Origin of the sequence: Natronospira elongata (genome assembly GCF_034931365.1) — a bacterium.
Classification (GTDB): Bacteria; Pseudomonadota; Gammaproteobacteria; order Natronospirales; family Natronospiraceae; genus Natronospira; species Natronospira elongata.
This window is the reverse complement of the sequence record NZ_JAYGII010000007.1, coordinates 55,001-99,319: the sequence shown is the minus strand read 5'-3', so window position 1 is coordinate 99,319 and position 44,319 is coordinate 55,001. Positions and strand designations below refer to the sequence as shown.

Genomic DNA, 44,319 nt, shown 5'->3' with positions numbered 1-44,319 from the left:
CTAGGGTGCGCTGCGCCTTGCTGGCCAGAGTTGCTCGATCTACGGGATACCGCTGGCAACGTCAGTGAATATTGGAAGATCAGTCTTGGTAGCCGCGATCGGCCCGAAATGGGTGTCGCGGACGGCGTCGGAGGACGACGGAAATGGATAGAGAACAGGCAACACGCTACATGCAGGACCTGCTTAGGGCAATGGTCCAGCGAGGCGGGTCCGACCTTTTTGTTACGGCGGGTTTTCCGCCGGCCATCAAGGTGGATGGCGAAATGACCCAGCTTACCGACCGGCCCTTGGGGGCCGACCAGAGTGCCTTGCTGGTTCGGGCAATCATGAACGATAAGCAGGCCAAGGCATTTGATGCCACCAAGGAGGCCAATTTCGCCATCAACCCGCGCGGCATTGGCCGTTTCCGTGTCAGTGCCTTCGTTCAACAGGGCCGAACCGGTGCCGTGCTGCGGACCATCAAGACCGAAATTCCCCGCCTGGAAGATCTCCAACTGCCGGAGATTCTGGAAGAAATTGCCATGACCAAGCGTGGACTCGTGATTGTGGTGGGGGCCACCGGCTCGGGTAAGTCCACTACCCTCGCGGGCATGCTGGGGAAGCGCAACCAGAAAAGTCGAGGCCATATCATCACCATCGAGGACCCGGTGGAGTTCGTTCACCCGCATCAGGGGTGCGTGATAACCCAGCGGGAGGTGGGTGTGGATACCGAGGACTGGTATGCGGCCCTGAAGAACACCTTGCGCCAGGCGCCGGATGTGATTCTGATTGGGGAGATCCGTGATCGGGAGACAATGGATTATGCCGTTCAGTTTGCCGAGACCGGCCACCTCTGCCTGTCCACGCTGCACGCCAACAATGCCAACCAGGCACTTGACCGAATCATCAACCTGTTTCCCGAGGAGCGCCGGGAGCAGTTGCTGATGGACCTGGCTCTCAACCTCAAGGCAATCATTTCGCAAAGACTGGTCCGAAATTCCGATGGCGAGGGCATGTCGGTGGCGGTGGAGATCTTGATCAATACGCCATTGATTGCTGACATGATCCAGAAAGGCGAAGTGGGGGAGATCAAGGAAGTCATGGGCCGCTCCCGAGAGTTGGGCATGCAGACCTTCGACCAGGCATTGTTCGAGCTCTTTGAAGCGGGGCGTATCGGTTATGAAGATGCCATCCGTAATGCCGATTCAGCCAATGAGCTTCGTCTCAAGATCAAGCTGGAGAGTGATCGCCAGCCCCGGGATCTGGAGAAAGGGACGGAGAAACTGCACATCATGGAGGACGATGACCCCAGCGGGCATCGTCGTTGATTGGCATTCATCAGCCATTATTTGATGGATAGAGGAAGCAGCCAGGCATGAATATCCAGCCCTATCTCAAGCTCATGGCGGACAAGAAGGCCTCCGACCTTTATATCACCGCCAACGCGCCGGTGAAAATGCGTCTTGAAGGCAAGATGGCTTCGGTCGGCAAGACGGTACTGACGCCCGAGGTGGTGGAGGAAGTCGTCACCAGTGTCTTGAGTGAACGTGACCGACGGGTGCTTGAGGTGGACATGGAAGTGGATTTTGCCCTGTCCGAGAAAGGTATTGGTCGCTTTCGCGGCAATGCCTTTCGCCAGCGGGGGCAACTTGCCATGGTGCTTCGCTATATCCCCTCCAATGTGCCGGAGCTTGATAATCTGGGCCTGCCGGAAGTACTCAAGGACGTGGCAATGACCTCCCGGGGGCTGGTGCTCATGTGCGGCTCAACCGGTTCAGGCAAGTCCACGACCCTGGCGGCGATGATCAACCATCGTAACGAGAATGCCAGTGATCACATTCTCACCATCGAAGACCCCATCGAGTACACCCATAAGCACCGCAAGTCGATTATCAATCAGCGGGAGCTCAACCAGGATACCCTGTCCTATGCCAAGGCCTTGCGCAGTGCCCTGCGTGAGGCGCCGGATGTGATTCAGATTGGTGAGATCCGTGACCGGGAAACCATGGAGGCATCCATTCAGCTTGCCGGTACCGGGCATCTGGCCATCTCCACTCTGCACTCCAATAATGCCCATCAAACCCTGGATCGCATCGTCAATCTCTTTCCCAAGGAACTGCACTCCCAGGTCTTTATGGATCTCGCGCTGAATTTGCGTGCCGTGATTTCTCAGCGCCTGCTGCTGGGCGTGGATGGCAAGCGGGTCGCGGCTTGCGAGGTGATGATCAATACAGCCTACATTTCAGAGCTGATCCTCAAGGGCCAGATCGAGAAGATCTCCGAGGCCATGGAGGATTCCAACGAACCCGGCATGCAGACTTTTGACGAGGCCCTCAGCCAACTCTACCGTGACGGCAAGATTGAACTCGACGAGGCCCTGCGCAATGCCGATTCCCGCGCCAACCTCGAAGCCAAAATCAACTTTGGGTAGGGGAGCCTCGGTGGTGGTCCGAAGCGGTGGCGAGGCTCCCAGGCTGTATGTATCCGTCCGGGATACGCGGTCGGGTGGTTCAGTGGAAGAGGCCGGCCTTGTCGGCGGGTTTTTCCGGGGGGAAGACGGCGTTGGCATCGAACACCGGGCCGTCCACGCAGACCCGTTTCATGGCCGGGCCCTGATCGGTCTCCACCCGCACCACGCAGCCCGCACAGCCACCCACCGCGCAAGCCATGTACTCCTCCAGCGCCACCTGGCAAGGCAGCCCATGCTTCTGTGCCAGGCGGGCGGTGGCTGCCAGCATGGGGGTTGGGCCGCAGGCGTGGATCTCCACTTGGGCGTGGGCATCGGCATCCAGGGATTGCAGCCAGTGATCGGCCAGCTCGGTGACAAAGCCTTCGAAGCAGCCGGGGTAACCCTGGCCACTGGCCAGGCGGCAGGGGATGCCCCAGTCTTCCAGCAGCGGCATGGTGGCGATCACGCCCTCCGGGATGCCGGGAACCATGTGGGTCGATGGCCGGGCCTTGAAGGGGAAGGGGACTTCCGAGCCGAGGGTGGCCAGGGGCTTGACATCCGCTTGCTGCCTGAGGCGATCGGCCAGGAACACCATGGGCGGAATGCCCACACCGCCCCCGATGAGCAGCGGTCGGCGGCGACCGGCACTTGGCTGGAAGGTCTTGCCGATGGGGCCCATGACGCCGATCTGGTCACCGGCCCGCTGTCGCGCCAGCAGCGCCGTTCCCTTGCCCACCACCTTGTAAAGACATTCTACCCAGCCTTCCTCGGCCGAGACCCGCATGATGGACAGGGGGCGGCGCATGGGCAGCGAGCTATCGCAGCGGATATGGACGAAACTGCCGGGTTCGGCCCGGCGGGCGGTTTCCGGGGCTCGAAAGCGAATCACGTATTGCTCTGCGGCATGGGCGACCTGCGCCAGCACTTCGGCCTCTTCCACGAATATACTGCCCCGGTGGGCGGGATGCTTGCTCATAGGATGCTGTCTCCGTGAAATAGCCAGGTCAGGGCGGCCATGCGGGCGGCCACGCCGTTCTGGACCTGATCGAGTATCAGTGAGCGGGGGCCGTCAGCCAGTTCGTCGTCAATTTCCACGCCCCGGTTCATGGGGCCGGGGTGCAGGACACGGGCCGACGGGGCCCATTGCGCCACGCGCGCCTCATTCAAACCCCATTGTTCATGGTAAGCCGTCGGATGGGCCAGTTGTGGATCGGTCAGGACATCCGCTGCGATGCGTTCCCGCTGAATACGCAGAGCCATGATTACCGCTGCCCCCTGAATCGTCTCTTTCAGGTCCTGATGCAGGCTGACCCCGGCCGGGGCGTTGTCGGGCAGGAAACCCTCGGGACCCCCCATTCTAATGCTTGCCGCACCCAGCATGCGCAGGGCCTCCACCGCGGACGCCGCAACCCGGGAATGGCGCAGGTCGCCGACGATGCTGATGTCGAGGCGGGCGAAATCAAAACCGGCTCGCATCAGGGTGAGCATGTCCAGCAAAGCCTGGGTGGGATGCTGACGGGTGCCGGCGCCGGCATTGAGTAGATGGCAATTCGGCGGCAGGACATCGGCCGCGGCCTGAACCACCCGGGCATCGCCATGGCGAATGACAAACAGCCTTACCCCCATGGCGGCCAGCGTGCGAACGGTGTCGACGACGGTTTCACCTTTGACCGTGGAGGTGTGGTTGATGTCCAGGTTGAGGACATCCGCACCCAGTCGGCGGGCGGCGATTTCAAACGAACAGCGGGTGCGGGTGCTGGGCTCGTAGAATAGCTGGGCGACGGTCACCCCCGATAGCTGAGTCCGAGATTCGGTCTGGGGATCGGCGTCGGCATGGGAGCGGGCCAGATCCAGCAGGGTTCGCAGTTGCCCTGGTTCAAGGTCGTCAATGGCCAGCAGATGTTGTGTCATCCCCGTGTGGTCTCCCCGTTCAGTCATTGGTCTTCATTGCTTGAGCCAGTCTTCCAGAATTCGAGCGGCGGCCAGGTCGTCAATGGCCTCCCCGGGGCGGCGTTCGCCAGTACTGGCGGCCGCATGTGAACTCAGGTGTTCGTCCACACTGTAAACGGGTTTGCCGAAACGTCCCTGCAGTTGTCGGGCAAACCGCCGTGCTCTCGGACTGAGCTCGTTGTCACTGCCATCGGCATGCGCCGGTATGCCAACCACCAGGGCCGCCGGTCGCCATTCGCGGATCAGATCAGCGATCTGCTCCCAGTCCGCCTTACCGTTGTCGGCTGGAAGGATGGTTAGCGGGTTGGCCGTCTGGGTCACGGTCTGACCCACGGCGACGCCGATCCGGCGCAATCCGTAATCGAAACCCAGCAGTGTGCCTTGCACCTTGGGCTGGTTCACGCGTGACCCGACTGATCGCTCAGGCGGCTCAAGTCCACACCCATGGCGCGGGCCGATTCCCGCCAGCGCTGGGCCGGTGGCACATCGAACAGGATGCGTGCCTCGGCCGGGCTGCTCAGCCAGGCATTTTCGCTGATTTCCTGTTCCAGCTGGCCCGCGCCCCAGCCGGCATAGCCCAGGGCGACGAAGCTCTTCTCGGGGCCTTTGCCGTCGGCAATGGCGGCCAGGATGTCTCTTGAGCTGGTCACCCCCAGGTCGTTGCCGAGATCGAGGCTGGCCTCCCAGTCCCCCAGGGGCTGGTGCACCACAAAGCCTCTTTCCTGCTCCACCGGCCCACCCTGGAACAGGGGCTGGTTGCCGATGCCGGTTTGAGCCTCTCCCAGTTCCAGTTGCTCGAGCACGTCGCCCAGATGGATGTCTTCCAGGGGGCGATTGATGATAATCCCCAACGCGCCTTCGGGGCCGTGCTCACAGATCAGCGTCACGGTGTGATGAAAGTTGGGATCGCCCAGGGCCGGCATGGCGATCAGAAAGTGTCCGTTTAGATAATCAGGATTGGCCATGGGCGTGGTTTCTTGGCGCGCAAATGGATTCCCATTCTACCAGTCGCCCGTGGTCGGGGTGAAAGGGGTCAGCTGCCGGCAGGTAGCCGCACACCGGTGCGGATGGTGCGGTCGGTCCCGAATTCCCAGCGGAAAGCGAAACGAATCACATCGGCCTCTTCGCGAATCGCCTCGGGAAAAGCGGCGAAGGGGGAAGCTGTCCGGACAATGCGGGCGGCGGCCCGGTCCAGGGTGGGATGGCCAGAGCTTTCCAGTGGCCGGACTTCACGGAGGGTACCATCGGCGGCGATGGCCACTTCCAGGGTGAGGGCGCCGGTCAGGCCGTCGCGCCGTGCTTCCACCGGGTAGTGTTCATTGCCCACCGATTCCACCCGGCGGCGCCAGCCTTCCAGATACTCGGCATAGGCGTGCTCCCGGGTGTTGACCTGAATGAACTTCTCGCGTGGGTCGTCACTGTGGGCCAGGGGTTGGCGATCATCGTCGCTAATGGGGTCGGCCTGCTCAGCGCCATCGGTGAGCAGGCGGGCCAACTGCAGTGGCTGGCGGGTATCCCGCGGCGTGGTGTTGGCACTGGCAACCCGTTCCGGACTGCTCTCGGTGGTCAGCAGCGGGTTGCTTTCCGGTTCCGGCTCAAGACTGTCCAGGCTGTCGGGGGATTCACTGCCATCGGTGACATCCACCTCGGTTTCCTCGGCCCAGCCCTCTTCCAGTCCTGGGTTGGGAATCTGGTCCAGGGTGGATTGGGCGGATTCCGGACGGACGCGTTCCTCCACGTTCCCCGCCCCGCGCTGGTCGGCCTGGGCCAGATAATCCGCCTCTTCCGGGGGGCGCTCGTCCGGGGTCGCGACCAGGGTGACCTCCAGGGTGTTGGCCCGCAGTTCACCCGGCTGGTCGGCGGAGAAACTTACCCCCAGGATGACCATGCCGTGCAACAGGGCAGCCAGAAAGACCGTCGTGATCAGGCGATCACGGGACCCGGGGCGCAGTTTCACCACCTCAATCTGTCGCATGGGACGCGGTCCTCCCGCCCTTCGGGGTTGTTTCCAGCTGTTTCAATGTCTCAGACGCTATCATGCCGGTAAAGATTCCCAACGGCAGCGCGGCAATCATGAGCCAGGGTGCCAGAAGCCAGAGGCCATCATGTGGGATCAGCAGCAGGCGCACGATAAGCAATTGTCCCCCGACATGGGCCACCGATGCCAGTGCCCCGCTGCCAATGGGGCTCAGGCCCAGGCGCAGCAAGGGGCGCACGACCGCCAGGCTGAGCAGCACCGCCAGGGCCCCCACCAGGCTGAGCAGGAAGGCCGGCGCCAGAAAGGTGCCGATCAGCAGGCTGCCACCGACCACCCGCAATAAATTGACCCAAGCGGCCATGGCCAGACCATAGCGGAACAGCACCACCAGGGTGATGACATTGGCCAGGCCGGGCCTGAGCCCCGGCACCGGGCTGGGAATGGCTGTCTCCAGCACATGGATGATCACGGCAAGCGCCGCCAGGCCGACCACCAGGCGATCCTGTTCAGAAGTTGATGCTGTCATAGCCGTTTTCTTCCGCTTCCAGGCGGATGTGAACGCGATTGGGGATGCAGGTCGCGCTGTCGCCATGTTGGCTCAGCCATCCCCGACGCAGGCAGATCCGGTCTGGGCAGGGGGCATCGGCAAAGCGAATGCGACCGTTGCTCACTTCCAGAAGGCTCTCCCCCAGGGGGCCGCTCACCGTGTATTCGCCGGCTCGGGAGAGATTGATCCGCTTCACGATTGTATCTTCCGCCATCACCAGAGCGGTATCACCGCTACGCCCATCCAGGCTCATCGCCAACAGCAGCCCCAGGCTGGCCGCCAGTATGAGGATCACAAGACAGTCGAGCAGGGACGGTCGTGGCATCAGGGAAGCGCTTTGACAGTTACGTCGGGTTGGCGTTGATCGAATTCGATCCGTGCCTCCATGGCCGGTGACAACTCTACCTGGCCATCGGGCGTGACCAGCATCACGGTGTCCACCTCCATTTGCGCCGCCAGCTCGGGCCAAGCACCGGGGCCGGCGACAAACAGGGCGGTGGCCGCCGCGTCTGCCCGGGCGCATTCGGTGCTGATCACGGTGACCGAGGCGCTGGCGTCGGCGGGGTGGCCAGTCCGCGGATCGAGGATGTGGTGATAGGCCTCACCATCATGTTCGAAGGTTCGCTCATAGTCGCCCGATGTCATCACGCATTCTCCGTCGGTCACCGTCACGCCGGCCAGCACGCCGTCCCCGCGCGGATCCAGAATGCCGATCCGCCAGGCGCGGGCGTCAACGCTGTCGCCACCAGCACGGCCCAGGGCAAGAAGGTCACCACCGGCATTGATGATGCCGTGCTCGAGCCCGGCGGCATCCAGGTTTTCGTGCAGTCGATCCAGGCTGAGCCCCTTGGCGAAACCGCCCAGGTCCAGGCGGAATCCCTGCCCGGGGCCCCGGAGCAGGCCAGAATCGAGTTGCAGGGCGCTCACTGGGGGCAGTGACTCAAGCAGGCCATGCAGTGATTCCTCGCTCGGTGGCGGTCCCGCTTTGCGAGGCTGACGGTGAAAGCTCCAGGTTTCCACCAATGCCCCGATGCCGGGGTGAAACAGGCCCTCGCTTTGTTGACCCAGCAGCAGCGCCTGCTCGATGCCATCGCGCAGGGAAGCGGGCACATTGGCCTGGCCGTCATTGGCCAGACGCTGATTTAGGCGCCCAAGCTCGCCGCCACCCCAGCCGTCCCAGCGCTGCTCGTGGACCTCAAAATGGGATTCGATCAGCCGGGTCGCCGACTCGGTGGACAGGGGGCCCTCGATCAGGGTGAGATCAATCCGGGTGCCCATGGCATGGAAATGCGCCTGCTGGCGCTCTGCTTCCTCGTCTGGCTGGCAGGCACTCAGCAGGCCCGCCACCAGGACGGTCGCGGCCAGCCTCACCATCCTTCCAGCTCCGCCAGTTCGTCCATCAGTTGAGCGCTGATATTGCTGCCGTAGATGTGGTCCAGTTCGCGTACGCAGGTGGGACTGGTGACATTGATTTCGGTGACATAGTCGCCAATCACGTCCAGGCCCACGAACATCAGGCCCTTGTCTCGCATCACCGGGCCGATTCGCTCGATCAGCCAGTGATCTCGTTCACGCAGCTCCGATCCCTGAACCGTGCCGCCGGCGGCGATGTTGCCCCGGGATTCGCCGGCGCGGGGCAACCGCGCCAGTGCCGGGCCGGTGGCTTTGCCATTGACCAGCAGTATGCGACGGTCGCCATCGCGGATTTCCGGCAGATACCGCTGGGCCAGGGCAAAGCGGGCGCCGCTGGCGGTCAGATGCTCGAGAATGACGCTGGTGTTGGGGTCGCCATCGCGGACCACGAAAATATCCCGTCCGCCCATGCCGTCCAGGGGTTTGAGCACCGCGTGTCCCTGATCCCGGATAAAGCCCCGCAGTCGGTCACCGTCCCGCGCAATCACGGTGGGTGGGCAGCATTCCGGGAACCAGGCGGTATAAACCTTCTCGCTCACATCACGCAGACTGGCGGGGCGGTTCACCACCCGCAGGCCCTCGTCCGCGGCCCGCTCGAGAATATAGGTGGCGTAGATATACTCCATGTCGAAGGGCGGGTCCTTGCGCATCAGCAGACAGTCCAGGGATGACAGTGGTCCTTCCTGGGGCTCGCCCAGATCGAAATAATCCTGATCCTGGTCCCGGACGGTCAGGGGGCGCCAGCGGCCCATGGCGCGGCCATCCTGCAGAAATATATCTTCCAGGGTCAGATAGGACAGGGCCCAGTCCCGGTTCTGGATCTCCAGCATCATTGCCAGGGTGGTGTCCTTGTGCGGGGTGATGGATTCGATCGGATCCATGACCACGCCCACATTGGGTCTGCGGTTCGTCATTGCGCTGTCCTGTGTTATGACTCAAGGCGGCTGGGCTTGGCCGTTCAGTGTACCGCCTGGCTCGGGTTTTCGAGGCCAGGGTGGACGGAAATCCGGCAAATTCCCAGTGTTCCGTGAACCAGTTCAAGGAAATTTCGTGGATTGTCCGCTAATATTATGATAGAACGCGATAATATTACCCGGTAAGGGACGGTATTCTGGTCCGCATCGGGGCAATCCATGGGTGCAAGGGCGGCTTTTGGCGTGGAAATGGCGTAGAGTGTCAAGGCACGGTAGTCGTCCGAGGGGGATCGTGTGATGGATCGGACAATGGCTGCCGCCGGTTCGGGCAACGCCGGAATGGTCCGCCCGCCAGCAGACCATGACAAGTTTCGCAATACGATGGAGGTTCCGGTGGCGAATGACGGCGATCTGAGTGGACTCAAGGTCCTGGTCATCGATGACAGTAAAACCATTCGCCGCACGGCTGAGACCCTGCTGAAGAAGGCCGGCTGCGAGGTGTTGACCGCCGTGGACGGTTTCGAGGCGCTTTCGGTCATCGCCGAATCCGAACCCGACATCATCTTCGTGGACATCATGATGCCGCGTCTCGACGGCTATCAGACCTGCGCGCTGATCAAGCGCAATAACAGCTTCCGCAATACGCCGGTCATCATGCTGTCCAGCAAGGACGGCTTGTTCGACCGTGCTCGCGGTCGCATCGTCGGGTCTGAAGAGTATCTGACAAAACCGTTCACGCGAGACGAATTACTGGGGGCGATCGAGAATCACGTGCGACGCACGGCCTGATCGTTGTTTTCGGCAAGCGACGACGACTAAAACCCTAAAGCGACATAATTCTGGAGGAACAAGGTAATGGCGACGGTCTTGATTGTTGATGACTCCCCCACCGAGGTGCATGTTTTCAAGTCCCAGTTGGAGAAGGCGGGCTACGAGGTGATTGCCGCTGAATCCGGTGAGGAAGGTCTCGAAAAGGCCCGCAGCGAAAAGCCGGATGTGATCATCATGGACGTGGTGATGCCCGGCATGAGTGGTTTTCAGGCCACTCGTCAGCTGGCAAAGAACGACAATACCCGCGATATCCCGGTGATCATCATCACCACCAAGGATCAGGAGACTGACAAGATCTGGGGCATGCGTCAGGGTGCCATCGCCTATCTGGTCAAGCCGGTGAAGGAAGATCAGCTCATCGGCAAGGTCAAGGAAGCATTGGAGAAGTAATTCGTCATGGCCGACATCACCACCCTTTCGGATCTGGTCGACCAGCCCTTCCGCCTGCTGCAGGAGCTGGACCGTCGTTGCCGCCAGGCAGCAGCGGGGCGCCAGCAGGAAGCGACCCTGGAGACCGGGGACGAATGGGTGGGGGTTGGCATGCGTATGGGCGAGCACAACATCCTGGTGCCCCGGGAGGAGGTCAGGGAAGTGCTGCCCATGCCCGATCTGGCCCGAGTACCCGGTGCCCGGGCCTGGTTGCTTGGTCTGGCCAATGTTCGTGGTCAATTGTTGTCCGTGGTGGATCTCCGCCAGCTTGGCGGTGGTGAAAGCACCCCGCTGGATCGCCGAAGTCGCGTGATTGCCGTGAAGCATCCGGAAATTCCCGCTGGCCTTCTGGTCAGTGAAGTGCGTGGCTTTCGCCGTTTCCAGTCGGACGAGGCCGTGGACGAAGCGAATGATGAACTGGGGGCCGAGTTTCGCCCCTTTGTCCGCGGTGCATTCCGCCGTGGTGAGGAGTACTGGACGGTACTCAGTTTCCGGGACCTGGTGGAAAGTCAGCTTTTCCTCCAGGCCGCTCAGTGAAAATGGCGATTGACCGGTGCAAGCACATGACCGGAATCGAGAACGATGAACGACACCAGGTGAAGACTCATGGCTAAGTCCTCCGGTACCACTTCCAACAAGCTCCTCTACGTCCTGATCGTGGTGGTGCTCGCTCTGCTCGCGGCGGCGATCGTGAATTTCTTCTTCGTGACCCAGAGGGCGGCTCATGATGAGGAGTTTCTGGGGTATGCAGCGGAAGCCGCAGTCATTTCCCAGAGTGTTTCCAAGAACGCTCAGCTTGCGGTCGATGGTAATCGGGAAGCCATTCAGCGACTCTACACTGACCGTGAGCGCTTTGACCGAAACCTGGACAGGATGCGGCGGGGTAACCCCGATACCTTGCTTCCGGCCCCGCCAAGGCAGGTCCGTCAGGAGTTGAGCATTGTCGAGGATCGCTGGTCTGATACCGGCCGTGGCGCGGCTCAGCTGCTTCTGGACCAGGGGGACATGATTCGTCGTAGTCATCAGTCCCTGGAAATCATTGATGAGAATATTGGGCCGCTACAGAACAGTATTGAAGCGCTGGGCGATCGCCTGCTGGAAATTAATGCGGGAGCCAGCCAGGTATTCCATCAGGGACGGATGGCTCAGCTGGCGCCGCGTATTCATCAGTGGAGCGTGTCTCTGGTGACCGGTAGTGGTGATCCGGGTGTGGCGCAGCGTCGAATTGGTGATGACAATGCCTTCTTCGGGCGTCTGGTCCGGGGCTTTCAGGATGGCGATGACAGCCTGGGTGTGGAGGCAGTGGCTGATAGCGAGGCTCAGTCCATCCTGACCGATATCAGCGTCTACTACGGGCGTATCAATGATGAAGTCAGCCGGATCGAGGGCCAACGGGCAGAGCTTTTGTCCGTCCATCGGGCCAATAGTGCTCTGGCGGAGATCAGTGACAGCCTGCTGGCGGGTATCCGCTCTGTTGAAAGTACTTACCGCCGTTCCATCGACGATCGCATGTTTTCGGCCACCTATGGTTACATTTTTGGTGGTTTGGCCCTGCTGATTCTGGCGGTGCTCATCTATGTCTATGTGCTGACCTCCGACACCCGTAAGGCGGCGGCGCTGCAGCAAGAGCAGAACGAGCGGAACCAGGAGGCCATTCTGCGTCTGCTGGACGAGCTGGGCAGTCTGGCTGATGGCGATCTGACCGTGCAGGTCTCGGTGACCGAGGACATCACCGGTGCCATCGCCGACTCCATTAATTACGCGGTGGACGCCCTCCGGGAGCTGGTGGTAACCATTAACGATACCGCGGTGCGTGTGGATGCCACGGCCCAGCAGACGCGAGCGACCGCGTCTCATCTGGCCGAGGCATCCGAGCATCAGAGTTCGGAAATTACATCCGCCAGCCGTCAGATTCAGGAAATGGCCGAGTCCATTGAGCAGGTCTCGGAGAATGCCGAGCGTTCCACCCGAGTGGCGCAGCAGTCGGTGGAGATTGCCCATAAGGGCGGCGATGCAGTGCGTCGCACCATCGACGGCATGAACAATATTCGGGAAAACATTCAGGAGACCTCCAAGCGAATCAAGCGACTTGGTGAGAGTTCCCAGGAAATTGGCGATATCGTGGAGCTGATTAACGATATTGCCGAGCAGACCAATATTCTCGCCCTCAACGCGGCCATTCAGGCATCTGCTGCCGGTGAGGCCGGTCGCGGCTTCGCGGTGGTGGCTGACGAAGTGCAGCGACTCGCGGAACGGTCCGGTAATGCCACCCGGCAGATTGAAGCCCTGGTGAAGACCATTCAGACCGATACCAACGAAGCCGTGATCTCAATGGAGCACTCCACATCGGGTGTGGTGAGCGGGGCGCGCCTGGCGGAAAATGCGGGTGAGGCCCTGGATGAGATTGAGAAAGTGTCCAACCATATTGCGACACTCATTCAGAGTATTTCCGGTGCCGCCCGTCAGCAAGCGCAGGCTGCCAGTGACGTCTCTCGCACCATGCAGGTGATTCAGGAGATTACCTCTCAGACGCACGAAGGCACCACTGCCACTGCCGACAATATTGGCAAGCTGGCCGCATTGGCTACCGAGCTGCGTAAATCCGTTTCCGGCTTCAAGCTCCCGGGCAAGCAGGAGGAGCAAACCATGGTCATGTCTTCCGAAGACGTTGACCAGGGCGAATCGGAAGCCCTTGAAGACGGGGAGATGGCTTCCCTTGAAGATATGCCGGAAGACAGTGATGATCTTTCCAGTCTGGAGTCCGGCGATATCGAAGACAGCGTTGATGAGCAGGAAGGCGGGCTGGACGAATTTGTCGATGAAATCGACTGGCCGGAAGATGATGAGGCTGGTGACAGCGAGCAGAAACGTCAGCGGGATACTGAGCGCGTGGATTGATTGCCCGCGCTGTGTGGATCATTAGCCGGCAGAGACCGGCCAGGGAGTGGTCAGGTATGCGATTTGCCGCAGCCTGATCGAAAATTTCAGTCATCTCCCCCGCGGGGGTGATTGTCGGTGCAAACAGTGACCGGGACCGGAGCCATGACACAGGCCGCATCCGACTCGCTTCTGTGGATTAAGAGCGAGCTCGATACTACCTTCACCCAGGCGCGCCATGGGCTTGAGGCCTATGTGGAGGATGAGGAGGCCAAGGGTCTCGATGACTGCCTGCGTGCTTTGCGTCAGGCCCACGGCACCTTGCGAATGGTGGAGGTGTTCGGTGCTGCCATGCTGGCCGAGGAAATGGAGGCCTTGGGGCGGGCAGTCGCCGACGAAGCGGTCAACGACCGCGATGCGGCGCTGGAAGTGCTCAGCCGCGGCCTCCTTCAGCTTCCGGATTACCTTGAGCGTATCGTGGCGGGTCAGCCCGATGTGCCCCTCGCCCTGCTGTCTCTGATCAACGACATGCGTTCGGCTCGTGGCCGGCCTCTGTTGAGTGAAAGTGCAGTCTTTGCCCGGGATATTGGTGGCCGCCGTGTTACCGAGGAGGTTGCCCGGCCAGGTGCGGCGGTTGGCGACAGTCAGCAGGTGGCGGTCAAGCTACGAGGCAAGTTCCAGAAAGCCCTGTTGGGCTGGTATCGCGACCCCACTGCCGGAAAGTATCTGAAAGCCCTGTCAAAAATTGCCGAGAAGCTCGAGGAGGCATCCGAGTCGCCGCCGGTTTTCCAGCTGTGGTGGGTCGTCGGTGGGGCGCTTGAGGCCTTGGCCCACGGCGGGCTTGAGGCGGATGTCAGCTTCAAGCAGTTGATGGGGCGGGTTGATCGGGAAATCAAACGCCTGGCCAATGAGGGTGAGATCGCCATTCAGGCGGACCCACCTGAAGAGCTTATCAACAACCTGCTCTACTACATTGCCCGCTCCACCGCAGGTGGTGATCGTGTCAGTGGCATACGAGAGAGCTTCCGCCTGGATGAGTTTCTGCCAGACGAAGAGCGGGTCAAATCCGTCGAGGCCGCCCTTTCCGGGCCTAATGCGCAGCTCATGCAGACGGTGTCGGCGGCGGTCAAGGAGGACCTGGCTCGGGTCAAGGACACTCTGGATATCCATGTCCGCATGGGGCGTGCCGAGACTGACGAACTGGAGCCCCTGTCGGACTTGCTGCGCAAGGTTTCGGACACCCTTGGCATGCTCGGCCTGGATAAGCTGAAGGATCGTGTCAGCCAGGAGCAGGACAGTCTTTCACGCATGATTGCGGCTCAGGCGGTGGACGATGACGGCCTGATGCAGACCGCGAGTGCATTGCTTCAGGTCGAGGAAAGCCTGGACCGGCAGATGAGCGGTGTCTCGGGTGCCGACGATGAAGACGATGGTGCCTATGGTGAGGTGTCCGGCGCTGTTATTCGCGAGTGCATCGTCAATCTGGCCAAGGTCAAGGAGCGGGTGCAGGATTTTGTCAAATCCCCGGCGGAAAAGGAAAAGCTGGAGGCCATTCCCGATCTGGTCCAGCAGATCCGGGCGGGCCTCGGCCTGCTGGAACTGAATCGGGCCGGGGAGATTCTCCAGGCTGCCGCCCTTTTCATCCGTGACCGTGTGGTTGGCAGTGATCAGCCACCGGCGCCAGAGACGCTGGACCGGCTGGCGGATGCCATTGTCAGCACAGAGTTTTATCTGGAAACCATCCAGCAGGGCCGAGGGTACCCAGAGTCCATGCTGGACAATGCGGAGCACTGCATATCGGAGATTGGCTACCGGCCTGGTGCCTTGCCGGGAGAGGCGAAAGAGCCCTCGATCGAACCGCCTACTGAAACTGAAGACACCTTGGCACCAGAAGCCGACGAGGCAGTCAGTGCCGACGCCGATACGTCGGCGACCGATGGGCTTGAAATCGAGTTTGATGCAGAGCCGGGTGATGGTGCCGATGCGCCATCCGCCGACGCTTCGGATGGCGCTCCCGCCGAGTCGGCCGAGGTCAGTGAACCCGACCCGGAGCCTGCCGCTGAAACAGCGCCCACTCCAGCAGAGACGCCGGCACCCGCCGCGCCCGTTGAGGCGCGCAAGAAGATACCGGCTCCGGAAGATATCTCAGAGGAAATCGTGGATATCTTCCTGGAAGAGGCGGAAGAAGAGCTCGCTTCCCTGCGGGAGAACTATCCACGCTGGCGCGAGAATCCGGGCGACCAGGAAGCCCTGACCACTGTTCGACGCTCCTTCCACACGCTCAAGGGTTCCGGGCGGATGGTGGGTGCGGAATTTATCGGCGAGTTTGCCTGGTCCTTCGAGAACCTTCTCAATCGCGTCATTGATCGCACGATTGATGCCAAACCGGCCCTGATTGATCACGTCGGCGAGGCTATCGAAGCCATCCCCGAGTTGGTGGCTCAGCTCAAGGGAGAAGGTGAGCCCCAAGTGGATGCGATTGGGCTGATGGAAACCGCTGATGCCTGGAGCCGCGGCGAAGAGCCAGCTCCGCAAGCAGCGCCTGACCTGCATGCCGGTAGCCTCGGCAGTGACGGCGAGGCCGAGTCCACTGCCGGGGACGAAGGCACCGAACTGCCGGGGGCTCCAGAGATGCCGGAGCAGACCCCGGCCGAGCCGGAAGTCGAAAAAGAGGCCGAGGCCGAGCTCGAGCCGCATGTTAGCGACGAGACCCAGCGGCATGAAGGCGAACAGGACGGTGATGACGATTGGCCGTCCCTCGATGGTATTAGCCTGGAAGAGGCCACGGATGAGGCCAGTCCGGATTCACTGGCGACAGAAGGCGAGGACGAGCCAGTCGATGGTCTCGACGATGAACCGGCCATGGATCCGGTGCTCTATGACATTTTCCGCAAGGAGGCCGAGCGTCACCTTGCCACCCTGGATACCGCAACCGAGGAGGTCTTGCAGGAAGGTGAAATCAGCAGTGACCTGCTGCGCGCTTTGCACACCCTGAACGGGAGCTCCCACACGGCTGATGTGAGTGAGATACCGGCGGTGATGCAACCGCTGGAGAAAGCAGCGCTGGCGATGCAGGAACAGGGCCTGACACCGGGCGAGAATTTCGCTGATGTCTTGAAGGACGCCATTGCGGCCGTTCGCGAGATGATCGAGGGCTTGGCTACTTCGGCAGGCGCTGCCGAACCCGATTCTGATTTGCTGGCGCGAGTCCGCGAGCTGATGCCTGCGGAGGAGGAGTCTGCCCCGGCGGCTGAAGAGCCGAGTGAAGCCGCGCCATCCGCTTCAGCAACCGAGCCGCGCCGGGCCAGCGAGATCGCGCTTGAAGACCTGCCCGATTACGATGAAGAGCTCGCCGATGTTTTCATGGAAGAGGCCCGCGAGTTGCAGGAGGCCATGGACGAGGCTCTCAATAACTGGCAGTCCGACCATGATGACACCGCCCTGGTCGCCGCTCTGCAGCGTCATCTCCATACCCTCAAGGGTGGCGCCCGGATGTCGGGCTTGACCCCCATGGGGGACCTCAGCCATGAAATGGAAACGGTTCTGACCAAGGCGGTGGATGGCAAGCTGCCAGTGAGCACCGAGTTCACGGCTTTGATTCAACGTTGCGTTGACCGTGTTCACCGGATGGTGGAACAGGTTGCCGAAGGCTCCGTGATCGTTGACGGGAGCGACCTGGTGCAGGAACTGCAGCGGCTCGATGCACGGGGCGGACAAGTCTTTGACGACGAAGACACGGTAACCGAGGCCCCGGATGACCATCTTGATCAGCCAAGCGACGACGATGTCGAGCTGGACTTTGAGTCTGAGCCTGGGCCCAGTTTTGAAACCGAGGTGGACAGCCACCCAGAGCCAGACGAAGAAGCGAAAGCGCCGGAGCCGGAGCTGCCGGCCCCGACGGAAACAGCGCCAGGCCGTGAGGCCAAGCCCGCTCCCAGTGGTCTGGATGCGGTCGAGGAGCATGGAGAGCGTCGTGCCGCTCCTCGGGTCCAGCAGGAGGTGGTGCGTGTGCGGGCTGATCTCCTGGAGAACCTGCTCAACAATGCAGGCGAGGTCAGCATCTACCGTTCTCGGGTGGAGCAGCAGCTCTCCAATATGGACTTCCACCTCAAGGAGTTGGACCAGACGGTGGATCGCCTGCGTCAGCAGTTCCGTAATCTGGAAATCGAGATCGAGGCACAGGTCCGATATCAGTGGGAGATGGAGGAAGGCGAGACCAACCCGGAATTCGATCCCCTGGAGTTGGACCGTTATTCAGCCCTCCAGCAGTTGTCTCGAGCGCTGCAGGAATCCGTGAGTGACCTGGTCAGCCTCCAGGGCTTGCTGTCCAACCATGCCCGTGAGGCGGAAACCCTGTTGGTTCAGCAGTCCCGGGTGAATACCGATCTCCAGGATGGGCTCATGCGTACCCGCATGCTGCCCTTCTCGCGTCATGCGCAGCGTCTCCGCCGTCTGGTGCGCCAGACCGCCGCGGAGGAAGGCAAGGAAGTGGAATTGCGCCTGATCGGCGGCGAGGGCGAGATGGATCGCCAGGTGCTGGAGCGGATTATTGCGCCCCTGGAACACATGTTGCGTAACGCAGTCATTCATGGCCTGGAAAAGCCTGAAGCGCGGGATCAGGAAGGCAAGCCCAAGGAAGGTCTGATCGCCATCGAGCTACACCGGGAAGGTTCGGAGGTGGTGATTGAAATCATGGATGATGGTCGCGGCCTGAACGTTGAGAAGATTCGCAAGCGTGCTGAAGACATGGGCATGCTCCGTCCGGGCAGTGACTTGCCGGAGTCCGATGTTATCCAGTTTATCCTGGAACCCGGCTTTTCCACCGCCGACACCGTGACTCAGTCAGCCGGTCGGGGCGTGGGAATGGATGTAGTCCATAGCGAGATCAAACAGCTCGGCGGTAGCCTTCACATGACGTCCAGTGAGGGCGTGGGCTCCCGTTTCACGATTCGATTGCCCTACACCCTCGCCATTACCCAGGCCTTGATGGTGGAAGTGGCGGATGAAGTGTTTGCCATTCCGTTGCCGTCCATCGAGGGTATCGTGCGTATTCCACGGGATGAGGTTCAAGAAAAACTGGGCCAGGAGAATCCGAGTTTCCGTTATGGTGGACGTGATTACGAGCTACAGCATTTGAGCGGCATGCTTGGCTTTGGCCAGCCAAACCTGACGGATGACGTCGCATCACTTCCTGTGCTTCTGGTGCGCGTGGGTGATCATGCCTCGGCGCTTGTCACCGAAGGCATGCGGGGCAGCCGCGAGGTGGTGGTGAAATCCGTCGGTCCGCAGATCGCCAACGTTCGCGGCATCTCCGGTGCCACCATCATGGGTGATGGCAGCATCGTGCTCATCCTTGATGTCGGTGGCATGGTCCGCGGCGGTGTCCGGGCGGTGACCACCGACATGGCCGATGCCCAGCCTGAACCGACCCGGGATGAGCCGCCGACCGTGATGGTGGTGGACGATTCCATCACCGTGCGTCGCGTCACCGAGCGCCTGCTCAAGCGTTACGGACTGAATGTGATGACTGCCAAGGATGGTGTGGACGCGCTGGCCGAGCTGCAGGATCGAAAGCCCGACGTCATGCTGCTGGACATCGAGATGCCGCGCATGGATGGTTATGAGCTGGCGACCCATATGCGTAATGATGAAGAGCTCAAGTCGGTGCCTATCATCATGATCACCTCCCGTACCGGCGACAAACACCGCAACCGGGCCTTTGAGATTGGTGTGGACCGTTATCTGGGCAAGCCCTATCAGGAAACCGAGCTGATGGAGAATATTCGCTCGCTGGTCAGTGATTTTGATCCCCAGAGAACGCGTTGGGGTAATGACTAATCTCGGCCCACAGCCCGGCGGCCATGCATTTGGATGGATGAGCTCTCATGACTGAGCGGATTGAAGATGTTTATAGTCTCCTGGTGCCCATCAGTGGTGGCAAACTGATCGTGCCGCGCACGGCAGTGAGTGAGGTGATGGGCTATAGCCCGCCCCGTGGCCGGCCGGATAATGCGCCGGAATGGTTTATGGGCATGGTTCGCTGGGAGCGCCAGGAAGTTCCCCTGATCTGTTTCGAAGCCGCCTGCGGCCGGGGGATTCCCGAAAGCAGCAGCCGAACCCGAATCACCTATTTTCACGCCCTCAAGGGCTGGCTCAACCCGCCCATCCTGGCGATCATGACCCAGGGTTACCCTTACCTCGTGAGGGTGACCGAGGGGGTATTGAGCGCGGGTGGGCAGCCCGACCTGCCGGAGCGGGCGCCGGTGATCACCCAGGTACGAATGGCCAATGAGCGGCCTCTGGTTCCGGACCTGGAAAGCCTGGAAGAGCGTATTCGGGAGTACCTCCCCGAGCGTGCCGAGGCAATTGGCGACGAAGGTTAGACTGGGCGCCTGAGCCCGGAGCGGGAAGCGTGTGTCTCAGAAATCCCCGTGCAACGCCTGCAGGGCGGCCAGTGCCGCTACGCCGGCGGTTTCTGTCCGGAGAATTCGAGGCCCCATGCGAATACCCCGATAGCCCGCTTCCCTGAGTACCGTAAGCTCCAAATCACTCAAGCCCCCCTCGGGTCCAACGACCAGTGTCATACTGTCGTGCCTTTCCAGAGATGACAGGGTTTCGCTGCCATTGGAGTCCAGGAACAGACCCAGGCCGTCGGGATTGGGTGGACTATCCATCAGCGTGCTCGGCGTGCCGAGCTCCGGCAGCCGGTTGCGTCCGCACTGTTCGCAGGCGGAAACGATCACCCCCTGCCAATGGGCCATCCGCTTTGCCAGCCTTTTCTCATCCAGCCGCACCACACTTCTTTCACAGAAAATCGGATGGATGGCGCTGACCCCAAGCTCAACCGCCTTTTGCAGGCTGTAATCCATCCGGTTGCCGCGGCTGATGCCCTGCACCAGAGTGAGTGCCAGTGGTGATTCCACCTCGCGCTCAATGGACTCGCCGATCAGAACCCGGTCTTCCCCCAACAACTCACCCTCGTGCTCATGCCCCCGACCGTCAAAGACCTGCACGGGATGTCCGTCTTTCAGGCGCAGGACACGACGCAGATGATGGGCCGTGTCACGCGTCAGGCTAAGCTCCTGGCCGACCGCCAACTGAGCGTCAAGAAGTACTCTGGGTATGCGCATGGCAGCATTCTCATTCAGTCACGGGTAGCCAGGTCAATGCCCTCCAGGGCCATTTTCGCCACATGGTCGATCTGCGACTCGGTGATCACATAGGGCGGCATGAAGTAAAAGACATGGCCCAGGGGCCGCATCAAAACCTCGTTGGCCAGGCCGTGCTGGTAAACCTTCAGCCCGCGCCTTTCATGCCAGGGGAAGGGCTCCCTACGCTTAGGATCCTTCATCATCTCCGCCGCCAGAATCATGCCATGCTGACGCACCTCCCGCACATGGGGGTGATCGGCAAGTGGTGCAAACGCCCGCGCTGCGTGCTCAGCCAGCTCCCGATTACGCACGATAATCTGATCATCTTCGAAGATCTTCAAGGTCTCAAGCGCAACACGGCAAGCCAGGGGATTGCCGGTATAGCTGTGCGAGTGGAGGAAGGCGGTCAGATTGTCGTATTCATCGTAGAAGGCCTGATAGATCTTCTCGGTGGTCATGACCGCCGAAAGGGGCAGATAACCGGCGGTGAGGCCCTTCGACAGGCACATGAAATCCGGAGTGATATTGGCCTGCTCGCAGGCGAACAAGGTGCCGGTGCGCCCGAAGCCTACTGCAATCTCATCGGCAATCAGGTGGATATCGTATTCATCGCAGGCCTCCCGGAGCAGCTCCAGATAGACCGGATGATACATGCGCATCCCACCGGCACATTGCACCAGGGGCTCAAGAATGACCGCACTAACCTCTTGGTGGTGACGGGCAATCAGCTTCCGCATGGGCTCGAACTGTCGGCGGGAATAGGCTTCCCAGGATTCGCCCTCTTCGCGCTCGAAACAGTCGGGCGTTGGTGCGGCCAGGGTCTCCATCAGCAGTGGACCGTAGGTTTCCTTGTAAAGGGCCACATTGCCCACTGCCAGGGCGCCCAGGGTTTCGCCATGGTAGCTGTTGGCAAGCGTAATGAAGCGCTTTTTCTCAGGTCGGCGCAGGTTGCGCCAGTAGTGGTAGCTCATCTTCACTGCTACCTCGACTGCTGCCGAGCCATTGTCGGCGTAGAAGCAGCGGCTGAGCCCGGCTGGGGTCACCTCCACCAGCTTCTCCGCCAGCTCTACGGCCGGTTCATGGCTAAAGCCGGCGAGAATCACATGTTCCAGCGATTCCATCTGGTCGCGGAGGGCGGCATTGATTCGCGGATTGGCATGCCCGAAGAGATTGACCCACCAGGAGCTGATGGCATCGATGTAGCGGTTGCCGTCAAAATCCTCCAGCCACACCCCCTTGCCCCGTTTCACCGGGACCAGTGGCAGCCATTCGTGGTCCTTCATCTGGGTGCAGGGGTGCCAGAGCGCGGCCAGGTCCCGCGCCACCAGGGAAGCGTTGTCCGTCATCGTTGAAAGCCCTTATTGTGTAAACCAAATGTTGCGTATTCTGGTTTACCGCTCCTTGCAACGCAATGGGCTTCGGTTGAGGTAAGCCCTTTCGATGCGGTGACGGGTTGCGTCCCGGCTTCGGTCCTGGTGGCCTTGCTCAGGGACGTAGACCCATCCCTGGGGGCTCTGCACGCGACGTCCTGTCGCTCACAGCCCTGAGCAAGCCCACCAGGACCGAAGCCTACCTTTGGTGGCGGTCACCTGGGCAGTGCTAGCGGAGGGTTTGGTTCAGTCTTATGTCTTGTTGCCATTCGGAGGACCTAAATCGCGGCAGTCCTGCCGCGATTAAACGGGCCGAATCGACGACCATCGGCTCGATATCAGAATATGCCATCAGCATGCACGGCCCAGGTGACCCCCAACAAAGGTAGGCCTGTCGCCACCTAGGCCGGAACGTAACCCGTCACCGGCGTCGAAGGGGATTACCCCAACCGAAGCCCACGAAACCCTTGGCAAGAAATAGCGCCAAGAAACCGCCCCGATTGCGCCCAGACAGCCTTGAATACCGTGCGCCTAACCCGACTTGAGACAAAAACGCCTGATCAGCCCATCGATCAGGTCCAGGGTGGGCTGGAGGGTGTCGATGGCCAGGTATTCGTCGGGCTGATGGGCCTGGGCGATGTCACCGGGGCCGATGATGACGGTATCGATGCCCAGCTCCTGCAGGAAGGGTCCTTCGGTGGAGAAGGCCACCGCCTCGGGTTCCCGGCCTGTGAGTTCGGTGACCGCCTGGACAATGGCCGCGTCCTCCGGCGTATTCAGGCCGCCCACGCCCTCGAATAGGGGTAGAAACTCAATCCCGAGACCGCTGTCCGCCAGACTTTCCCTGATCCGTTCGCGAAGCGCCTCACGGGTCGCATCCAGGTCCTGCTCGGGCAGGGTTCGCAGATCGAAGTGAACTTCTGCCTCCGGGCAGATACGGTTGGGATTATCGCCGCCGTGGACATGGCCCAGGTTCAGGGTCGGCGAGGACACATGGAAGGCCGCGTTGTGATACTGGCGGGCCATCTCCTCGCGAAAGGCCATCAACTCCGCAATCGCCCGGTGCAGCCCATCAATGGCGTTATTGCCCAGCTTGGGATCGCTGGAGTGGCCCGAGCGCCCCTTGAGGCGAACGCCCTCCATGAAAATCCCCTTGTGCAGATGCACGGGGGTCAGCCTGGTCGGCTCACCGATGATGGCGCAGCGGGCCCGCAGACTGTGATCCGCCACCAGAGCCTTGCCGCCGGCCATGGAGGACTCCTCGTCGGCGGTACCCAGTATGATGATGGGCTCTGCCAGATCTTCCGCTCGATAGCGGCTGGCCACTTCGATGGCTAGGGCCAGGAAGGCCTTCATGTCGCAGGTGCCCAGGCCGTACAGCTTGCCGTCCCGCTCGGTCAGCGTGAAGGGGTCGCTGTTCCAGCGATCTTGGTCAAAGGGAACGGTATCGGTGTGCCCGGACAGGACCAGCCCGCCGTTGCCCCGCCCCAGCGTGCCAATGACATTGAATTTGTCCTCTCCCTCCACCGGCATCAGGCGCACTTCGAAACCCAGATCCTCCAGCCATTCCGCCAGCTTTTCCGATACCTCGCGGTTGCCGGTATCGAATGCGGGACTGACGCTGCTCATGGAAGGGCAGGCGATCAGCTCTCGAATCATCTCTTCCACGCTCGGGTGCATGGGGCCTCCTTTGCTATAGTCGGTGGCGCTTGGTCCACCTTATCCCAGGAGCCTGTCCCAGTTGAACCGCTTGCCGCAGATTCACAATGGCTGGATGGAGGGTGCCGCCCGCCATCCCTCGCCCAACGCCGATCACCGCCCACCGGATTGTGAGCCGTCGCTGCTGGTTATTCATGCCATCAGCCTGCCGCCGGGCGAGTTCGGTGGCCCCTGGGTGGATAAGCTCTTCCTCAATCGCCTGCCGGCCGACGGTCACCCCTTCTTCAAGGCAATCGAGGGCTTGCGGGTCTCCAGTCATTTGTTTATCCGCCGTGACGGCAGTCTCGTGCAATACGTGCCTTTTCATCGCCGTGCCTGGCATGCGGGACGCTCCCGCTTCCAGGGCCGACGGGCCTGCAATGACATTGCCATCGGGATTGAGCTGGAGGGGACCGACGATTTGCCGTTTACCGACGCCCAGTATCGTCGTCTCAGTTGTTGCGCCGCCAGCTTGCTGCTGACCTATCCGGCAATCACGCCGGAGCGAATGGTGGGCCACAATCACATCGCCCCGGGCCGAAAGACCGATCCGGGGCCCCATTTCTCCTGGTTCCGCTTTCGCAATGGCGCTGTGGGCATGGGCACCTGATGGCGGTTTTCGGACTTATTTGGCTGTGCCGCGGGCCGGGAGCATGGCATGATGAACACCGAATCCGGACCACGGATTGACACCGCAATGCGACAAGGGGGCTGACGCATGTACTTTCTGGCCATAATTGCTGCCCTGGCACTGGAACGTGCCCTGCGGGCGGCTGACCTGGAACATTTTCGCCGTGCCCACTGGTTTCCCTACTATCGGGACCAATTCCTGACCTTGATCGGGCGTTTGCCCGGCGCGATCGGGCCCTTGGGTGTGTCGCTGATCTGCCTCTTGCCCACCGTCCTGGTCTGGCTGGCCATCTGGCTGCTCGCCGGCTTTTCCGAGATTCTGGCCTTTTTCCTGGCCGTGATCGTTCTGCTGTATTGCCTGGGGCCGGGGGAAATCCTCGGTCAACTCGCCCGATACCTGCAGGCCCATGATCCGGAACAGGCAGAAGACCACGATGCCGGGGTCATTGCCGCAGAGATCATGGAATCCGAGAGCGGCCTGTCGGCAGAGGATGATGTCCATCGAGCGGTGACCGAGGCGGCTCTGGTCCGGGCCAACGACCGGCTGTTCGCGGTGATATTCTGGTTTGCCATTCTCGGCCCGGCGGGCGCGGTCTTCTATCGCGTGGCTGACCTGCTGCGACGCAGCGAGGCCAGGGACAGCGAAAATGCCCGCACCGAACTCGCTCAGTACGCGATCATGCTGGAAGGAATCCTGGCCTGGCTGCCGGCGCGTCTGCTATCCCTGAGTTATGCCCTGACCGGCTCCTTCGAGGAAGCCATTGCCGACTGGAAGGCCTATTATGAGGAGTGCACCGAGCCCTTTTTCGAGACCAGCGAGGGCGTCCTTTCCTGCACCGGCTGCGGCGCCCTGCGAATCTCCGCGGGCACCCAGGATTCTGGGCTGGCTGTGGTCCGTAGCGCCCGGAGCCTGCTGCAAAGAACACTGGTACTGTGGCTGGCGGTGCTGGCCGTCCTGACCCTGGTAGGCCTTGCCTAGTCACTAGTGGTGGTCGATGAATGGGCCGTGCCGGCTGATGGCGTATTCTGGTTATTGAGCAGATTGCCTTCGATTCGGCCGTAAATCGCAGATAAATCCGCTCCCACAGGGGCTTCGGCATACGCTAATGGCACCGTGGGAGCGAATTTATTCGCGATCAAAAGCCTCCGGACGGCACCAAGACATAAGAGTGAACGCAGTCATGACGCAATCACCAGCCCATTGGCGATTAAGCCGTCAGTCCTGCTGAGCACCCTGGCTATAGCCCTTCTGCCAGATGACTTCCTCGCCCTGCTCGTGGCGGGCGAGGACTCGCGCGGCAACGAACAGCCAGTCGGAGAGGCGATTGAGGTAACGGGCCACTTCCGGATTGATGTCTTCTTCGCCCTTGAGGGTCCACACAGCCCGTTCGGCTCGCCGACAGACCGTGCGAGCCAGATGGCAGGCCGCCGTGGCGCGACCGCCGCCGGGCAGGATGAAATCCTCCAGTGCCGGCAGATCGGCGTTCAGGGCGTCCAGGCTTTGTTCCAGCCTTTCGGTGTAGCCCGGGGTGATCGCCGTCCAGCCAGGGACGCATAATTCACCGCCCAGGTCGAACAGATCGTGCTGAATGCGAATCAAGGGCTCACGCAAGCTGTCCGGCAGATCCTCGGCCAGCACCATGCCAATGATGGAGTTGAGTTCATCCGTGGTCCCATAAGCCGCCACCCGTGGATGGTCCTTGGGCACTCGACTGCCATCGCCCAGGCCGGTGGTACCGTGGTCGCCGGTTCGCGTATAGATCTTGCTCAGCCGCTTGCCCATCTTTGACCCTCTGCTGTCCGGGGAAGTGGTCCGCAATGGTCATTGGCGGCGGTGTCACTGTCAAGGACTGCGTCGGGGGTTGGCGGGCGTTTGTTGACGCCCATATTTGCTATTCTGTGCCCTTTGTATCTGCCGGAGCATGATTTTGAGCAGCGACTACAGCGCCTATTTGGAGACGGCCCGCCAGGCTGCCGACGCGGCCGAACGTTGTCTGCGCGAGGCAATGCGCGACGGTGCCCAGGAGGTTCATTTCAAGGAGGATGCCACACCGGTAACGGAGGTGGATTTTGCCGCCGAAACCGCCATTCTCAAGGTGCTGCGTGAAGCCTTCCCGGGTCACCAGGTCTGGAGCGAGGAATCCGGCGGTGGCGACCGGGATGCCGAGTGGCTGTGGTTGGTGGACCCCCTGGATGGCACCCGCAGCTTCATTCGGGGAACCCCTTTCTTCTCCACCCAGATTGCCCTCATGCATCGGGGACGCGTCGTGGTCGGTGTCTCCTCGGCCCCCGCGATGGGCGAGACGGCCTGGGCCAGTCTCGGTGGCGGTGCCTGGCTCAATGATCGCCCCATCAAGGTCAGTCATGTCAGTGGCTTGCGGGATGCGCACCTGTCCACCGGCAATTTGCGCAGCCTCGCCCGGGACCCGGCCGCCTGGTCACGCCTGGGTGATCTGAGCGGGCGGGTGGAGCGCACACGGGGTTATGGTGATTTCAGCCATTATCATTATCTGGCCCGGGGCGCGCTTGACCTGGTGATCGAGTCCGACGTCAACATTCTTGATGTGGCCGCCTTGTCCCTGTTGGTGGAGGAGGCCGGTGGCCGGGTGTCCGGTCTGGATGGTCGCCCTCTGGGTCTGGACAGTTCTCATATCCTCGCCAGCAATGGCCGGCTCCATGACAGTGTTCTCCGCCAACTCCAATGGAACAGGAAAACAGCATGATGCAATTGCCCATTTTTCAGGTGGATGCCTTCTCCGATCGGGTATTCGCCGGTAATCCTGCCGCGGTTGTGCCGTTGGCTGGATGGCTGGATGACGACATCCTCCAGGCCATTGCCGCGGAGAATAATCTGTCCGAAACCGCCTTTCTGGTGGGGGAAGGGGAGCACTGGCAGATCCGCTGGTTTACCCCGGGTACCGAGGTGGACCTCTGCGGTCACGCCACCCTGGCCTCGGCCTGGGTGATCTTCAATGAGCTCAGCAGCGGCCTTCAGTCACTGCGCTTCGACTCGGCGTCCGGTCCCCTGACCGTGAGCCGGGATGGGAGCGGGCTGATCTACCTGGATTTCCCGGCCCGGCCACCGGCGGTGGGTAGTGGCGAATTGCGCGCCGCACTGACCAAGGCCCTGGGTGAGGCGCCGGAAGTGGTCTTGCGTGCGGATGATGTTCTGGCCGTTTATCGTCAGCCTCGCAGTGTCGTCGAAATGCGCCCGGATATGGCCCGGCTGGCGGCCATAGAAGCGCGCGGCGTGATCGTGACCGCCCCGGGCACGGGTGATTACAACTTTATCTCTCGTTTCTTTGGGCCGCGGGTGGGTGTGCCGGAAGATCCGGTTACCGGTTCGGCCCATTGCACTCTGGTTCCTTATTGGGCGAAGCGACTGGAGGTCACGCGGCTGCGAGCCCGCCAGGTATCCCGCCGCGGCGGTGAGCTGCACTGTCGCCTCCTGGGGGACCGCGTCGAGATTGCCGGCCAGGCGGTACCCTATCTCCAGGGCGTCATTCGGGTCCCGGCCTAGCCGCCGGGTTTTTGCTCGGCAACCTCCGCCCGCAGGCTGAGCATCGGCCATCCCCGCTCACGGGCAATACCGGCCAGGGCCGGATCGGGGTTGACCGCCACCGGATGCCCCACGGCTTCCAGCAAGGGCAGGTCATTGCGCGAGTCAGAGTAAAAATGGGCTGACTCCAGTACCCCGATATTGCCGCCCAGCCATTGCTGCAGGCGGATCAGCTTGCCCTCCCGGAAACAGGGGGTGCCGGCTACTTCGCCGGTGAACTCTCCATCCCGCATTTCCGCTTCCGTGGCCAGCAGGTGGTCAATGCCGAAAAGCTGGGCAATGGGCTCGGTCACGAAGCGGTTGGTGGCGGTGACGATGACCGGCGTCTCTCCCGCGTCCCGGTGGCGATCCACCAGCCGCAGGGCCTCGGTGGCAATTCGCGGCATGATCTGGGACTCGATGAAGTCCGAGCGCCAGGCCTCCAGTTGGGCGCGCCGATTCTCCGCCAGCGGCCGCAGGGCGAAAGCCAGAAATTCCCGAATATCCAATTGCCCTGCCTCGTAGGCATGGTAGTAGCGCAGGTTCTCCGAGCGATACCAGTCGCCATCCACCACGCCTTGCGCCACCAGGTGCTCACCCCAGAGATAATCGCTGTCACCGTCAAGCAGGGTGTTGTCCAGATCAAACAGGGCCAGCTTCATCGAATGCTCCAGTCTTTGCTCACGAGCCGACATTCTCCTAGAGCCTCCCCCTTATGTCACCCACTGCGGCCATTGCCGATCAATGCCGGCTATGAAAGAATCAACTTATATAAAGTTGGAGTAATGCCGTGATAGACCGCGACGGTTTCCGGCCCAACGTCGGCATCATTCTTTGCAACGACGTGGGCCGCGTATTCTGGGCGCGCAGGATCAACCACACCGGCTGGCAGTTTCCGCAAGGGGGAATCCAGCAGGGCGAAGACCCCCGCGAGGCGCTGTTCCGGGAGCTGGAGGAAGAGGTTGGTCTCGCCGAACAGGATGTCGAAATACTCGGCCGCACCCGGGGGTGGTTGCGTTATCGGCTGCCGAAGCGCTTTGTGCGTCGGCAGCAGAAACCTGTGTGCATTGGACAGAAACAGATCTGGTTCCTGCTCCGCCTGGTGGCGGAGGAGTCCCGTGTCGACCTGCAATTGAGCCAGCATCCCGAATTTGATGCCTGGCGTTGGGTGCAGTGGTGGGAACCGCTGAAGGGTGTGGTCCATTTCAAGCGCGCCGTTTATGAGCGTGCCCTGGAAGAGTTGGCGCCATTGGCCTTTCCCAAGGGACGGGTGCCCCGCCGTCCCGTTCCGCAACTGGACGAGGCCCGTGGCGAGCGCCGGTAAAGGCGCTATTTGTCGTCGTTCTGCTTGCTAATTAGTAATAATTCTCATTATCATACTCATCCAGCGCCCTGCGGCTCCTCCCCGAGCCGCCTCCCACTTCAGTCTGGAGGTCCGTTGATGTCGCCGTTCAAGTCCTGTCTGGCCGCTTCGCTGCTTGCCACATTGTTTGTCTGGCTGCCCGTCGCGGAAGCGGCCAACGACGAAGTGGTTGTCTACTCTGCCCGGCAGGAGCATTTGATCAAGCCCCTGTTCGACCTCTATGAAGAGAAAACCGGTACCCGCATTCGCTATACCACCGGTGATGCCGGCCAGCTCCTTCAGCGAATCCAGGGGGAAGGGCGACGGACCCGGGCCGATCTGCTGCTGACCGTGGACGCCGGCAACCTCTGGCAGGCGGCGGAGCGCGGTTTGCTGAAGGCGGTGGATTCACCCGCGCTGCGCGAGCGTGTCCCCGAACATTTGCGTGATCCCGAAGACCAGTGGTTCGGTCTCTCCTTGCGGGTGCGCACCATGGTCTATCACCCCGACCGGGTAGAGGAGGGTGAATTGGGCAGCTACGCCGATCTCGCCGATGAGCGCTGGGAAGGGCGTCTTTGTCTGCGCTCCTCCCGCAAGGTCTACAACCAGTCCCTGGTGGCGATCATGATCGAGGAAAAAGGCGAGGAGCGCAGCGAGGAGATCGTCCGCAGTTGGGTGGACAATCTGGCCACCGATCCCTTCTCCAGTGACACCCAGGTGATGGAGGCCATTCTCGCCGGCCAGTGCGATGTGGGCCTGGTCAACAGCTACTACTATGGACGCCTGCAGGCCCGGGAGCCCGATCTGCCATTGCGGCTGCACTGGGCCGATCAGGACGGAGCAGGCGTCCATGTCAATATCTCCGGCGGCGGGGTCACTCGCCATGCCGGCAACCCCGAAGGCGCCCAGGCCTTGCTGGAGTGGTTGAGCAGCGAGGAGGCCCAGCGCCTCTTCGGCAGCATGAATTTCGAGTACCCGGCCAATCCCGAGGTGCCGCCGGATCCCCAGGTCGCCCTCTGGGGCGAGTTTCGACAGAATCCGGTCAATGTCCGCCATGCCGGCGAGCGCCAGCGTCAGGCAGTGATGCTGATGGATCGGGCAGGATACCGCTGATCCATGACTTGGCCGGGCGGTTCAAGGTGGCTGAAGCGCCCGCGCCTGTCCGCGGGACCGCTGGTCGCCTGGCTGATTGCCCTGCCGGTGTTGCTGCCTCTGCTGATTGTCAGTGCCAGCCTGTTCGCCGCGGAAACCGAGGTCTGGACTCACCTGCGCAGCCATGTGCTGCCGGAAGTCATCGTCAACACCTTGTGGCTGGTGGCCGGCGTGGCGGTGGGCACTGCCTTGATCGGCACGGCGCTGGCCTGGCTGGTGGCGGCCTGTGATTTTCCGGGGCAGCGTTTTTTCTCCTGGGCCCTGCTGTTGCCCATGGCGGTCCCTGCCTATGTGATGGCCTTCGTGCTCATCGGCCAGCTCGAATATGCCGGGCCGGTGCAGAGCTGGATGCGCGCCGTGTGGGGCGAGGACGCCGGGCTGCCGCCCATCCGTTCCAGATTGGGTGTGATCCTGGCCCTGACGCTGGTGCTTTATCCCTATGTCTACCTGATCGCCCGCAATGCCTTTGCCACCCAGGGGGCAAGGGCCCTGGAAGTGGCCCGTTCCCTTGGACTGCGTCCCGCTGCCGGCTTCTTTCGGGTTGCCTTGCCCATGGCGCGGCCCTGGATCATTGGCGGCGTGATGCTGGCGATGATGGAGACCCTGGCCGATTTTGGCACCGTGGCCGCATTCAACTATGAAACCTTTACCACGGCCATCTACAAGGCCTGGTACGACTTGCAGTCCATTGAGGCGGCCATGCAGTTGTCCTCGCTGCTGGTGGTGGTGGTGCTGGTGATTCTGGTGCTGGAACAGTTGTCCCGGCAGCGGACCCGATACACCGCCACCGGTGCCGGTCAGGCCCGTCGCTTTCGCCTCCGGGGTGGCAAGGCCCTGGCGGCGGTGGCCTTTTGCATGCTGGTCCTGACCGTTGCCTTTCTGATTCCGGCCCTGCAGTTGCTGTTCTGGAGCGTGGCCCATTTCGATGGGCTCGATGCCCGCTATCTTGGTCTGGCAGGACGGTCCCTCAGCCTGTCGGCCATGGCCGCAGCGCTCGCTATCATGATCGCTCTGGTGCTGGCCTACGCCGTGCGCCGCTCGCCGGGTCTGCTGGCGGGTCTCGGGGCACGGGTGGCAACGGTGGGTTACGCTGTGCCCGGCCCGGTTCTGGCGGTGGGCCTGATGCTGCCGCTGGTCTGGCTGAGTGGTGTGCTGCAGGGGGGCGCTGACTGGCTGCTGGGCGAGGATCGGATCATCATCGCCCTGCAGGGCACCCTGCTCGGTCTGGTGGCTGCCTACATCGGTCGCTTCCTCGCGGTCGCCTATAATCCGGTGAATGCCAATCTGCTGCGGGTTTCCTCCACGCTGGATGATGCCGCCCGGGGCATGGGGCTGGGGCCGCTGGGGGTCATTGCCCGGGTGCACTTCCCTCTGGTTCGGGGTGGTCTGATTACCGGTGCCATTCTGGTTTTTGTGGATGTCATGAAGGAAATGCCGATTACCCTGATGCTTCGCCCCTTCGGTTGGGAGACCCTGGCCCTGCGCATCTATGAAATGACCGCGGAGGGGCAGTGGGAACGCGCGGCTTTGCCGGCCTTGACCCTGGTCCTGGTGGGGCTGGTGCCGGTCATCCTGCTGACTCGCCGGCTGGATGACGGGGGCGGGCAATCAGCGAGTGAGAAACGGCGCCCGGCGAATCTGGAGTCTGCCCATGCTGCTTGAGCTGGAACAACTACACCTTGCCTACGGCCGCACGGAAGTTCTCAAGGGCCTCACCCTGCATCTGACCCGGGGTCAGATCGGCTGCCTGCTGGGGCCGAGCGGCTGCGGCAAGACCACGGTGCTGAGGGCGATCGCTGGATTCGAGCCGGTGGATGCCGGGGAGGTCCGGATAGACAATCGGGTATTCAGCAAAGCCGGCAGGACGGTGCCACCGGAAGCCCGGGATATCCGCATTGTGTTCCAGGACTACGCCCTCTTTCCCCATCTCGACGCCCGTGACAATGTGGCATTTGGCCTCCGTGAGGGGCGCCGTCGGGAGCGCCGGGCCCGGGCGGAAGAGATGCTTGCCGCGGTGGGGCTGGCGGAGGCGGTGCGGGCTCAGCCCCATGAGCTGTCCGGCGGTCAGCAGCAACGGGTCGCACTAGCCCGGGCACTGGTCGCCCGGCCCCGGCTGATTCTCCTGGACGAACCCTTCTCCAATCTGGATGTGGAGCTGCGTGAACGTCTGGGTATCGAGGTCCGGGCGGTGCTCAAGGAGTTTGGCGCCACGGCCTTGATGGTGACCCACGATCAGCATGAGGCCTTTGCCGTTGCCGATGAAGTGGGAGTGATGAACCAGGGAACCCTCCAGCAATGGGACCGCCCTTACAACCTCTACCACCGGCCTGCGAATCGTTTTGTCGCGGATTTCGTTGGCCAGGGAGTGTTGATTCCCGGTCATGTGTCGGCGCCGGGGAAGGTGAATATCGAGCTGGGCCGGCTTGAGGGCCGTCTGATCACCGATGTGGAGCCGGGCACGGATGTGGATGTGCTGCTACGCCCAGACGACGTCATCCATGACGATGACAGCGAAATGACCGCGGAGGTCAGATACAAGGTCTTCCGGGGTGCGGAGATTCTCTACACCTTGCGCCTGGACTCCGGCAACCGGGTGCTGGCCCTGGTGCCCAGTCACCATGACCATCGCATCGGCGAGCAGATCGGGATCCGCCTGGATACCGAGCACATCGTTGCTTTTCCCCGCGCCACGGCCGAAGGCGCCTGGTGCCCCACCGAACCCCCGGCCTGAGCGGAATCTGACGCAATCGCGGGGGAATTTCCTCGTTTTGCTATTGCAAATGATAATGGTTCGCATTTATATTACCAATCCACGCGGCGGCGCCGGATTGTTCCCGCCCCGTCGCCCGGATAGCCGTCTCGCAAACCCCGTTGCACCTTAAGGAGCCTCGAAATGCCGATCCAAGCTGTCTCCCGCCCGCTGGCCCTGGCCGTCAGTCTCGCCCTGGTCCCACTGGCTGCCCAGGCAGGGAGCGATGACTTTACCGAGGCGCTGGAAATGGATTTTGATCTTCGCGAATTGGCACCGGTGAGTATCACCGGCACGCGCAATGACATTCGCGAGATCCCTGGTTCCGCCCACCTGGTCTCTCGTGACGAGATCGAGGCGGCCGGTTACGGTGACCCCCACCGCATGCTGCGCAGCATCCCCGGTGTCTATATCCAGGAAGAGGAAGGGTTCGGCCTGTTTCCCAATATTTCCATCCGCGGTTCACGTTCCGAGCGGGCCCGTCGGATTACCATGATGGAAGACGGTGTGCTCATCGCCCCGGCGCCTTACGCCGCCCCCGCTGCCTACCATGTCCCCACCGCCATGCGCATGGAACGTATCGAGGTGCTCAAGGGCGCCGGCGGTATTCAGCATGGCCCCTATACCACCGGGGGTTCTCTCAATATGGTCTCCACGCCCGTGCCCGAAAGCCGCACTGCCCGGGCCCAGTTCATGCTCGGCAGCGACGGTGGCCGACGGCATCAGGCCATGATCGGTGACAGTGGCGACAATCTGGGTTTCATGCTCGAGGCAGTGGATGCCGGCAGTGATGGTTTCCGTCGTCTGGACCGGGCTCAGCGCAGGGGGCCGAACATGGCCGAGTCGGACACCGGCTTCGACCTGCGGGACGTGGTCGGCAAGCTCCGCTGGGAGCCTCGCAATGGGGACCGCCATCATAGCCTGGAGTTGAAGTTTGCCCGCAGCACTCGCGAGGCCAATGAGACCTATCTGGGCTTGACCCAGGACGATTTCGGCCGCCATCCATTCCGACGCTATGCCGGCTCCCAGCTGGACCAGATCAACACCGAACATGAACAGCTTTCCCTGCGCCACCACATCGAATTGGGTGATGCCAATCTGACCACCACCGTTTACAACAACGACTTCAGTCGGAACTGGTACAAGCTCCATGATGTCTGGGATGGGCAGGGGAACCCTGACTTTGTCGGCATCAGTGCCGTTCTGGCCAATCCGACTGAACACTCGGCCGAACTGGCCTGGATTCGTGGTGAGGGGGGTGATGCCCGCGGCAAGGTGCGTGCCAACAATCGTGAGTACTACAGCCGCGGTGTCCAGACCGTCTATCAGACCTGGTTTGACGCGGCCGGATGGTCCCATCAACTGGAGGCCGGTCTGCGCTATCACCAGGATGAGGAAGACCGCTTGCAATGGGAAGATGTATACCGCATGGAGAACTTCGCCATGACCCGGGTCCTGCCCGGCAGTGAGCCCGGTGCGGTACACGGCGTCCCCGGCAGTACCACCAACCGGGTCACCCAGGCGGATGCCCTGGCGGTCCACGTACAGAATCGCCTGCGGCGCGGCAACTGGACCCTGATTCCGGGGCTGCGCTACGAAGATATCACCATTGAACGGACCGATTTTCAGGCCGGTGAGGACCCGGACCGGGGCGTGATCACCGGCGAGCGCGAGGGCGAGTTCAGCGTATTCATTCCCGGATTTGGGGCCATCTACCAGCTCAACCCGGAGCTCAACGCCTTCTTTGGTATCCATCGCGGCTTCGCGCCCACCGGTGCCTCACCGGACGTGGACGAAGAGAAGTCCACCAATTACGAGGCCGGCATTCGATTCGTGCGCAACGGCGTCCAATTGGAGCTGATCGGTTTTCTGACCGCCTTTGACAACCTGGTGGGTACCTGCACAGCAGCCAGCGGTGGTGGTTGCGAGGTGGGTGATGTGTTTCAGGCCGGGGAAGTTGATGTCTTTGGTCTGGAGGCCATGCTCCGCTATGACCTGGCTGATGTCATGGATCTCGGCATTTCCCTGCCTCTGGAAGTGGCCTATACCTACACCAACACCGAGCTCAAGAGCAGCTTCGAGAGCGATTTCAGTGAATGGGGCGATGTCAGCCGAGGGGACGAGTTGCCCCATATCCCCGCCCACCAACTGAACCTCGCCCTGCGCGCCGTTGCCAATGACTGGCAGTTCCGCTTCGCGGCGAACTATGTGGACGAGACCCGCTCCGTGGCCGGGTCCGGCAGCATTCCGGCCAATCAGACTGTCGATGCCCGCTGGCTGTTTGATGTCTCCGGTGAGTATGCCCTCAACAGCAGTGTCCGTGCCTTTGCCAGCGTGGAAAACCTGTTCGACGAGACCTATGTCTCCGCCCGCAGTCCGGCGGGTGCCCGGGTCGGTCTGCCCCGCACGGCATGGGCCGGGATGCGCCTCGAATTCTGAAATCCCTGTGGATTGGGGGAGGGGAGCCAGGGGTGCATGGAGGCGCCTCTTTTCCCGTTCCCGAGGGCCGGCGAGTTGTTGTTTGCTCGTTATTGACAATCATTCTCATTTGCATTTAAGCTGTGATTGTCAATTGCAGGAGGTGCGCCATGTACGTGTGTGTCTGTAACGCGGTCTCTGACCGGGCCATTCTGGCCGCCATCGATGAGGGCGCCCACAGTCTGCCGTGCCTGATGGACCGTCTCGGCGTGGCCACCGCCTGCGGTACCTGTGAAGAGGCCGTGCGTGAGCAGCTCGTCAGCCGCCTGCGCCAATTGGGCAAGCACAGCCTTCTGGAAGCCGTTGCCGCCTGATATCGATCCCGGAATCGTCCCTGAGACCGGTTAATTGCTCTTCCGTTTCTGTTGCCACTTCCGCCCCCGCGTCGAACTGCTATAGACTCCCGAGGTCAGACGTTCCCACGGATGAACCCATTCTCAGCGGGAGAAGGCAATGAAAGGCCACAGCAGCATCATCCAGCACCTCAACCGTATCCTCAAAAATGAGCTGACCGCGATCAACCAGTATTTCCTCCACGCCCGCATGCTGCAGAGCTGGGGCATGGAACGGCTCGGAAAAAAGGAATACGAGGAATCCATCGATGAGATGAAGCACGCCGATGCCCTGATCGAGAGGATTCTGTTCCTTGAGGGCCTGCCCAATCTCCAGGATCTGGATAAGCTTATGGTGGGTGAGGACGTCAAGGAAGTGCTGGAATGTGATCTGAAGCTGGAGCTTTCGGGGCACACGGACCTCAAGGCCGCCATCACCCATGCTGAATCCGTTGGCGATTACGTCTCCCGGGATCTCTTTGTGAGCATCCTGCGGGACGAGGAAGAGCATGTGGATTTTCTCGAGACCGAACTGGGCCTGATCGACAAGATGGGCCTGGAAAACTACATCCAGTCCCAGACTGCTGGCTAGAGGCCAGCTAGAAGGGCTTGAGTACCGCCAGCAGGACAATGGCCACCAGGGCCAATGCCGGTAGCTCGTTGAAGATGCGCAGGAAGCGATCCGAGTGGGGCATGCGGTCGACCCGGAACAGGCGGTTTAGCCGCAGGCAGTAGAAGTGATAGGCGAACAGTGCCGCCACCAGAGCCAGCTTGGCGTGCAGCCAGCCCGGCATGGGCCACCAGGCCATGGCGATGAGCCACAGGCCACTGGCCAGTGTCAGTGCCGCGCCGATGGTCATGATGACCCAGAGCCGGTGTTCCATGATCTGAAATCGATCCCGGGAAACGGGATCCTCGGCCGCCCGGTGATAGATGTATAGCCGAGGCAGATAGAAGAGGCCGGCGAACCAGGTCACCATGAAGATTATGTGAAAGGCTTTCAGTGTCAGCATTTACAACTTCCCCGGACAAGCGAATTCTATGCTTTTCGGCAACCGCCAGTCTCCGTAAGATAGCAAAGGTTGGCAGGTATTACCCTTCCCATCCGAGGTCAAGCAAGGCATGACAACCCATAGTCTCGTGGTCAAAGCCTACCGGCCCTGGCGTTATCGAATCACCATCGCCATTCTTCTGCTGCTGGCAATCACGGCGGTCATCTATGCCTACCAGCGTGGCTTGACCGATGGGGGGTATTTTCAGACGGAAGCGCGAGCCGAAAGGGAGGCCATGCAGTCTCAGTTGGAACAGGCGGAACAACTTGAGACTCGTTTGCGCGATCGCCTCGCGGTCCTGGAGCGGGCTCAGGAAGTGAATCAGGCCGCCCGGGAGAACCTGAGACAGGACCTCTTGTCACTGCAGGACGAGATTCAGGGCCTGGAGGAAGAGCTGGCCTTCTACCGCGGGATCGTTTCACCCGAGGACGGGCAGAGTGGTCTCCAGATCCAGGAGTTCAGTATTTCACCAGGACGGGAAGACGGCGAGTACCGCTTTACACTGATGCTCATCCAGGCCATGACCCATGACCGTCGGGTGGAGGGTGAGATCAGGCTGGCGGTGGAGGGAAGGCAGGATGACGAGTCGCTCAGCCTGGATGTTTCGGAGCTGGGGGATCACGACAATCTGGCCTTTTCCTTCCGCTACTTTCAGGGATTTGACGGTCGCCTGCGTCTCCCGGAGGGCTTTGAGCCGGAACAGGTTTCAGTGACCGTCAGCCCGCGAGGGCGCAATCGCAGCCAGATCGAGGAAAGTTTTGAGTGGCCGGAGCTGGAGCGCTAGACTGGTCAGACTGATGACGGAGTCCTCGCCGCTTGAGGTCGGGGCTCCCTAACCGGATCGGAGGCACACCCGAGCATGTGGGGCAGCGGAAACAAGAGCAAGGGCGCCCGGAGCGCCAAGATCGAGACCCTGGTGGGCCGCAACACTGAGATCACCGGGGACGTCAAATTCAAGGGTGGCATGCATGTTGATGGCACCGTCAGGGGCAATGTACTGGCCGACGGTGACAATTGCGTCATCAGCGTCAGTCAGCACGGCGTCATCGAAGGTGATGTAAAGGTGCCCCATATTGTGCTGGACGGGACCGTCACCGGGGATGTCTATTCCCGTGAGCGGCTTGAGCTGGAGGCCCATGCGAAAGTGAACGGCGACGTCTACTACAATCTGGTCGAAATGGCGGTGGGTGCCAGCGTCAACGGCAAGATGGTGCACAAGCCTGCGGAGAAGCCCCTGTTACTCGAGAAGGGCGGCAATCAGCCGAATCAGAGCCGGCCAGCTGATCGCGATCGCGGTGCACAGTCGGCGGGTGGTGCAGAACAGCGTGGCCGTGAGGGCCAGGGCCGCTTTGAGCCGGGGACCCAGTCCCGGGACGGCAAGGTGTCTGGCAGTCAATGACGTATAATGGCCCGAGCAATCCCGAGACCTGGAGGTCAAGACAGCCATGAGTACCCAAACCTACGTGCCCGAGTCCGATAATGGTGGCCAGATCCCCGAGGCATTGATTTTCACCGACGCGGCCGCCCGGAAAGTCCGTGAGCTGATCAGCGAAGAGGGCAACGACCAGCTTAAGCTGCGGGTTTTCGTCAGCGGTGGCGGGTGCTCCGGTTTCCAGTACGGGTTTACCTTCGATGAAGAAATCACGGAAGGTGACACAGAGATCAGAAATGATGGTGTCACGCTGCTGGTGGACCCCATGAGCGTCCAATATCTCATGGGCGCCGAGATCGACTATACCGAGGGTCTGGAAGGAGCTCAGTTCGTTATCCGAAACCCCAACGCCTCCACGACCTGTGGTTGTGGCTCCTCTTTCGCGGTATGAGGCCGTGGTTCGGGAACAATGTCTGAATTGACTCGAGGGGGGTGCCGGTGGCGCCCCCTTTCTTTATGCCTGGCTTGAACCGGAGGGCAGAGCATGGGGGCAGGGGTGGAACAGGTCAGGGAGTTGTGGTCATTGGCGCGTGGTGAACGACTGCTGGCGGCCATTGATCTGGGCTCGAACAGCTTCCATCTCATCGTAGCCCGCCTGAGTGGTCGGGATCTGCACGTGATTGACCGCATCAAGGAAACCGTGCGTCTGCGCAGCGGCTTGAGCGAGGACGGTGACCTTGCGCCGGAGGCACGTACCCGGGCACTGGCCTGCCTGTCCCGCTTCGGCGAGCGCCTCAAGGGCATGGATTCCACTCAGGTCCGGGCCGTTGGTACCGATGCCCTGCGACGCGCCGGTGACAGTCGGGACTTTCTTGAGGCCGCCGAGGCTGCCCTCGGGCATCCCATCGAGATCATTTCCGGCTTCGAGGAAGCGCGACTGATCTACGCCGGGGCAACGCCGGTTGTGACCGAAGGTGACGAGGCGCGCCTGGTGCTGGATATAGGTGGTGGTAGCACGGAAGTCATTCTTGGCCAGGGGGCTCGCCCCAAACTGCTGGAATCTCTGGGCATGGGCTCGGTTTCCCTGACCGAGCGCTGCTTTGATGGTGGCGAGGTGAGTCGGTCGAACATGAAGCGGGCCCTTCGGATTGCGCGCGGCGAGATCAGTGGCGTTGCACCGGCCTATCGGCGGGCCGGCTGGGGCCAGGCCCTGGGTGCCTCGGGCACTATCCGTTCCATCGCCGCCATCGCCGAAGCCCGGGGCTGGAGCGAGTCCGGGATCACCCTCGACAGTCTCAGCGCCCTCTGTGACGACCTGGTGTCGAGGGGGCGCCCCAAGGCGGACGATTACCCCGAGCTGCGCCCGGACCGGGTGCCCATTCTGCCGGGGGGCACGGCCATTCTGAGAGCCGTCTTCGAAGCCCTCGACATCCAGCGTATGGAGATCGCCCCCGGGGCCCTGAGGGAGGGTTTGCTGGAAGATATGGCCGGGCGGGTGCGTCACCGGGATGTACGTGATCGCACGGTGACCGCCATGATGGGGCGCTATCGCATGGACCGTGCTCATGGACGCGCCGTGGCCCGCACGGCCGTGGAGGCCTGGGATGCCGTCGCGGTGCCCTGGGGGCTGGATCAGCGGCCGGAAACTCGCGAGTTTCTCCGCTGGGCGGCCTGCCTGCACGAGATCGGCATGGCCGTTTCCCACAGCCAGCACCACCGGCATGGTGCCTATATCCTGGGACACGCCGACATGGCGGGCTTCTCCCGCGATGACCAGTCCATGCTCTCCGTGCTCGCCCGATTGCAGCGCAAGAAGTTATCCCGTCGGGTGCTGGATGAGCTGGCTCATCGGCATCGGCCCTTCGGGCTGCATCTGGCCTGCCTGCTTCGAGTGGCGATTGTGTTGCACCGGGCGCGGGACGGGGTGCCCACACTCCGTTTCGCTGCCGACCGCCCGACTGCCTGGACTCTGACATTGCCGGACGGCTGGCTGGAGCGACACCCCTTGTTGGCGGACGACCTGGCAGAAGAAGTGGATTTCGAGCAGGCCGCTGGTCTCCGTTTTGACCTTCGCAGTTAAGTAAATTCGGCCTAGGTCACGGCTTTCCGCAATCAACTGCGCTCGGCCAGATCGTCAAGCAACGCCGCCTGAGCAGTGTGTGGCTTAGTCCGCCCAGGCGTCAGCAGGCGATATTGCCCGTCGCTCTGCAGCGCCCAAGCTTGGGAGTTGTCCTTGAGATAGCTTTTCAGGTCCCGGCTCAGGCGTCGGTGAGCGGTCTTTTCCTGTACCGGAAAGCAGGTCTCCACCCGTCGAAACAGATTGCGCTCCATCAGGTCGGCACTGGCGCAGAAGACCTCATCATCGCCACCATTCAGGAACCAGAACACCCGGGTGTGTTCGAGGAAGCGACCGACGATCGAGCGTACCCGGATGTGATCGGAGACGCCCTTCACGCCCGGTCGCAGGCTGCACATGCCGCGCACGATGCAGTCAATCTGCACGCCGGCGGCCGAGGCTTCGTACAGCCGGCGAATCAAGGCGGGTTCCACCAGGGAATTGACCTTGATGATCAGCTGGGCCGTCTTGCCGGAGCTGGCATGTTCAATCTCCCGGTCGATGCGCTCCATCAGCCCCTTGTGCAGAGTGAAGGGGCTGTGAATGATCTTCTTCAGTTTGCTTACCTTGCCCAGGCTGGTGAGCTGCATGAAGACCTTGTGCACGTCCTCGGCCAGGGTGCGATCCGCAGAGAGCAGGCCGTAGTCGGTGTACAGCCGCGCGGTGCGGGGATGATAGTTTCCGGTGCCGAGATGAACGTAGCGACGCAGGCGACGCCCCTCCCGCCGAACCACGAGAATCATTTTGGCGTGGGTCTTGTACCCCACTACGCCGTAAAGCACATGGGCGCCGGCTTCCTGCAGACGGTTGGCCAGGTTGATGTTGTCGGCCTCATCGAAGCGCGCCCGCAGTTCGATCACCACCGTCACTTCCTTGCCGCTTTTTGCCGCTTCCACCAGGGCATTCACGATCGCCGATTCCGGTCCGGTGCGGTAAAGGGTCTGCTTGACGGCCACCACCTGCGGGTCTGCAGAGGCCTGGCGCACGAAATCGATCACCGGCAGGAAGGATTCGAAGGGGTGGTGGAGCAGCAATTCCTGCTTGCGAAGAACTTCGAAAATATCGCTGTTGTGAGCCAGCCTCCTTGGTAAGCCAGGGACGAAACTGGGGTATTTCAGGCCGGTGCCGTCAACCCGTTCATAGACCGCCATGAGACGGTTCAGATTGACCGGGCCATCGACCCGATACAGATCGTCCTGAGTGAGGCCGAACTGGACGAGCAGATCTTCAGCCATGTCATCCGGACAGTCATCGGCGACCTCCAGCCGAACTTCGTCGCCATAACGCCGGGCGGGCAGTTCCCCCTCCAGGGCGCGCAGCAAATCATCCACCTCTTCCTCATCGACGAACAGATCACTGTTTCGTGTCACGCGGAACTGGTAGCAGCCGCTGACCTGCATGCCGGGGAAAAGGTCATCGGCAAAGGCATGAATGATCGATGACAGAAACACGAAGGTGTGTGGTTTGTTTCCGGCCTGCTGACGCGGAAGCTGAATGACCCGGGGCAGGGAACGTGGTGCCTGAAGCACCGCCATGGCACGGTTACGCCCGAAGGCATCCTTGCCCTCCAGAGCGAGTACGAAGTTGAGGCTTTTGTTGAGAATGCGCGGGAAGGGGTGCGCAGGGTCAAGACCCATGGGGCTGAGCAAAGGTTGCACTTCGTCCCGGAAGAATCGCTTCAGCCAGGCTTGCTGCCCGTTGTTCCATTGGTCACGCTTCAGAATACGAATGCCGGCCTTTTGCAGGGCAGGCAGCAGCTCCCGGTTGAAACAGTAATACTGATCCGCCACCAGTTGTCTGGCCCGCTGGCTGATGGCGCGCAGCGTTTCCTTGGGTGGTAGGCCGTCCGGCCCTGTCTCCACCGAGCCTGCTTCGAGTTTCTGCTTGAGCCCAGCCACACGGATCTCGAAGAATTCGTCAAGATTCGTGGTGGCAATGCACAGGAACTTCAGACGTTCCAGCAAGGGGGTGTCGGGATCGCGGGCCTGGTTCAATACTCTGTGATTGAACTCAAGCAGGCTGAGTTCGCGGTTGATATATAAATCCTGGGATTTTAAGTCGACGTCACTCATGAGGACGGCCCTGATGCGATGAGTGCGTCAGCCTAGATTATTGCTATGACAATCTGATGAAGGTGTTTTCAGGGTAGCCAGAGGCCGCCCAGGGTGCCGTCGCCATCCGCGCCTGTGACCGCCGACAGGTGAACGGACAGTCCATTCCAGCGCTGTTGCGCCAGCCAGGCGAAGCCGGCGCTTTCCACATGATCCGGATCAAGGCCTTGGGTCTTGCTGCTTTCCAGCGGAATGTTCTCCAGATGATGTGCCAGGCGCGTCATCAGGGTGCGGTTGTGGGTTCCTCCCCCGCAGGCAATGACCCGGTCAACATGGTGGGCTCGGGCGATGGCGGCGATGGGCTGAACAGTCAGTTCCAGCAGGGTCGCCTGCACGTCGGCCGCCGGGATGGCGCTCACGGAGCGGCCGCCATGCTTGGCCAGCCAGTTCAGATTGAAGTGTTCCGGTCCGGTGCTCTTGGGCGGCGCCTGGCGAAAGTAATCGTCATCCAGCAAGCGTTGCAGCAGTTCAGCCCGGGTCTCGCCGCTGGCGGCCCACTGGCCGTCCGGGTCCCAGCCGGCGCCGGGGTGATGCTTGCGGTGCCAGGCATCCAGCAGGGTATTGGCGGGGCCGGTGTCCCAGCCGATCGGGGCCTGGTCCGGTCGTAGCAGGGAGACATTGGCGATACCGCCCAGATTGAGCACCAGCCGAGTTTCTTCGGGGCTGGAAAAGAAGGCTTGATGGAAGGCGGGGGCGAGCGGCGCGCCCTGTCCGCCGCGTGCCAGATCGGCACTGCGAAAATCCGCCACCACGGGCAGGCCGGTCAGGCAGGCCAGGCGGGCGGGCGAGCCGATCTGCCAGGACCACCCTTTGTCGGGCAGGTGCCTGATGGTCTGGCCGTGGCTGCCGACGGCGGTTACCGCGTCTTTATCCAACCCGGCCACCTGAAGCAGGGCCTCGGTGGCTTCCGCCAGTTGCTGACAAAAGGCAGTCTCGGCTTCGGCCAGGACGTCCGGGGCAATCTCTGGCTGGCGACACAGGGAGGAGAGCAGCTTGGCCAGCTGCGGAGGGAATGGCCGGGTGACGCCGGCCAGCAGCTCATGGTGTCCTTCCTCGCTGCCCAACAGGGCGGCATCCACCCCATCAAGACTGGTACCGCTCATCAGCCCGATGAAGTGTGTCGCCGCCATGCCGGGATCTCAGTCAGTGAGTTCTGCGAGGCGTTCGCCGGGTCGCATCAAATCTAGATGGGCCACCAGCGGCGCAGTCGTGGTGAAGAAGTGTTCACGATATTCTTCCGGTACCGGATCGGCGGCCGGGAAGTCCACCGTCACCGGATTGCGGTGCACACCATCGACGAGAAACTCGTAGTGCAGGTGGGGGCCGGTGGCAAGTCCGGTCTGGCCAACGTAGCCGATCACTTCCCCCTGCCGGACCCGGCTGCCGACACGGTGGCCATTGGCAAAGCGCGACATATGGGCGTAGAGAGTCGAATAACGTTCCCCATGCTGGATCTGGACTGTGTTGCCGTAGCCCCCGTGGCGTCCCCGAAGGGTGATGCGGCCATCACCGGCTGCCCGAATGGGGGTGCCGGTGGGGGCGGCATAGTCCACGCCGCGGTGGGCCCGAATCCGATTCAGAACAGGGTGCCGTCGGTTGGGGTTGAAGTGGGAGCTGATCCGGACGTAGTCGAGTGGCGCGCGCAGGAAGGTGCGGCGCATGCTATCGCCCTCGGGATTGTAGTAGTCGCTTTCGCCGGAAGGCTTGGTGTAGCGCACGGCCTGCAATCGATTGCCCCGGTTGACGATCTCCGCCGCCAGGATCTGGCCGTCACGGATTTTCTCGCCATCGCGGTAGAGTTCTTCGTAAATCACGACAAACTCATCGCCTCGCCGGGTATCAAGCACGAAGTCGATATCCC

At 61.7% G+C, this 44,319-nt stretch carries 41 protein-coding genes (1 of these 41 running past the window's edge); 23 read left to right on the top strand and 18 right to left on the bottom strand.

The genetic code is table 11. The annotated features are described in order from the left end of the window. Window positions 1-143 precede the first annotated feature (143 nt). Window positions 144-1,307 (top strand): PilT/PilU family type 4a pilus ATPase, encoded by a 1,164-nt coding sequence (locus VCB98_RS05475; RefSeq protein WP_346050890.1) that lies wholly within the window; start codon window positions 144-146, stop codon window positions 1,305-1,307. Window positions 1,308-1,354: 47 nt separating this feature from the next. Beyond that, window positions 1,355-2,410, top strand: coding sequence for a PilT/PilU family type 4a pilus ATPase (locus tag VCB98_RS05470; protein ID WP_346050889.1), 1,056 nt, complete (start codon window positions 1,355-1,357; stop codon window positions 2,408-2,410). A 79-nt stretch (window positions 2,411-2,489) separates the two neighbouring features. On the opposite strand, the gene VCB98_RS05465 is transcribed toward VCB98_RS05470, so the two are convergent. The 9 genes from VCB98_RS05465 to gshB all read right to left on the bottom strand — a co-directional run bounded on the left by VCB98_RS05465 (window position 2,490) and on the right by gshB (window position 9,230). Next, window positions 2,490-3,404 (bottom strand): dihydroorotate dehydrogenase electron transfer subunit, encoded by a 915-nt coding sequence (locus tag VCB98_RS05465; protein WP_346050888.1) that lies wholly within the window; start codon window positions 3,402-3,404, stop codon window positions 2,490-2,492. Further along, complete coding sequence (locus VCB98_RS05460) at window positions 3,401-4,366, bottom strand: aspartate carbamoyltransferase catalytic subunit (protein ID WP_406672896.1); 966 nt, start codon at window positions 4,364-4,366, stop codon at window positions 3,401-3,403. The genes VCB98_RS05465 and VCB98_RS05460 overlap by 4 nt, the downstream gene beginning before the upstream one ends. Window positions 4,367-4,372: 6 nt before the next feature. After that, on the bottom strand, window positions 4,373-4,780 hold the full coding sequence (ruvX, locus tag VCB98_RS05455) for a Holliday junction resolvase RuvX (RefSeq protein ID WP_346050886.1): 408 nt from the start codon (window positions 4,778-4,780) through the stop codon (window positions 4,373-4,375). Beyond that, the gene (locus tag VCB98_RS05450; RefSeq protein WP_346050885.1) at window positions 4,777-5,343 is read right to left on the bottom strand and encodes a YqgE/AlgH family protein; all 567 of its coding nucleotides are present in this window, start codon (window positions 5,341-5,343) and stop codon (window positions 4,777-4,779) included. The genes ruvX and VCB98_RS05450 overlap by 4 nt, the downstream gene beginning before the upstream one ends. A 68-nt stretch (window positions 5,344-5,411) precedes the next feature. Further along, window positions 5,412-6,353: an energy transducer TonB gene (locus VCB98_RS05445; protein WP_346050884.1), complete on the bottom strand. Its 942-nt coding sequence runs from the start codon at window positions 6,351-6,353 to the stop codon at window positions 5,412-5,414. Beyond that, window positions 6,340-6,882 carry a Gx transporter family protein gene (locus tag VCB98_RS05440; protein WP_346050883.1) on the bottom strand — a complete coding sequence of 181 codons (543 nt, stop codon included), beginning with the start codon at window positions 6,880-6,882 and terminating at the stop codon, window positions 6,340-6,342. Before VCB98_RS05440 ends, VCB98_RS05445 begins: the two co-directional genes overlap by 14 nt. After that, a complete protein-coding gene (locus VCB98_RS05435) occupies window positions 6,863-7,228 on the bottom strand; it encodes a NusG domain II-containing protein (RefSeq protein ID WP_346050882.1) in 366 nt (121 codons plus the stop codon). The genes VCB98_RS05440 and VCB98_RS05435 overlap by 20 nt, the downstream gene beginning before the upstream one ends. Continuing rightward, window positions 7,228-8,277, bottom strand: coding sequence for an FAD:protein FMN transferase (locus VCB98_RS05430; RefSeq protein WP_346050881.1), 1,050 nt, complete (start codon window positions 8,275-8,277; stop codon window positions 7,228-7,230). Before VCB98_RS05430 ends, VCB98_RS05435 begins: the two co-directional genes overlap by 1 nt. Further along, window positions 8,271-9,230 carry a glutathione synthase gene (gshB, locus tag VCB98_RS05425; protein WP_346050880.1) on the bottom strand — a complete coding sequence of 320 codons (960 nt, stop codon included), beginning with the start codon at window positions 9,228-9,230 and terminating at the stop codon, window positions 8,271-8,273. Before gshB ends, VCB98_RS05430 begins: the two co-directional genes overlap by 7 nt. Before the next feature lie 381 nt (window positions 9,231-9,611). Between gshB and VCB98_RS05420 the strand changes: the two genes are divergently transcribed. The 6 genes from VCB98_RS05420 to VCB98_RS05395 all read left to right on the top strand — a co-directional run bounded on the left by VCB98_RS05420 (window position 9,612) and on the right by VCB98_RS05395 (window position 19,750). Continuing rightward, a complete protein-coding gene (locus VCB98_RS05420; protein ID WP_346050893.1) occupies window positions 9,612-10,019 on the top strand; it encodes a response regulator in 408 nt (135 codons plus the stop codon). Between the two features lie 66 nt (window positions 10,020-10,085). Beyond that, window positions 10,086-10,451: a response regulator gene (locus tag VCB98_RS05415; RefSeq protein WP_346050879.1), complete on the top strand. Its 366-nt coding sequence runs from the start codon at window positions 10,086-10,088 to the stop codon at window positions 10,449-10,451. Between the two features lie 6 nt (window positions 10,452-10,457). Further along, a complete protein-coding gene (locus tag VCB98_RS05410) occupies window positions 10,458-11,027 on the top strand; it encodes a chemotaxis protein CheW (RefSeq protein WP_346050878.1) in 570 nt (189 codons plus the stop codon). Window positions 11,028-11,096: 69 nt separating this feature from the next. Beyond that, window positions 11,097-13,388, top strand: coding sequence for a methyl-accepting chemotaxis protein (locus VCB98_RS05405; RefSeq protein ID WP_346050877.1), 2,292 nt, complete (start codon window positions 11,097-11,099; stop codon window positions 13,386-13,388). Window positions 13,389-13,532: 144 nt separating this feature from the next. Further along, complete coding sequence (locus tag VCB98_RS05400) at window positions 13,533-19,205, top strand: hybrid sensor histidine kinase/response regulator (RefSeq protein WP_346050876.1); 5,673 nt, start codon at window positions 13,533-13,535, stop codon at window positions 19,203-19,205. 47 nt (window positions 19,206-19,252) lie between these two features. Continuing rightward, the gene (locus VCB98_RS05395) at window positions 19,253-19,750 is read left to right on the top strand and encodes a chemotaxis protein CheW (RefSeq protein WP_346050875.1); all 498 of its coding nucleotides are present in this window, start codon (window positions 19,253-19,255) and stop codon (window positions 19,748-19,750) included. A 36-nt stretch (window positions 19,751-19,786) separates the two neighbouring features. Here VCB98_RS05395 and VCB98_RS05390 read toward each other — a convergent pair whose 3' ends face one another. The 3 genes from VCB98_RS05390 to argE all read right to left on the bottom strand — a co-directional run bounded on the left by VCB98_RS05390 (window position 19,787) and on the right by argE (window position 23,568). Next, window positions 19,787-20,497 (bottom strand): 16S rRNA (uracil(1498)-N(3))-methyltransferase, encoded by a 711-nt coding sequence (locus VCB98_RS05390; protein ID WP_346050874.1) that lies wholly within the window; start codon window positions 20,495-20,497, stop codon window positions 19,787-19,789. Window positions 20,498-20,511: 14 nt separating this feature from the next. Next, window positions 20,512-21,864, bottom strand: coding sequence for an adenosylmethionine--8-amino-7-oxononanoate transaminase (locus tag VCB98_RS05385; RefSeq protein WP_346050873.1), 1,353 nt, complete (start codon window positions 21,862-21,864; stop codon window positions 20,512-20,514). A gap of 555 nt (window positions 21,865-22,419) precedes the next feature. Continuing rightward, a complete protein-coding gene (gene argE, locus VCB98_RS05380; protein WP_346050872.1) occupies window positions 22,420-23,568 on the bottom strand; it encodes an acetylornithine deacetylase in 1,149 nt (382 codons plus the stop codon). Between the two features lie 61 nt (window positions 23,569-23,629). Here argE and ampD point away from each other — a divergent pair, with 61 nt between their 5' ends. Then, window positions 23,630-24,196 (top strand): 1,6-anhydro-N-acetylmuramyl-L-alanine amidase AmpD, encoded by a 567-nt coding sequence (ampD, locus tag VCB98_RS05375; RefSeq protein WP_346050871.1) that lies wholly within the window; start codon window positions 23,630-23,632, stop codon window positions 24,194-24,196. 108 nt (window positions 24,197-24,304) lie between these two features. Continuing rightward, window positions 24,305-25,195 (top strand): regulatory signaling modulator protein AmpE, encoded by an 891-nt coding sequence (ampE, locus tag VCB98_RS05370; RefSeq protein ID WP_346050870.1) that lies wholly within the window; start codon window positions 24,305-24,307, stop codon window positions 25,193-25,195. Between the two features lie 237 nt (window positions 25,196-25,432). Here the strand turns inward: ampE and VCB98_RS05365 are convergent, their stop codons facing one another. After that, window positions 25,433-25,999, bottom strand: a complete 567-nt coding sequence (locus VCB98_RS05365) for a cob(I)yrinic acid a,c-diamide adenosyltransferase (protein ID WP_346050869.1) — start codon at window positions 25,997-25,999, stop codon at window positions 25,433-25,435. A gap of 139 nt (window positions 26,000-26,138) precedes the next feature. On the opposite strand from VCB98_RS05365, the gene VCB98_RS05360 reads away from it, so the two are divergent. Both VCB98_RS05360 and VCB98_RS05355 read left to right on the top strand, forming a co-directional pair. Next, on the top strand, window positions 26,139-26,939 hold the full coding sequence (locus tag VCB98_RS05360) for an inositol monophosphatase family protein (protein ID WP_406672212.1): 801 nt from the start codon (window positions 26,139-26,141) through the stop codon (window positions 26,937-26,939). Then, window positions 26,936-27,736 (top strand): PhzF family protein, encoded by an 801-nt coding sequence (locus tag VCB98_RS05355; RefSeq protein WP_346050868.1) that lies wholly within the window; start codon window positions 26,936-26,938, stop codon window positions 27,734-27,736. The genes VCB98_RS05360 and VCB98_RS05355 overlap by 4 nt, the downstream gene beginning before the upstream one ends. Here the strand turns inward: VCB98_RS05355 and VCB98_RS05350 are convergent. Beyond that, window positions 27,733-28,416, bottom strand: a complete 684-nt coding sequence (locus VCB98_RS05350) for a histidinol-phosphatase (RefSeq protein ID WP_346050891.1) — start codon at window positions 28,414-28,416, stop codon at window positions 27,733-27,735. The genes VCB98_RS05355 and VCB98_RS05350 overlap by 4 nt on opposite strands. A 128-nt stretch (window positions 28,417-28,544) precedes the next feature. Here VCB98_RS05350 and VCB98_RS05345 point away from each other — a divergent pair, with 128 nt between their 5' ends. The 7 genes from VCB98_RS05345 (at window position 28,545) to bfr (ending at window position 36,399) form a co-directional block, all read left to right on the top strand. Continuing rightward, window positions 28,545-29,078, top strand: a complete 534-nt coding sequence (locus VCB98_RS05345; RefSeq protein WP_346050867.1) for an RNA pyrophosphohydrolase — start codon at window positions 28,545-28,547, stop codon at window positions 29,076-29,078. 117 nt (window positions 29,079-29,195) lie between these two features. Beyond that, the gene (locus VCB98_RS05340) at window positions 29,196-30,209 is read left to right on the top strand and encodes an extracellular solute-binding protein (protein ID WP_346050866.1); all 1,014 of its coding nucleotides are present in this window, start codon (window positions 29,196-29,198) and stop codon (window positions 30,207-30,209) included. Window positions 30,210-30,212: 3 nt separating this feature from the next. Then, complete coding sequence (locus VCB98_RS05335; protein WP_346050865.1) at window positions 30,213-31,910, top strand: ABC transporter permease; 1,698 nt, start codon at window positions 30,213-30,215, stop codon at window positions 31,908-31,910. Further along, window positions 31,900-32,979 carry an ABC transporter ATP-binding protein gene (locus tag VCB98_RS05330; RefSeq protein WP_346050864.1) on the top strand — a complete coding sequence of 360 codons (1,080 nt, stop codon included), beginning with the start codon at window positions 31,900-31,902 and terminating at the stop codon, window positions 32,977-32,979. The genes VCB98_RS05335 and VCB98_RS05330 overlap by 11 nt, the downstream gene beginning before the upstream one ends. 162 nt (window positions 32,980-33,141) lie before the next feature. After that, a complete protein-coding gene (locus VCB98_RS05325; RefSeq protein ID WP_346050863.1) occupies window positions 33,142-35,436 on the top strand; it encodes a TonB-dependent receptor family protein in 2,295 nt (764 codons plus the stop codon). A 149-nt stretch (window positions 35,437-35,585) separates the two neighbouring features. After that, complete coding sequence (locus VCB98_RS05320) at window positions 35,586-35,789, top strand: (2Fe-2S)-binding protein (protein ID WP_346050862.1); 204 nt, start codon at window positions 35,586-35,588, stop codon at window positions 35,787-35,789. A gap of 139 nt (window positions 35,790-35,928) precedes the next feature. Continuing rightward, entirely contained in the window at window positions 35,929-36,399 is a 471-nt protein-coding gene (gene bfr / locus VCB98_RS05315; RefSeq protein ID WP_346050861.1) for a bacterioferritin, read from the top strand. A 7-nt stretch (window positions 36,400-36,406) separates the two neighbouring features. Here bfr and VCB98_RS05310 read toward each other — a convergent pair whose 3' ends face one another. After that, window positions 36,407-36,820 carry a CopD family protein gene (locus VCB98_RS05310; RefSeq protein ID WP_346050860.1) on the bottom strand — a complete coding sequence of 138 codons (414 nt, stop codon included), beginning with the start codon at window positions 36,818-36,820 and terminating at the stop codon, window positions 36,407-36,409. A 109-nt stretch (window positions 36,821-36,929) separates the two neighbouring features. On the opposite strand from VCB98_RS05310, the gene VCB98_RS05305 reads away from it, so the two are divergent. From VCB98_RS05305 to VCB98_RS05290, 4 genes are all read left to right on the top strand, one after another. Beyond that, the gene (locus VCB98_RS05305) at window positions 36,930-37,643 is read left to right on the top strand and encodes a DUF6776 family protein (RefSeq protein ID WP_346050859.1); all 714 of its coding nucleotides are present in this window, start codon (window positions 36,930-36,932) and stop codon (window positions 37,641-37,643) included. A 75-nt stretch (window positions 37,644-37,718) separates the two neighbouring features. Beyond that, window positions 37,719-38,258 (top strand): bactofilin family protein, encoded by a 540-nt coding sequence (locus VCB98_RS05300; RefSeq protein ID WP_346050858.1) that lies wholly within the window; start codon window positions 37,719-37,721, stop codon window positions 38,256-38,258. Between the two features lie 46 nt (window positions 38,259-38,304). Continuing rightward, window positions 38,305-38,682, top strand: a complete 378-nt coding sequence (gene erpA, locus VCB98_RS05295; protein ID WP_346050857.1) for an iron-sulfur cluster insertion protein ErpA — start codon at window positions 38,305-38,307, stop codon at window positions 38,680-38,682. 93 nt (window positions 38,683-38,775) lie between these two features. Next, window positions 38,776-40,311 carry a Ppx/GppA phosphatase family protein gene (locus tag VCB98_RS05290; RefSeq protein ID WP_346050856.1) on the top strand — a complete coding sequence of 512 codons (1,536 nt, stop codon included), beginning with the start codon at window positions 38,776-38,778 and terminating at the stop codon, window positions 40,309-40,311. 32 nt (window positions 40,312-40,343) lie between these two features. On the opposite strand, the gene ppk1 is transcribed toward VCB98_RS05290, so the two are convergent. From ppk1 to VCB98_RS05275, 3 genes are all read right to left on the bottom strand, one after another. After that, window positions 40,344-42,419, bottom strand: coding sequence for a polyphosphate kinase 1 (ppk1, locus tag VCB98_RS05285; protein ID WP_346050855.1), 2,076 nt, complete (start codon window positions 42,417-42,419; stop codon window positions 40,344-40,346). Window positions 42,420-42,487: 68 nt separating this feature from the next. After that, window positions 42,488-43,588, bottom strand: coding sequence for an anhydro-N-acetylmuramic acid kinase (locus tag VCB98_RS05280; protein ID WP_346050854.1), 1,101 nt, complete (start codon window positions 43,586-43,588; stop codon window positions 42,488-42,490). A 9-nt stretch (window positions 43,589-43,597) separates the two neighbouring features. Then, window positions 43,598-44,319: the 3' portion of a M23 family metallopeptidase gene (locus VCB98_RS05275; RefSeq protein ID WP_346050853.1), read on the bottom strand. The gene runs 694 nt beyond the window's last position; only the last 722 of its 1,416 coding nucleotides appear in the window; its start codon lies off the right edge, out of view; it ends in the stop codon at window positions 43,598-43,600.

Excerpts from the sequence above, each read along its gene's own strand:
- VCB98_RS05320 (WP_346050862.1), top strand. The coding sequence starts at position 35,586 with ATGTACGTGTGTGTCTGTAACGCGGTCTCTGACCGGGCCATTCTGGCC.
- VCB98_RS05290 (WP_346050856.1), top strand. The coding sequence starts at position 38,776 with ATGGGGGCAGGGGTGGAACAGGTCAGGGAGTTGTGGTCATTGGCGCGT.
- VCB98_RS05305 (WP_346050859.1), top strand. The coding sequence starts at position 36,930 with ATGACAACCCATAGTCTCGTGGTCAAAGCCTACCGGCCCTGGCGTTAT.
- ampE (WP_346050870.1), top strand. The coding sequence starts at position 24,305 with ATGTACTTTCTGGCCATAATTGCTGCCCTGGCACTGGAACGTGCCCTG.
- VCB98_RS05360 (WP_406672212.1), top strand. The coding sequence starts at position 26,139 with ATGATTTTGAGCAGCGACTACAGCGCCTATTTGGAGACGGCCCGCCAG.
- VCB98_RS05395 (WP_346050875.1), top strand. The coding sequence starts at position 19,253 with ATGACTGAGCGGATTGAAGATGTTTATAGTCTCCTGGTGCCCATCAGT.
- VCB98_RS05405 (WP_346050877.1), top strand. The coding sequence starts at position 11,097 with ATGGCTAAGTCCTCCGGTACCACTTCCAACAAGCTCCTCTACGTCCTG.
- VCB98_RS05335 (WP_346050865.1), top strand. The coding sequence starts at position 30,213 with ATGACTTGGCCGGGCGGTTCAAGGTGGCTGAAGCGCCCGCGCCTGTCC.
- VCB98_RS05280 (WP_346050854.1), bottom strand. The coding sequence starts at position 43,588 with ATGGCGGCGACACACTTCATCGGGCTGATGAGCGGTACCAGTCTTGAT.
- VCB98_RS05325 (WP_346050863.1), top strand. The coding sequence starts at position 33,142 with ATGCCGATCCAAGCTGTCTCCCGCCCGCTGGCCCTGGCCGTCAGTCTC.
- VCB98_RS05445 (WP_346050884.1), bottom strand. The coding sequence starts at position 6,353 with ATGCGACAGATTGAGGTGGTGAAACTGCGCCCCGGGTCCCGTGATCGC.
- VCB98_RS05340 (WP_346050866.1), top strand. The coding sequence starts at position 29,196 with ATGTCGCCGTTCAAGTCCTGTCTGGCCGCTTCGCTGCTTGCCACATTG.
- VCB98_RS05410 (WP_346050878.1), top strand. The coding sequence starts at position 10,458 with ATGGCCGACATCACCACCCTTTCGGATCTGGTCGACCAGCCCTTCCGC.
- VCB98_RS05350 (WP_346050891.1), bottom strand. The coding sequence starts at position 28,416 with ATGAAGCTGGCCCTGTTTGATCTGGACAACACCCTGCTTGACGGTGAC.
- VCB98_RS05460 (WP_406672896.1), bottom strand. The coding sequence starts at position 4,366 with ATGACTGAACGGGGAGACCACACGGGGATGACACAACATCTGCTGGCC.
- VCB98_RS05365 (WP_346050869.1), bottom strand. The coding sequence starts at position 25,999 with ATGGGCAAGCGGCTGAGCAAGATCTATACGCGAACCGGCGACCACGGT.
- gshB (WP_346050880.1), bottom strand. The coding sequence starts at position 9,230 with ATGACGAACCGCAGACCCAATGTGGGCGTGGTCATGGATCCGATCGAA.
- VCB98_RS05400 (WP_346050876.1), top strand. The coding sequence starts at position 13,533 with ATGACACAGGCCGCATCCGACTCGCTTCTGTGGATTAAGAGCGAGCTC.
- erpA (WP_346050857.1), top strand. The coding sequence starts at position 38,305 with ATGAGTACCCAAACCTACGTGCCCGAGTCCGATAATGGTGGCCAGATC.
- VCB98_RS05385 (WP_346050873.1), bottom strand. The coding sequence starts at position 21,864 with ATGACGGACAACGCTTCCCTGGTGGCGCGGGACCTGGCCGCGCTCTGG.
- VCB98_RS05430 (WP_346050881.1), bottom strand. The coding sequence starts at position 8,277 with ATGGTGAGGCTGGCCGCGACCGTCCTGGTGGCGGGCCTGCTGAGTGCC.
- ppk1 (WP_346050855.1), bottom strand. The coding sequence starts at position 42,419 with ATGAGTGACGTCGACTTAAAATCCCAGGATTTATATATCAACCGCGAA.
- argE (WP_346050872.1), bottom strand. The coding sequence starts at position 23,568 with ATGCACCCGAGCGTGGAAGAGATGATTCGAGAGCTGATCGCCTGCCCT.
- VCB98_RS05450 (WP_346050885.1), bottom strand. The coding sequence starts at position 5,343 with ATGGCCAATCCTGATTATCTAAACGGACACTTTCTGATCGCCATGCCG.
- VCB98_RS05330 (WP_346050864.1), top strand. The coding sequence starts at position 31,900 with ATGCTGCTTGAGCTGGAACAACTACACCTTGCCTACGGCCGCACGGAA.
- VCB98_RS05310 (WP_346050860.1), bottom strand. The coding sequence starts at position 36,820 with ATGCTGACACTGAAAGCCTTTCACATAATCTTCATGGTGACCTGGTTC.
- bfr (WP_346050861.1), top strand. The coding sequence starts at position 35,929 with ATGAAAGGCCACAGCAGCATCATCCAGCACCTCAACCGTATCCTCAAA.
- VCB98_RS05420 (WP_346050893.1), top strand. The coding sequence starts at position 9,612 with ATGGAGGTTCCGGTGGCGAATGACGGCGATCTGAGTGGACTCAAGGTC.
- VCB98_RS05300 (WP_346050858.1), top strand. The coding sequence starts at position 37,719 with ATGTGGGGCAGCGGAAACAAGAGCAAGGGCGCCCGGAGCGCCAAGATC.
- VCB98_RS05435 (WP_346050882.1), bottom strand. The coding sequence starts at position 7,228 with ATGCCACGACCGTCCCTGCTCGACTGTCTTGTGATCCTCATACTGGCG.
- VCB98_RS05390 (WP_346050874.1), bottom strand. The coding sequence starts at position 20,497 with ATGCGCATACCCAGAGTACTTCTTGACGCTCAGTTGGCGGTCGGCCAG.
- VCB98_RS05355 (WP_346050868.1), top strand. The coding sequence starts at position 26,936 with ATGATGCAATTGCCCATTTTTCAGGTGGATGCCTTCTCCGATCGGGTA.
- VCB98_RS05440 (WP_346050883.1), bottom strand. The coding sequence starts at position 6,882 with ATGACAGCATCAACTTCTGAACAGGATCGCCTGGTGGTCGGCCTGGCG.
- VCB98_RS05465 (WP_346050888.1), bottom strand. The coding sequence starts at position 3,404 with ATGAGCAAGCATCCCGCCCACCGGGGCAGTATATTCGTGGAAGAGGCC.
- VCB98_RS05415 (WP_346050879.1), top strand. The coding sequence starts at position 10,086 with ATGGCGACGGTCTTGATTGTTGATGACTCCCCCACCGAGGTGCATGTT.
- VCB98_RS05475 (WP_346050890.1), top strand. The coding sequence starts at position 144 with ATGGATAGAGAACAGGCAACACGCTACATGCAGGACCTGCTTAGGGCA.
- VCB98_RS05470 (WP_346050889.1), top strand. The coding sequence starts at position 1,355 with ATGAATATCCAGCCCTATCTCAAGCTCATGGCGGACAAGAAGGCCTCC.